Source organism: Methylophaga thiooxydans DMS010, from assembly GCF_000156355.1.
Taxonomy (GTDB): Bacteria; Pseudomonadota; Gammaproteobacteria; order Nitrosococcales; family Methylophagaceae; genus Methylophaga; species Methylophaga thiooxydans.
The window spans coordinates 117,017-174,687 of sequence record NZ_GG657892.1; the positions used below are offsets into that span (position 1 = coordinate 117,017).

Genomic DNA, 57,671 nt, shown 5'->3' on the forward strand with positions numbered 1-57,671 from the left:
AGCTCTTAGGTGGGTTCAATATTGTCGAGGTGGCGACCCACGGCAAGCCAGGCGCCGAGTACGCCAAGCAAAGTACCGAATAAAGGCAAAGCAATGAACATCTGACCACTGAGCCATTGCAAGACAAATTGGCTGTCATATAGCGATGCCAGTCGGTTAACAGGACCGTTGATGGTCAATAACGTCACCAATAATGTCAGCCAGGCAATGGCGCCACCCAATAAACCATACCAAAATCCGGTATAGAGAAAAGGCCTACGCACGAACGCATTGGTGCCACCGACGAGTTTAATGACACGGATTTCGGTTTGACGGTTCAAAATAGCGAGTCGAATGGTATTACCAATTACCAATAACACGCTCAAAGACAATAAAACAGCCAGAATAGTAATGCTTCGTTCACCAGTTTCGTTAATGGTTCGTAAACGTTGTAACCATTCCATATCCAGTTGTGCCAATTCGACTTCTTGCATGTTTTGCAAGCGGTCTAATAGGCTTGATAACGCTTCTGCCTCGTGTTGTGAGGCTGTGGGTTGAATAATGATAACCGGCGGGAGCGGGTTTTTCGGTAACGTGTTTAGCAAGTCATCCAAGCCTGATAAAGCACGAAACTCGTCTAGAGATTGTTGGGAAGACTGATAACTCACAGCATTAATATCAGGCCAGGTGAGTAATTGCTCTGCCAATTGCTTGCCCCGCGAATCTGGCGTCGCATGGTGCAAAAATAAGGAAATTTGACTAGCATCATCCCACTGGCTGCTGACTTCTTCGACATTTTTTAACAAAACATACAGTCCAGCGGGCATCGCAAGCGCAATACCAATCACCAATATAGTCATTACGGTGGCGGCGGGGGTTCGCCACAGTTGGCCCAAACTATAGAGCATGACCTGCATGTGACGCAGAAAATAATTGTGAACATTCAAGTTGAGCATCAGGCTAATCGTCCCTGTTGCAGTGTAATTTGCCGATAGGGCATACGATTAATTAGATCCTGATCATGAGTAGCGACAAACACGGTGACGCCGACCTGATTAAATTGTTCAAACAAGCGCATGATTTCTCGTGATAGCTCCGGATCAAGGTTACCCGTTGGCTCATCAGCAAGCAGCACAGGAGGACGGTTAACCACTGCTCTGGCAATACCGACACGTTGTTGTTCACCACCGGATAAGGCGATAGGTAAACTACGTTCTTTACCCAATAAGCCAACTTTATCCAAAGCGGCACGAACTCTGCGCCCAATTTCGCGATGATTTTCACCAGCAATAATCAATGGCAAAGCGACGTTATCGAAAACGGTGCGATCGTGGAGTAGGTTATGGTCTTGAAACACCAAACCAATTTTTCGGCGATAATAAGGCACTTTCCACTTGGGCAGTCGGGTGAGGTTTTGATTATTTACCCAGACTTGACCATGTGAACTACGTTCTATCAGTGCAATCAGTTTCAGTAGGGTACTTTTTCCGGCACCGGAGTGACCGGTCAGAAAAGCCATTTCACCTTTGTCTAACTCGAAACTGAGACCAGATAAGGCTTCGTGTTGGTTTGTGTAACGCTTATAAACCTCGCTGAATCGAATCATCAGTCGTCTTCTCGTCCCAATAAAGCATCAACGAAATCTGCCGCATCAAACGGACGCAGATCATCAATTTTTTCACCCACACCGATATAACGGATAGGTAAGCCAGTTTTATCCGCAATAGCGAAAATAATCCCGCCCTTAGCTGTACCATCAAGTTTGGTCAGCGTGATGCCAGTAACGCCAACAGCGTCGTTGAACTGTTGTGCTTGTTGTAAGGCATTTTGACCCGTACCGGCATCCAACACCAACATGATTTCGTGTGGCGCAGTCTCGTCAATTTTACCCATCACTCGTTTGACCTTCTTAAGCTCTTCCATCAAGTTGGATTGAGTATGTAGACGACCTGCGGTATCGGCAATCAGAATATCAGCACCACGGGACTTTGCTGCTTGCAGTGCATCAAAAATAACAGAGGCAGAATCAGCTCCCTTTGGCTGAGCAATGACCGGGATACTATTGCGCTCTCCCCAGACCTGTAATTGTTCTACCGCTGCGGCACGGAACGTGTCACCAGCCGCCAACATAACGCTTTTTCCTTGTTGTTGGAATTGCTTGGCTAATTTGCCGATGGTTGTTGTTTTGCCGACACCATTGATGCCAACCATCAAAATCACATAAGGGCCTGGTTTATCCGGCACGGTGAGCGGCTGACTGCTTGGCTGCAAAATAGTGACCATATCGTCGCGCATTGCATCAAACAAAGCCTCAACATCACTAAGCTGCTTGCGTGCCACCCGTTGGGTTAAATCGCTAATAATTCTATTAGTGGCATCAATACCTAAATCAGCAGTAATTAGCTGAGTCTCCAGCTCTTCAAGGAGGTCATCGTCAATGGTTTTTCGACCAAGGATCAGACTGGCGAAACCTTCCGTCAGTTTATTGCTGGTGCGGCTTAAGCCTTGTTTCAGGCGACCAAAGAAACCAGTCTTTTCTGGTTGGTCTGGTTTTTCTGCTTCAGGCTCAGCAACGGGCGCCGATTCCGGTACGTCGACAACGGCTTCTTCGCTGACTTCTGCGCTGGTTGTTTGTGACGATTTGGTTTTTTTTCTTAGGAAACTAAACATATTCTCTGCTTGTCGTTAAACTTCGACGGTCAATCTTATCACGCGTTAGTTTAAGAGATGCAGATGCTGAACATAAAAACATTAGCCTGGATAGCTTTAATAATCCCAAGTCTGACATTCGCCGATGTCAGTGAATTCGAACTGGATAACGGACTCAAGTTGATCGTAAAGGAAGATCATCGAGCCCCCGTGGTGGTGTCACAAGTTTGGTACAAGGTGGGCTCAAGCTATGAGCACAACGGTATAACAGGTATTTCACACGTACTTGAACACATGATGTTCAAGGAGACAAAAAACCTAAAACCGAACGAGTTTTCTCAGATCATTGCCGAAAATGGAGGTGAGCAGAATGCTTTCACAGGTCGAGATTACACCGCGTACTTTCAGAAACTGCACAAAGACCGGCTCGAGGTCAGCTTTAAACACGAAGCGGATCGTATGCGTAACTTAGTCATCAGTGAGGATGAGTTACTCAAAGAGCGCGAAGTTGTTGCTGAAGAGCGACGTATGCGTACCGACGACAACCCCAAGTCGATGCTCCGCGAAAGCTTTAATGCGACCGCGTTTGTTAACAGCCCTTATCACCATCCAGTCATTGGTTGGATGAGTGATATAAACCATTATCAAGCTGATGACCTGCGTGCCTGGTATCAGAAATGGTATGCCCCCAATAATGCAACAGTGGTGGTAGTTGGTGATGTTGAGCCGCAAGCGGTATTGGCGTTGGCAAAAGAATACTTCGCGTCACTCCAGCCCGAACAAATTGCGACACTGAAACCGCAGATTGAAGTGGAACAAAAAGGTATTCGAGAAATTAAGGTTAAAGCGCCGGCAGAACTACCTTATTTGATGATGGGGTGGAAAATTCCGGTTGTCGCGACAGCGAGCGAAAGCAATGCGTGGGAACCTTATGCGCTGGAAGTGATGGCTGGCATTCTCGATGGAGGGAATAGTGCGCGTTTTGCGAAAGAGTTGGTGCGTGAACAGCAAGTAGCCACGAGTGTGGGAGCTGGAAATAGTCTTTTTTCACGGCTCAAAGATCTGTTTGTGGTGGCTGGTACACCCGCCAACGGTAAAACAGTCGATGAGCTGAAAAGCGCTGTTATCGAGCAAATTGAGCGAATCAAAAACGAACCTGTGACACAACAGGAACTGGATAGAGTGAAAGCTCAAGTGGTGGCTGAAGCGGTTTATGAACGTGACAGCGTGTTTTATCAGGCAATGCAAATTGGCATGTTGGAAACCATTGGCTTGGATTGGAAATTAAGCGACCAATACGTTGAAAACATTAACGCCGTGACGGCAGAGCAAATACAGGCTGTAGCCAAGAAATTTTTTATTGACGATAAACTGACCACGGCGGAACTGGTGCCTTTACCGTTAGATGGCCGTCGTCCACTTGCAGCGCCAGGAGGCAACCATGTTCGCTAAGAAACTATTTTTAATTGTCACTTTGTTTGTTGGCTGGCCGGTTTTGGCGTCGCCAGATATTCAACATTGGCAAACTGACAACGGTGCCAGAGTTTTGTTTGTAAATGCGCCTGAGCTGCCAATGGTGGACATTAATGTGGTTTTTAATGCCGGCGCGGCGCGGGATGGCGACTTACCTGGCACAGCCAGATTGACGAGTGCAATGCTAGATGAGGGCGCAGCAGACATGAATGCTGACGAAATCGCCACAGCATTTGCCAAAGTCGGCGCCAAATTTTCAGCCAGTTCTGAGCGTGATATGGCAGTGCTGAGCTTGCGTAGCCTGACTGAAGAGCAAGCGTTTACGGATGCATTGGATGTCTTTTCTGAGGTATTGAGTTCACCGAGTTTCCCGCAAGACTCTTTTTTACGGATTCAACAGCAATTGTTAACCGGCTTACAAGCAGAGAAACAGTCACCATCGGCAATGGCAAGCCGTGCATTTTATGCCAATCTGTATGGCAAACATCCCTACAGTGAGATGCCAGCAGGGCAGCCTGAAACAGTATCAAAAATCACAGTGGCCGATTTGAAACGTTTTTATCAGCAATATTACGTGAGCCAAAATGCGGTGGTTGTGATTGTCGGCGCGGTGGATAAAACCAAAGCAAGTGACATTGCGGAAAAATTGATGAGTGGATTGCAGCATGGTAAGCCTGCCCAAGCAATACCGGAGGTTCAACCATTAACTGAATCAGCGCTGGTTTCAATCAGCTACCCATCCAGTCAGACAACAATTTTGGTGGGGCAGACCGGGATATCTCGTGATGATCCTGATTATTTCCCGCTTTATGTGGGCAATCACATTCTGGGCGGTAGTGGACTGGTCTCGCAGTTGAGTGATGAGATCCGTGAAAAACGAGGTCTCACTTATGGTGTATACAGCTATTTCCGACCCATGCAAAAGCAGGGACCTTATCAGCTAGGGCTGCAAACGCGTAATGATCAAACACAAGAAGCTTTAAGTGTGTTGAAGCAAACGCTAAATACGTTTATCGAAAATGGACCAACTGAGCAAGAACTCACAGCAGCCAAACAAAATATTACCGGTGGTTTTGCTCTGCGGGTCGACAGTAATAATAAGATTGCTGACTACCTGTCTATGATAGGATTTTATAATTTGCCGCTGGATTATCTGGATAGTTTTAACGAGAAAGTAAAGGCAGTCACGGTGGCAGATATTAAGGATGCATTTAAACGGCGTGTTCATGCCGATAAAATGTTGACGGTACTAGTTGGTGGCGAAACAGAACAAAACGAATAAAGCAGGTAATTTACGTATTATTGGCGGAATCTGGCGTGGGCGAAAATTAGGCTTCCCGGAGGTTGAAGGGCTCAGACCGACCGGTGATCGCGTTCGCGAGACAGTGTTTAACTGGTTACAGCCCATCTTGGGAGATAGCCGCTGTTTGGATTTATTTGCCGGCAGTGGCGCCTTAGGTCTGGAAGCGGCATCGCGCGGTGCTGGTGAAGTGGTGTTGGTTGAAACGGATCGCAGTGCTTATCAATTATTGCAATCCAACCTGACAGCATTAAATGCGTCACAATGCCAGTTATTCCACGGCCGTGCAGAGCAGTTTTTGGCCTCACAAAAACAGGCTTTTGATGTGGTGTTTATCGATCCGCCATATCAGTCAAACATGTGGACGCAGATTGCTCAATTGCTATCAGAACGACATTTGTTAAATGACGGAGCCAGAATTTATCTGGAATATCCACGGCGTCAGGATATGCCTGATTTACCATCCAGCTGGCATTTATTGAGAGAAAAGCAGGCAGGTGATGTAAAATACTGCTTATTCAAGTTTGAGGCTGGAGCTGGCGAGTGAGCACCACGGCGATTTACCCGGGCACATTTGATCCCATTACATACGGACATATTGACCTGATCAATCGCGCTGCAACGCTGTTTGATAAGGTGATTGTCGCCATTGCGATCAATCCAGGTAAGCAACCTATGTTCAGTTTGGATGAACGTGTAACCTTAGCCAAACAAACAGTCGACGAGTTGACCAACGTAGAGGTACGTGGTTTTGAAGGATTGCTAGTCAACGAAGCACTGAACATGGGTGCGAATGTGATTATTCGCGGTTTAAGAGCGGTATCGGACTTTGAATACGAATTGCAGCTGGCAACGATGAATCGTCGAATGCAGCCAAAAGTAGAGACTTTGTTTTTAACGCCGGCTGAAAATCTGAGTTTTGTGTCATCGTCATTGGTAAAAGAAATAGCCGTATTAGGTGGCGATGTCTCAGAGTTTGTGGCGCCGTGTGTTCAAATGGCTTTGAAACACAAATTGCCGGCCGCCAAGTAACAGCGATAACGATCGCAGCCAAATTAATGTTGGAGTAAAAGATGTCCCTGTTTATCACCGATGAATGCATCAACTGTGATGTGTGTGAGCCGGAATGCCCGAATGGCGCTATTTCGCAAGGTGCTGAAATTTATGAAATTGACCCGGACCTCTGTACGGAGTGTGTTGGTCACTTTGATACACCGCAATGCGTGGAAGTCTGCCCGGTGGATTGTATTCCTAAAGACCCTGATCACGAAGAAACGCATGACCAGTTGTACACGAAATACGAAACGTTAATGGCAGTCGGTAAATAACACCTATTCACCGAGCATCAAAGCGCATGTTGATTTATTAAAAGGAGCAGCTTTCGGGCTGCTTTTTTGTTTTTACTGAACAGTTTATTTTGAGCCAAAGCCGCGCTGAGGTATCCTTAGCGCTTTTAATATTACTGATTTTAAAGAGAGTCCATGCAACACGAATATCGCCCTGATGAAGTGGAATCGACTGCCCAGACATTCTGGCATGACAACAACAGCTTTCAGGTTGTTGAAGATCCTAATAAGGAAAAATTCTTCTGCCTATCGATGTTTCCATACCCGAGTGGCCAGTTGCATATGGGGCATGTGCGCAACTACACCATCGGTGATGTGATTTCCCGCTACCAGCGCATGCAAGGCAAAAATGTATTGCAGCCTATGGGCTGGGATGCGTTTGGTCTGCCTGCTGAAAATGCGGCGATTAAAAATCAGGTCGCACCGGCGGACTGGACTTACCAAAATATCGACTACATGCGCGGTCAGCTTCAGCGCCTGGGTCTGGCTTACGACTGGGAACGAGAGCTGGCGACCTGCAAACCGGATTATTACCGCTGGGAACAGTGGCTGTTTACCCGTCTCTACAAGAAAGGTCTGGTTTATAAAAAGACCGCCTCGGTTAATTGGGATCCAGTTGATAATACTGTTCTTGCAAATGAACAAGTTATTGATGGCCGCGGTTGGCGTAGTGGCGCGCTGGTTGAAAAGCGTGATATTCCACAATGGTTTATGAAAATCACCGACTATGCTGATCAATTGTTGGCTGACTTGGACCAACTGGAGGGTTGGCCTGAGCAGGTTCGTACCATGCAAGCCAACTGGATTGGCCGTTCAGAAGGTGTGCAAATTGACTTCGATATCGCAGAGTCTAGTGACAAGCTAAGCGTCTATACCACTCGCCCTGACACCCTAATGGGCGTCAGTTATGTTGCTGTGGCTGCAGAGCATCCCTTGGCATTAAAAGCGGCAGAAACCAATGCGGAATTAAACGCCTTTTTAGATGAATGTCGCAAGATGGAAACATCGGAAGCGGCCTTAGAAACGGCGGAAAAGAAAGGTGTAGCAACAGGCTTGATGGCTATTCATCCTGTCACCGGCGAACAGGTTCCTGTGTGGGCTGCTAACTTTGTCTTGATGAGCTACGGCACTGGTGCTGTGATGTCTGTACCGGCACATGACCAGCGTGATTTTGAGTTTGCCCAGAAGTATGGTCTTGCCATTCAACAGGTGATCGAGCCGATTGATGGTAGTGAGATTAATCTAGAAAAAGCTGCCTTTACTGAAAAAGGTCGTTTGCTTAACTCACAACAATTTGATGGCATGACCAGCGAGCAGGCGTTTGATGCCATTGCCACGTTCCTGACAGAGCAAAATAAAGGTGAGCGTCAGGTTAATTACCGCCTGCGCGATTGGGGCGTCTCACGTCAGCGTTACTGGGGCACGCCGATTCCAATCATTAACTGTCCAGAGTGTGGTTCTGTAGCGGTACCGGAGTCGGACTTACCGGTGCGCCTGCCAGAAGATGTCATTGTGGATGGTTCCGGCTCACCGATTAAATCCATGCCGGAATTTTATCAGTGCAAGTGCCCAGAGTGCGGCACCGATGCCGAACGTGAGACCGATACTTTCGATACTTTCTTTGAGTCGTCGTGGTACTACGCTCGATTTACTTGTCCGGATAATGATAAAGCCATGCTGGATGAGCGCGCTGACTACTGGCTACCGGTCGATCAATATATCGGTGGTATTGAGCATGCGGTACTGCATTTACTCTATGCGCGTTTCTTCCACAAATTAATGCGTGATGAAGGATTAGTGTCGGGTGACGAACCATTCAAAAATCTTTTAACGCAAGGCATGGTACTCAAAGACGGTGCCAAAATGTCCAAGTCGAAAGGCAATACGGTCGATCCTCAGGCTCTGATTGATCAATATGGTGCTGATACTGCGCGTTTATTTATGATGTTTGCAGCGCCGCCAGAAATGTCGCTGGAATGGTCTGATAAGGCCGTTGAGGGATCTAATCGTTTCCTTAGACGTTTATGGCGAGCTGTTGTTGAGCATGCAGAAAAAGGCTCGACGGAAAAACTGGATACAGCAGCGTTGTCTGACGCATTGTTAGATTTACGTCGTCAGACACATCAGACATTGACCAAAGTGAGCGATGATATTGGTCGTCGTCATACGTTTAATACTGCCATTGCCGCGGTGATGGAACTGATGAATGCGATCACCAAAAATGCGGATGACAGTCCCCAGGGACGTGCTGTTATGCAGGAAAGTCTGGAGCTGGTAGTCTTGATGCTGTCACCGATTACGCCGCATATTTGTCATCAACTTTGGCAAACCTTGGGACATCAAGAAGCAGTTATAGATGCAACATGGCCAAACGTTGATGAAGCAGCGTTGAAACAAGATAAAATTGAACTGATGATCCAGGTCAATGGTAAGTTACGTTCTAAAGTTTCTGTAGCGGCAGATGCCGATCAAGAAGCGGTGGAAGTGCTTGCCTTTGCGGATGAAAATGTTCAGAAGTTCACGCAAGGGAAAGACGTCCGTAAAGTGATCTTGGTACCAGGGCGTTTATTGAATATTGTGGTTGCTGGCTAAACAAAGGATAAAAACATGAGTCGCGTTGTGTCGAGAATTGCCTGGGGTGTTTTCCTGTTAATGCTGGCGGGTTGTGGTTTTCAACTGAGAGGCGAAGCCTCAGTACCGGAGTCACTAAAAACGCTGTATATCCAAGGCATTAATACACAGCAGGATACGCTGGGTTTGCAACTGAAACGTGCTCTGGTTCGCAATGGCATTACGGTTGTTGATGACTATCAGGAAGGCGCTGCTATTTTCACCGTGCTTGAGAATCGTTATGACCGACGTGTGTTATCAGTCGCTTCTAATGCCACAGTACGCGAGTATGAACTGGATGCCTGGGTCACCTTTAAGGTCACTGATGACAAAGGTAATGAGTTGAGTGATGTGCAACGGGTTGAAGCCAGCCGTGACTATCAGTTTGACCGCAATCAGATATTAGCGATGGATGAACAAGAGCGGGTATTGCGTGAAGATCTGAACAAGCAAATGGTTCAAAGTATTCTCAGACGCTTGTCTGCAATCAAATAAGTAATGCGGGTCAAAGCGGAACAGTTAGAAGCAACGCTGCAACAATCCCTGCAAGCTGTTTACCTGATTTACGGTGATGAAGCGCTTTTGGTGGAAGAGGCTGCCGAAAAAGTTCGGCAACAAGTTCGTCAAGCTGGCGCCAATGATCGTGAAGTATGGCACGTTGAAAGTCGTTTTGACTGGTCTCAAATCAAATGGCACGAACAGACCCTATCGCTATTTGCCAGCCAGCGTTTAATAGAAATTCGCTTACCATCCGGTAGCCCGGGTAAAGACGGTGGGGAAGCATTAAGACGGTTTGTTGCTGAGCCACCTGCAGATACCACCTTACTGATCATCAGCGGCAAAATTGATGCCCGATCGCAAAAAGCGAAATGGTTCACTGAGTTGGACAGGTTGGGCGCGACTATCCCGGTTTGGCCCATCGACATTGTTCAATTGCCTAGCTGGATCAATCAACGTATGCAGCAAAAAGGGCTCAAATCGAATAAGCAGTTTGCTTCACTTATTGCTGAGCGAGTAGAAGGGAATTTATTTGCTGCCGCACAGGAAGTTGATAAGTTACAGCTATTAAGTACTGACGGCGAACTGACTGAATCACTTATCTTACAATCGGTGGCAGATAATGCCCGTTTTGAAGCGTTTGGTCTCATGGATACTGTGTTAATGGGGCAGAGCGCAAAAATCCCGCGTATAATTGAGCGATTACGAGCCGAAGGTGTTGATATTCTAGCGGTTTTTTCTGCGGTGGCTTGGTCGCTCAGACGCATGGTAGATATGTCAGAACAACTGCAACAGGGGGCACAGCTGGAGCGAGTATTTGCCTCACAAAAACCGCCGGTATGGGATAAAAATAAATCCGTCATGCGTCAGGCTTTGCAACGTTATGACCAGCAGCACTGGCGACTTTGTCTACAGCAAATGGCTGAAATTGATCAAGCAGCCAAAGGTATCGTGAAAACCTGCCCATGGCGCTTACTGGAGAAGCTGTGTTTGCAAGTCTCAGGTGTTAAAACGGCATGAAACAAGATATAGATGTAAGGAGTTCATTGTTGGACGTAAATGAGTATATGCAGACGCTCGGGCAGCATGCACGGCAGGCGAGTCGTGCGCTGGCTTGTGCCAGTACTGAAGTAAAAAATAAGGCACTATTGGCGATGGCGACTGAGATCCGTGCAGCAGCCGAAACCTTGAAACTGGAAAATGCACGCGATTTGGACGCAGGAAAAGCCAAAGGCTTGGAAGCGGCTTTATTAGATAGATTAACGCTTACCGATGATCGCCTTGAATCAATGGCGGTAGGCTTGGAGCAAATTGCTGCGTTACCTGATCCGGTGGGTGAAGTCAGCGATATGACTTATCGTCCTTCTGGTATCCAGCTTGGTCGCATGCGCGTGCCTCTAGGGGTTGTCGGTATTATTTACGAATCACGCCCTAATGTGACGGCAGATGCTGCAGCATTATGCTTAAAATCCGGCAATGCAACTATTTTACGTGGCGGCAGTGAAGCGATTCATTCTAACCAAGCGATTGCTGCCTGTATCCGTCGTGGTTTGGAACAAGCTGGTTTACCTGATACTGCTGTACAGGTGGTACAGACCACCGATCGTGCTGCCGTTGGTCAGTTAATCACCATGCCAGAATATGTGGATGTGATTGTGCCACGTGGTGGTAAAGGCCTGATTGAGCGTATCAGTCAAGAAGCACGTGTACCGGTGATCAAACATCTTGATGGTATCTGTCATGTCTATATCGATCGTGATGCTGATTTAGCGATGGCGGAAGACATTGCAGTCAATGCAAAATGTCATCGTTATGGTGTGTGTAATGCGATGGAGACCCTATTGGTACACAGTGATGTTGCTGAGCAAATCTTGCCACGTTTGGCAGTACGTTATGCCGATGAACAGGTTGAGCTGAGAGGCTGCTCCCGCACTCGCGCCATATTGGCTGATATCAATGCCGCGACCGATGACGATTGGGATACAGAATATTTAGCGCCCATTCTTTCTATCAAGGTTGTTGATGGTTTGGATGCGGCAATGGAGCATATTCACCGTCATAGCTCCGGACATACCGAATCGATCGTGACAGAAAATTACCAACGGGCGCGTCGCTTCCTGGCTGAAGTGGATTCCAGTTCAGTCATGGTAAACGCTTCAACGCGTTTTGCCGATGGCTTTGAATATGGCTTAGGCGCAGAAATTGGTATTTCGACTGATAAAATTCATGCGCGTGGTCCCGTAGGACTAGAAGGCTTAACCTCTCAAAAGTGGATCGTATTAGGTAGTGGTCAAATCAGAAAGTAAACCGGCAATTGGTATCCTGGGTGGGACGTTTGATCCCGTCCACTTTGGTCACTTAAGGACAGGGCTTGATGTTGTTGAGCAGTTGGGGCTAGCGCAGTTAAGACTGATGCCTTGTGCTATTCCGCCGCATCGTATCGAGCCTGTCGCATCAGCGTCAGAGCGACGTTTGATGTTGGAACTTGCGATTAAAAACCATCCCAAATTAGTGGTTGATGACAGAGAGCTATCACGTGAAGGGCCGTCTTATACGGTGGATACCTTGCTTAGCTTGCGAGAAGATTACCCGGATAACCCATTGTTTGTCTTGATGGGAACCGATGCATTTTGCAGCTTGCCGACATGGTCGCGGTGGCAGCAGATCCTAGAGTTGGCGCATATCGTGGTAATGCAACGGGCAGACGAAACCCTACAGATGAGTACTGGGTTAGCAGATTGCTATCAGCAGCATCAGGCAAAAGCGGGCGATGAGTCTTTGGCTGCGGGTAAGATTTGGTCTATACCGGTGACGCAAATGGCGATTTCAGCAACAATGATTCGTGATGCCTTGTTGCAACATAAAGATGTTCGCTATTTGTTGCCTGATGCAGTGATTGCGTTGATTGAACAACTTCATTTCTACCAGAAAGCAGATATTGATAACTGATGGAAAATCAGTTTTTTCTCTTATCTAAAATTATTTGGGGCTTATTGAGCCCGAGTAGCTTAATGATCTGGTTGTTGATTTTGGTCAGCTTGTTGCTGTGGCTCAACTATATCCAAGCCGCCAGACGCATTATCACGCTAATGAGTTTGGCTGGCTTTTCTATGCTGGCTTATCCCGTTAGCGACTACTTAATGTACCCACTGGAAACCCGATTTGCCTTGCCGGAAGACTTACCCGATAACGTAGATGGCATTATCGTTTTAGGTGGCGCCGAAAAATTAAAACTCTCAATGAGTTGGAAGCAAGCTGAAGTGGGTGAGGCTGCGGAACGTATTTTAAAAGCGGCTGAGTTAAGTCGACGCTACCCTGATGTGCCAGTGATATATACCGGTGGCAGCAACTTAGTACAAATGCAAAACCTCGATACCCAAGGTAGCGTATCGCAAACTTTACTGACTCAGGCTGGCATTGATAAACAGCGACTCATTATCGAGACGCAAGCCAGAAATACAGCCGAGAATTTTTTCTACATTAAGCCGCTGTTACCGAAGCAACAGGGCAACTATATTTTAGTGACATCAGCATTCCATATACCTCGCTCGGTGGGTATCGCACGTAAGCTGGGAATTGATGTGATTCCTTATCCGGTTGATTACCGAAGTAGTCGCCCCGATGAGCGCTATTGGGACTTTGATTTATTTGATCATCTACAGGTGTTGGAGCCTGCATGGCATGAATGGCTGGGACTGACAGCCTACTTTGTCACAGGAAAAACATCGGCATGGCTGCCAAAACCAAAACAATCAGACATACAAACAGAGCAAGAATAATGTAGTAGGCAAAGACCTCTGCACAACCTTGCGTTACACTATAAATAACTACCTTGAACGGAGAGCCCAATGCAGGCTGAAAAACTCAAATTATTGGTCATAGACGCACTTGAAGATATCAAGGCGGAAGACATTCAGATTTTGGATGTCACTGAAATGACAGATGTAACTGACATCATGATTATTGCAACAGGTAAATCCAGTCGCCAGGTCAAAGCGTTGGCAAATGAAGTCGTTATGCAGGCTAAAGCGGCCGGCATCCAACCGCTGGGCGTTGAAGGCGAAAGTGTTGGGGATTGGGCGCTGGTGGATCTAGGCGATGTGATAACCCACATTATGACGCCACAAACCCGCCTAACTTATAATCTGGAAAAACTGTGGAGTGTGCCCGAAACAAGCGAGCAGGTATCGGCAGACAAGGAATGAAAATAAACCTTGTCGCCGTCGGCACTAAAATGCCGGCCTGGGTAACACAAGGCTTTGATGAATACAGTAAACGGCTGCCACGTGAATGCCAGTTGCAACTAGTGGAAATTCCTGCCGCAAAGCGGGGTAAAACAGCACAGCCCGAACAATGGAAAAAAGATGAAGCCAGTCGGATTCTGATGGCTATTCCTGATAACCATCATGTCGTGGCGTTAGAAGTCGATGGTAAAAACTGGAGTACAGAGCAACTTTCGGAGCAAATGCAAAACTGGCTCAGCGACGGTCGCGATGTGTCTTTAATGGTTGGCGGCCCGGACGGCCTCGATAATAGCTGCCTGCAGCGTGCTAGTCAGAAATGGTCCTTGTCGGCATTGACCTTACCGCATCCGCTGGTGAGAATTGTGTTGGCGGAGCAGCTTTATCGTGCTTGGACGATTTTACAAAACCACCCATACCATCGCTCATGATATTTCCTTCTATTTACCTTGCGTCTCGCTCGCCAAGACGCCGCGAACTTCTGCAGCAGATAGCCGTCGATTTTGCGGTCATAAACCCCGATATTGATGAAACTTCACATGCCGGTGAACTCCCTCTAGATTACGTCAGACGAATAGCGATCGAAAAAGCACAAGCCGGTAAAGCCTTGTTGCTGGAAGCCGATCTGAAACCCGTGTTGGCAGCTGATACTTCAGTTGTGCTGAATAATGCCATTTTTGGTAAACCGGTCGATGACGCTGATGCTCGTCGTATGTTAAAACAGTTATCAGGACAAACTCATCAAGTGCTGACAGCCGTTGCCTTGGCAACCAATCAGCAGACTTTGTGTCAGATATCAGCGAATTCAGTTCATTTTTGCGAATTGAGTGATGCGGATATCGATTGGTACCTGCAAACAGGTGAAGGTCAGGATAAAGCGGGTAGTTATGCCGTTCAGGGATTAGCCGCCTTATTTATCGAGTCGATACAAGGCAGTTATTCGGGAATTATGGGACTGCCCATCAGGGAAACAGGACAACTCTTAATGCAAATGGAAAGCAACGCGTGAGCAGCGAAATATTAATCAACGTCACTCCAAGTGAAACCCGAGCCGCCGTGGTGGATAACGGTGTCTTACAGGAGGTTTTCATTGAGCGAAACGAATACCGCGGCCTAGTTGGTAATATCTACAAAGGTAAGGTGTGCCGGGTTTTACCGGGTATGCAAGCGGCATTTGTTGAGATTGGTCTGGCCCGTGCGGCGTTTTTGCATGTCTCAGATATCTCGATTCCTAAAGGGCAAACCGGTGACTTAAAAGAAGCGCCAAATGTTGAACCCACCATTAGCAGCCTGCTTCGGGAAGGTCAGGAAATTTTGGTGCAGGTAATTAAAGACCCCATGGGCACCAAAGGGGCCAGACTCACCACACAATTATCAGTGTCGTCACGTTATCTGGTCTATATGCCAGAGACAGAAGGCATTGGCGTTTCCCTTAAAATTGAAACCGAAGAAGAGCGTGACCGCTTGAAAAGTGCCTTGGTCAGTTTGCTAGAAGCGGGCACCGGTGGCTATATTCTGAGGACGGCGGCAGAAGGCGTTACCGAAGCGGAGCTAGAGGCCGATCTTAAGTTTTTGTATCGACTTTGGGCTAAGCTGCAAGAGCGCAACCAAGTGGTCAAATGCGGTGAACCCTTGCATGAAGATCTACCATTAGCGATGCGTGCATTACGTGATTTGTTCTCAGCAGATATTGAGCGTATTCGTATTGATGCTGAAGACACCTTCGAGAAAGCGGTGCATTTTGCCGAAGGCTTCATGCCCGAGTGCGCCGCGCGCTTAGAGCATTATACCGGTGACTTACCGTTGTTTGATCTATTCGGCGTTGAAGATGAAATTCAAAAGGCCTTAGAGCGGAAAGTGCCATTGAAGTCGGGTGGTTATTTGATTTTCGATCAGACTGAGGCCATGACCACGATCGATATCAATACAGGTGGCTTCGTTGGTCATAAAAACCTCGAAGAAACCATATTCAAAACCAATCTTGAAGCAGCACACGCCATAGCTCGACAGCTCAGGGTTAGAAACCTTGGTGGCATTATTATTATCGACTTCATTGATATGGAAGAAATCGGTCATCGTGAGCAGGTCTTGCGGGCATTAGAAAAAGCGATGGTTTTCGACAGAGCTCGTCATAACATCAGTGCTGTATCAGAGTTGGGTCTGGTGGAAATGACGCGTAAACGAACACGGGAAAGTTTAGGTCATATCTTGTGCGAGCCTTGCCCATGTTGTGAAGGAAAAGGCTATACCAAAAATGTCGAAACCGTGTGCTACGAGATTTTCCGTGAAATCATGCGTGAAGCGAAACAATATGAAACCAAACAATTTCTGATTTTAGCTTCGCAAGATATTATCGATAGACTGAATGATGAGGATTCGACCAAAGTGGCTGAGTTGGAGCAAATGATTGGTAAACCTATCTTGTTTCAATGCGAAATGCAGTATGGTCGCGAACAGTTTAACGTGGTGTTGATGTAGCACGATGTTATTACGCAGCCTGCATATCGCCAGCCGACAGCTGTTTTATTTGATTGTTGTTGGCATTGTCCTCAGTCTGTTGGGGGTGATGGGGGCGGTATGGCTGTCAGATGAAGTGGCCAAACGTAAGGACGAAATTGCTGCCTGGGCTAGCGACAAAACGGGTTATCCCATTACCATTGAGTCGGCAGGGCTGTATTGGTTTGATTTGATTCCCAAGCTGGAAGTACGTCAAGCCGTTTTATTGCAAAAGACCAGTAACACTGCTGTTGTTACCGCTGAACAGATCTATCTTAGCCTCGATATTCTTGCCAGTATTGAGCAGAGAGAGCCTGTGGTAGCTGATGCCAGTATCAACGGTGTCGACTTATCAGTTGCACGAGACAATGCAGGACAATTGCGATTAACCGGCTTGGAATCTGGCGAGCGTCGGGTATCAGCGACCACACTACCAGACGCCTTACGCTGGTTGAGTTGGCTCAAGCAACTGGAACTTGCAGATATCAGTATTGATTATTCTGACCAGCAGCGTCCGACAATCGCTGGTCGTTATCACCTTCAACAGGCCAATGTTGCTTTCTCAGATAATTATTGGCAAACACAAGCTTCACTTCAATTACCAGCCCATCTTGGCAATACAGTTAACTTCAGCGGCACAGCAGAAATTCACTCTGATTACACCCTCAAGGCGTGGCAGGGCAAGCTATTGAGTGATGATGTATCGCTTGCGCCAATACTTGCAGAGCAGTCTTTGAACGGTGCCTTGATTACGTCGGGCATAGCTTCACTTGTGATTCAAGCTGAGCAGAAGACAACAGGCGAGCTTTCGGCCGACGTGAATCTGGCTGTAAACGACCTGATGCTCTTATCTGATAAAACAGATGAAAAACTTGAGGTGAATGGTTTACAAGGCCGATTAAAGTGGCAAACGCAGGGCCAAACATGGCAGTTACAAAGCGAAGGTTTACAACTACAAGTTGCCGATCACGCTTGGCCCTTAACCTCCTTTGAGGTGACTCAGTCAGCAGACAATGTGCTCAGAGCCCAGAGCAATTATTTACGTTTAAGTGACATTAGCAGCTTGGCATTGTTAATGGATAACATGCCAGCTCCGTTACTGACCACGCAACCTGCCGGCGATATTCATGATCTGTCGTTGAGTTATCAGCTCGAAACGGGGCTGCAATCAATACAGTTTAAAGCACAAGAGATTGTCATGTTGCCCTGGCAAAACTATCCCGGCGTGACTGGGCTCGGATTTGAACTGGACTGGCAGCCCGAACAGGCAGCATTAACGCTGACCAGTCATGACACAACCCTTTATGCTGATAGCTGGTTAGAAGATGCGGTCTATTTCGATTCTCTGATTGGCAAGCTGAGTTGGCAGCAGCGAGACGGTAATTGGCATGCCGTAGCTGATGAACTTCAGGTTTGGAATGAAGATTTACATCTGCAGCTTGACGGCAGGATTAATCATCAAGACGGTATAAGCGATAGTGATCTGACACTTGATATGCAAGATGTCATCGTCAATCGATGGAAAAAGTATGTCCCACAAAAGGTCTTGCCAGACGATTTCAAACGCTGGGCAAATGAGGCTTTTAAAGATGGGGTGATACGCACAGGGCAAATGAAACTGAAAGGTGACCTCGAAGCTTTTCCATTTGATGCTGAATCGGAGCAAGGCACTTTTGACCTGGCGCTACAAGTAGAAAACGCCCAATTGCACTATGCGCCGGACTGGCCCGATATTAGCCAGGTGGATGCCGACATTAGTGTGCAAGGTGATAATCTCATTATCAAAAGTCAGTCTGGCCAAATTGCCGGTTTTGCTTTTGATAATGTCACCACTTCGATTTCAAACTGGATTCTTTCTAATCCTATTCTTCGTTTGAACGGCTTGATGAATGGCACCACTCCACAAGCATTGCGCTTTTTACAAAACAGCCCGTTAAAGGACCGTTTTGGCAGTATTGCTGACTGGATCAAGGTTGAGGGCAATAGTGATATTCAATTACAACTTATGGTGCCATTGATTAATACTGCTGCTACAGAAGCAGAAGGTCATGTGACGTTTGCTGAAAGTAAGCTCACTACCAGTGCAGTGCCGGCGCTCGAAATCAACAATATCAACGGTCAGCTCAAATTCAACAATGATGGCGTTACTGCCGAAAAGATTAACGCACGCGTGTTTGATGAACCAGTTGTAGCCAACGTTGAACCCGAGCAAGGCCAAACCTTGATTAAGGTCAACGGTAAAACGGCCACAAGCAAACTAAATGAGGTTTGGCCTGGCTCCATCCCGACTTTTATTTCGGGTGAGACGGATTACCTCACGACCATCCGAATTCGTGAGCCTGAAGAAGGCCTGTTTGATGTGGGCGTTGATATTCAGTCAGATCTTCAAGGTATCAGCATCGATGCACCTGAGCCGTTGACTAAAACTGCTGAACAAGCCAAAAAGTTACTGATATCTATTTCTGAAAATGCGACAGGGAAGATGGTCTATCGCGTTGATTTTGATAGTTGGTTAAATACGGCGTTGAGCATCAATGAATCAGGAATGAGTGGTCAGTTGATGTTAGGGGGCGAGCGAGCGCAGCATGCAAGCCAAGGGGTGACGATCGCAGGAAATTTGCCGGAGCTGGATTTAGATAAATGGTTGGCTTGGCAGGCTAATCGTTCACAAAAACAAACAGAGACGGCGATGACAATTGACGGTCTTAATGTGTCGCTGGATAAAGTACACATCGGCCAGCAGACGATTAACGATGTAAACGTTGAGGCAACGCAAACGAGCGGACATTGGCAACTTGTTTTGGACTCACCTCAAATCAAAGGTCAGATCGGTGTTCCGCAAGAGGTAACGGCAAGCCAACCACTTGATATTGATTTGGCGTACCTGAAATTAAATTTGCCAGAAAATAAGCCCGAGCAGGGTACTAGTCTTACTTCACGCAATTTATGGCCGAGTATGCGTTTGGAGGTGACTGATCTTGAACTCGATGGTATGCGGCTTGGCCACCTTAGTCTGAGCGCAAAACAAACGCAGACTGATTGGCAATTAGAATCTGCAAGCTTGAAGTCAGATGTGATGAATGCGTCAGCCACGGGTTCTTGGTTAAAAACTGATACGGCAGATCGCAGTCAGTTTGATATTGTGGTGTCCAGTGATGATTTAAAAGCACTACTGGCCTATTACAACTACCAGCAAGTGGTTGAAGCACAGCAGGTTCAGTTGATTGCGAAGTTAAACTGGTCCGGCGATCCTGTGGCCTTTTCGCGACAAACGCTAAATGGCGAATTAGATTTAACCGTAGGTCGGGGTAGTTTGATTGATGTTGAGCCAGGTGCTGCGGGTCGTATTTTTGGTTTACTCAGTATTGCGGCCATCCCACGCCGCTTGTCATTAGACTTTAGTGATTTATTTGGCAAAGGCTTTGATTTTAGTGCAATTAACGGCACGTTTGATTTTGCCAATGGTATTGCCAGAACTGATAACCTTACTATGCAGGGCGACTCAGCAATCATTGAAGTGATGGGGCCGGTGGATATGATTAACAAAACCTATAATCAGGTTGTTAAAGTCACGCCCAAAGTATCTTCTACCTTGCCGTTAGCTGGCGCCGTAGCAGGTGGCCCTGTGGGCTTGGGGGTCGGCACCGCCATTTTAATTGTTGATAAATTAGCCGGCACCTTGTTTGATCGAGAAATCGTTAACTTGATTTCTTATAGCTATCAGCTGACAGGGCCTTGGGATAATCCTAAATTGAATATTCTCAATCCAGCGACAAACTAGAATCTGTTATCATTACCCCCCTTTGACGTAACAGAATTTTCTTGATGAACGCATCAATCTCCGAACAAGTTCAACAACAGCTTTTAGCTCCAGCGGGCCTCAGTGATACTGACCTTGAGACGGCGCTATCAATGACCATGACGCGTGGCGTTGATTATGCCGATCTATATTTTCAACAGTCACGTCAGGAAAGCTGGGTTCTGGAAGATGGCATCATTAAAGATGGTGGTTATCATTTAGAGCAAGGCGTAGGAGTTCGCGCCTGTAGTGGTGAAAAGACCGGGTTTGCCTACTCTGATGATTTAATCCTGCCTGCCTTACAGAAAGCAGCTAAAGCGGCACAAGCCATTTCGCATCAAGGTAAAGAGCAACAATGTGCGGTTTGGCAAAAAAATACCAGCCCTGTTTTGTACTCACATCACGATCCGATTCTCGTTTTAACTGTGGAAGAAAAACTCGCTTTATTACGTGAAGCGGATGCTGCAGCGAGAATTGCCGATCCGAGGGTAAAACAGGTAAATGTCAGTCTTGCCGGTGGAATCGATACCGTATTGATTGCCGCCAGTGACGGCACCTACGCCACTGATATCCGACCATTAGTCAGAATGAATGTGAGTGTTATCGTTGAGTCCAATGGGCGTCGTGAGCGAGGTAGCGCCGGTGGTGGTAGACGTATGGATTACCGCTATTTTCAGGATAATAACTTGGCTGTTAGCTATGCGCGTGAAGCAGTACGATTAGCATTGGTTAATCTTGAAGCTGTGGCAGCACCAGCAGGCACTATGCCCGTAGTATTAGGCAATGGTTGGCCCGGCGTATTGTTGCACGAAGCAGTTGGACATGGTCTTGAAGGTGACTTTAATCGCCGTGGTACCTCCACATTCTCTGGCATGATGGGGCAGCAGGTCGCGTCACCGCTTTGTACCGTGGTTGATGATGGCACCCTGGAATTCAGACGTGGATCCTTAAATGTCGATGATGAAGGTGAAAAAGCACAATTCACAACACTCATCGAAAAAGGCAAGCTCACCGGCTATATGCAGGACAAGCATAATGCGCGTTTGATGGGGACCAAAAGCACGGGAAATGGTCGCCGAGAATCCTACGCGCACCTGCCGATGCCTAGAATGACGAACACTTACATGTTGCCAGGCGAGCATAAAGCAGAAGAAATTATTGCCTCGGTAGATAAAGGTATTTACGCCGTCAATTTTGGCGGTGGACAAGTGGATATTACTTCCGGGAAGTTTGTTTTCTCAACCAGCGAAGCCTACCTGATTGAGAACGGCAAAATCACCCAGCCAGTGAAAGGGGCAACACTTATCGGCAACGGTCCGGAAGTGATGCAACGTATTTCCATGGTGGCAGATGATTTGGAGCTCGACACAGGCGTTGGTAACTGCGGTAAAGAAGGCCAAAGTGTGCCTGTCGGCGTAGGCCAGCCAACCTTGAAAGTCGATGCATTAACCGTAGGCGGAACAGCGTAACAAAGAACATGGCAAGACAACACAAAGCAGTCGCACTGATTTCAGGCGGCTTAGATTCAATGCTGGCAGTGCGCGTGCTACAGGAACAAGGTATCGAAGTTGAAGGGATTAACTTTTATACCGGTTTTTGTGTAGAAGGTCACACGCATGCTATTCGTAATCACGATAAAGATAAGCAAAAGCGTAATAACGCCTTATGGGTGGCTGAGCAACTCGACATCAAATTACATATCGTGGATGTGATTGAGGAATACAAAGATGTATTGCTTAATCCCAAGCATGGTTATGGTGCCAATATGAACCCCTGTCTGGATTGCAAAATCTTTATGGTTGGTAAGGCCGTTGAGTGGGTGAAAGAGCATCACCAGGACGGCTTTGACTTCATTGTTACAGGGGAAGTCATTGGTCAGCGACCTATGTCGCAGCGTAAAAAAACGATGCCGATTATTTCGGAAGAGTCGGGCGCTGATGACTTATTATTGCGACCTTTGTGTGCCAAGAACTTACCGGAAACATTGCCTGAGCGTGAAGGCTGGGTAGACCGCGAAAAGCTTTATGACTTTAGCGGCCGTAATCGCAAACCACAGATTGCATTAGCTAAATCATTTGGTTTGAATGACTTTGCGACGCCAGCAGGTGGCTGCTGCTTCCTGACTGATAAAAACTACTCCGACAAGCTGGTTGATCTGTGGAAAGCTCGCAATAGTCGCGAATATGAAATGGACGACATCATGCTACTCAAAGTAGGACGTCATATTCGACCTGACTCCGGCTTTAAATTGATCATTGCGCGTGATGCTGGTGAAAGTAAATTTCTAGAAGGCTACCGTAAACAATTCCCTAGTATTTATGCGCTCAGCCATAGTGGTCCTATGGCGCTAGTCGACGGCAATTTCAATGAAGAACACTATGCGCTTGCGGCAGGCATTGTTGCGCGCTTTGGTCAAGGTCGTAACGCTGATGAAGTGGAATTGGATATTAATATTCCAGAGCAGGGGCATCAACAAATTAAAACCACACCACTGGCAGCAGACGATGTATTACAGGAGTGGTATGTATGAGTCATGAACAACTGGATGCACGCAGAATGTTATGCCCTATGCCTGTCATTAAAACTCAGAACAAAGTGGCAATGATGCATGCAGGTGATGTGATTGATGTAATTTGTACAGACCCCGGTGCATTGAATGATATTCCGGCATGGGCGAGAATCAACGGCCATGAGATTATAAATACAGTCCAGACCGACGACGAAATCACCATTTCGGTTCGAGTTGGTGCATAGCACTAGAGTGGTGCATTGAACAATATTGCTGCACTATAGTGGTGCTTCTGCACACTGAGGGTGCATCTAAACGCTTGATTTAGCTGTATTGTAAAAGTTGGCGTGATTTCTGCTGTAATATGTCGCGTGTTTTTTGTGCACTGAGTTAAGTGCAGTTTATATAAATTGGAGAAGTTAAATGTCCGTTGAAAAAGTGCTTCAGATGATTAAAGACGAGGACGTCAAATTTGTTGACTTCCGTTTTACCGATTCGCGTGGTAAAGAACAACATGTTTCTTACCCTGCACATTCCATTGATGAAGATAGCTTCACCGAAGGCGCTATGTTTGATGGTTCATCTGTTGCAGGCTGGAAAGGTATCAACGAATCAGACATGATTTTGATGCCAGACCCTGAGACTGCTGTTCTGGATCCGTTCATGGATGACACAACAATGATCATCACATGCGACGTTGTTGAGCCAGCAACAATGCAAGGTTACGAACGTGACCCACGTTCTGTTGCACACCGTGCTGAAGCTTACATGAAATCAACTGGTGTGGCTGATACTGCGTTCTTTGGTCCTGAAAACGAATTTTTCGTTTTGGATGATGTTCGTTGGGGCAGCAATATCTCAGGTTCTTTCTATAAAGTTGATTCTGATGAATCTTCTTGGAATACAGAAAAAGTCTTCCCAGATGGCAACAAAGGCCACCGCCCGGGTGTGAAAGGTGGTTACTTCCCAGTGCCTCCGGTTGACTCTTTGCAAGATGTTCGTAGTGCAATGTGTCTGACGCTAGAAGAAATGGGTCAGGTAACAGAGGTACATCACCATGAAGTTGCAACCATGGGGCAGTGTGAAATTGGCTCTAAATTCAACACATTGGTGAAGAAAGCGGACGAAGTTCAACAGCTGAAATACGTTATTCATAACGTTGCTCATGCGTACGGTAAAACTGCGACGTTTATGCCTAAACCTTTGGTAGGTGATAACGGTAACGGTATGCACGTTCACATGTCATTGTCTAAAGATGGCGAAAACTTGTTTTCTGGTAACAAATACGGCGGTTTGTCTGAAACAGCGTTGTTCTACATCGGTGGTGTTATCAAGCATGCGCAAGCATTAAACGCATTCACTAACTCATCAACAAACAGTTACAAGCGTTTGGTTCCAGGCTTTGAAGCGCCAATTATGTTGGCTTATTCAGCGCGTAACCGTAGTGCTTCTATCCGTATTCCTTTTGTTAACAATCCAAAAGGTCGTCGTATCGAAGTGCGTTTCCCTGATTCAACAGCGAACCCATATTTGGCGTTCTCTGCATTGTTGATGGCTGGCCTTGATGGTATTAAAAACAAAATCCATCCTGGTGATGCAATGGATAAAGACCTGTATGATTTGCCTGCTGAAGAAGCGAAATCAATCCCACAGGTTTGTCATTCATTAGATCAAGCTTTGGATGCATTGGATAACGATCGCGAATTCCTAACAGCCGGTGGTGTCTTTACTGATGACATGATTGATGGTTTCATCGAGTTGAAGATGGAAGAAGTCACACGTCTGCGTATGGAAACACATCCAGCAGAATTCGACCTGTATTACAGCGTCTAATTCGACAAGTTTGTGATAGGAAAACAAAAAGGCGCCCTACGGGGCGCTTTTTTTATGGCTGAGAGTTGCGCATAGGGAGTGACTGGCCTATGCTTCATCTATGAAGTTTATATGCTTGCTTTTACTTGCTTTTCTGCTTCCAGCTTATGCGGAGATATATCGCTGGGTGGATTCTGATGGCAATGTGGTTTATTCCGATGAGCCACATGCTGATGCAGAAACGGTGGATCTCCCAGCTTCAACGGTATATACACCAGTCGAGGAAACAGATAGCCTGAAACTTTCCCCTGACGAAGAAAACACGACAGAGCTTAATTCACCGGAAATACCGAGCTATCAATTGAGGATTATTACACCGGCTGATGATGAGAGTATTTGGGTTAACAATGGTAACGTCTCTGTGACAATGATTGTCGAACCTGAGCTCGACACTGAACGTGGTGACCAGATCCTTGTCGAGCTGGATGGCACGCAAGTTGGACCGGCTCAGTCTGAGACAAGTTTTCAGTTTAATAACCTCAGCCGAGGTACACATACTCTATCTGCAATGGTTGTTGATAGTACAGGTACAGTCTTAACGAACAGTAGCTCAGTGACCTTTCACCTACATCGCACTTCCATCCTGAACAAGAAACAAGCCAACCCTGCTCCTTAAATTCAAGTGATGCACTAAACTGGTGCGCATACTTGTCTTATGGATGCTATATTGAGCGCTGAGCAGGGCAAATACGGATTGTTTGATTTCTTTTAAGCACTGTCTTTGCCTACCAATCAATAGCTTACCGGCGAATAGTCACAAAACGCGCATTTCTGGAGCGTTTTTTGCTAACTGCTGAGCATGTATATGAGTATCAACACAATGAATCAGGATGCCATTGCCAGCAATGATGTGTTAGGAAACCTGACCACAGCAGTTCTGGTTTTAGATACATCCTTGCGTGTTTGTTATATCAACACCGCGACCGAAATCTTGTTTGAAATCAGCCAGCGCCAGGCTGAACATATTCCTCTACAAAATTTGTTACCCGGTGAAAGTCGGCTGTTCAGCTCTTTAAAGCGTGTGGTTACGACAGGGCAAGCTTTGATTGAACGAGAAGTGCATTTGTTTCTACCGGCAAGTGGCGAGATTCTGGTCGATTGCTCAATGAAAGTGCTGGATATCGATCAGGCTTATGTGATTTTAGAGTTGTCACAACTTGACTATCAGCAACGCATCAATCGTGACGAAAACCTGCATACGCAGCAGCAGGTAGTACGAGGTCTAGCTCATGAAATTAAGAACCCGTTAGGTGGCTTACGCGGTGCGGCACAGCTATTAGAAAGACAGCTTGATTCAGAAGACTTGAAAGAATACACCCGGATCATTATCACCGAAGCAGATAGGCTACAGAATCTGATGAATAGGATGTTGGGGCCCAACCAACATCCTGAGAAGAAAGACACTAATATTCATGAAGTACTGCAACATGTCCGGCAGTTGGTTGATATTGAGGTTGATGAAAGGTTGAAGTTTAAGATTGATTATGACCCGAGCATCCCAGAGTTGTATGCCGATTTTGATCAACTGATACAGATTTTTCTTAATATCGTGCGTAATGCTGTACAAGCAATGCACGGGGTCGGTTTGATTACCTTGCGCACACGGATTCAACGCAATCTGACAATAGAGCAACACTATTACCGTCTGGGATTGTTAGTCGAAATTGAAGATAACGGTCCAGGTATACCAAAAACATTACAAGATAGTCTGTTTTATCCACTGGTCACAGGACGTGCTGATGGTACTGGGCTTGGGCTTTACCTGGTGCAAAACCTGGTTCAGCGCAACGATGGCACAGTGACCTGTAATAGCCAGCCGGGACAGACGATTTTTTCCGTAACATTTCCTTTGGAGTTAGGACGTGAACGCTAGCAAAGCGATAGCTTGGATTGTCGATGATGATAGATCCATCAGATGGGTATTACAAAAAGCATTGGAAGCTGTAGACATTACCGTCAGGGCTTTTGAAACAGCCGATGTAGTACTACACGAATTGAAACAAGGGCGTGAAGATGCGCCTGATGTGTTGATTAGTGATATCAGAATGCCTGGTATTGATGGCTTACAGTTGTTATCGGAAATTAAGGAGCGTTATCCGGGACTACCCGTGATCATCATGACGGCTTATTCCGATCTCGATAGCGCCGTCTCGGTCTATGAAGGTGGTGCATTTGAATACCTGCCCAAACCATTTGATGTTGATGAAGCCGTAGAGCTGGTTCAACGCGCCATTACTCATAGCCGGGAGCAGGAAAGAGGACCGGCGGAAGATATTAACCTAGGGTCAGAAATTGTCGGTGAAGCGCCGGCAATGCAGGAAGTATTTAGAGCGATTGGCAGATTGGCACGTTCCAATATTACCGTTCTGATAAATGGTGAGTCTGGCACGGGTAAAGAGCTCGTCGCCCAAGCGTTACATAGACACAGCCCAAGGCGGCAAGAGCCTTTTATCGCATTAAACATGGCCGCTATTCCAAAAGAATTATTGGAATCAGAGCTTTTTGGGCATGAAAAAGGCGCTTTTACCGGTGCCCATGTGCAGCGTAAAGGTCGTTTTGAACAAGCAAATGGCGGTACCTTATTTTTAGATGAGATCGGCGATATGCCGATTGAATTACAGACACGTTTATTACGTGTGTTATCTGACGGTGAGTTTTTCCGTGTAGGCGGACATAGTGGTGTCAAAGCCGATGTTCGTATCGTTGCCGCTACTCACCAAAACCTTGAAAAACTGGTTGAACGTGGCGATTTCCGTGAAGATTTATTCCATCGCTTAAATGTTATCCGTATTCACATCCCGTCACTGCGTGAACGTAGAGAAGATATTCCAGCCTTGGTTGGGTACTTTTTAAATAAGGCGGCCAAAGAATTAAACATGTCGACCAAGACAGTTTCACCTGAGGTCGATATGTATCTGTCACAAATGCCGTGGCCGGGTAATGTGCGTCAATTAGAAAACACCTGTCGTTGGCTAACCGTGATGTCGCCAGGGCAAGTAGTGCAAATGGATGACCTACCGGTCGAGTTATCGGCAGACAATGCTGAAGGCAGCGCTATGCAAGGTAGCGACTGGCAACAGTTATTTCGTCAGTGGGCGGCAAGCAAAGCATTGTCAGGACAGGAAGGTGTGTTAGCTGATGTCGTGCCATTGATAGAGCAGCTGTTGATGGAGGTGGCACTGGAAAAAACAGCCGGTAAGCGCCAAGAAGCAGCCAAGCTTTTAGGGTGGGGTAGAAACACGCTGACACGTAAATTGAAAGAGAGTTAGATTATCACTTGCATGCCCCTAGGTGGCTATGTATAATGCACAGCTTAATCAGGTGCGGGGTGGAGCAGCCTGGTAGCTCGTCGGGCTCATAACCCGAAGGTCGTTGGTTCAAATCCAGCCCCCGCTACCATCGATCCCATACAAATGGGGTCATCCTGAATATTCAAGAGCGCGGCAAGTTGTCCGTGCACCTCAATACCTACATTGCCCGGTGTTGGGGTTATCACAATCTTATCGACCATTTTCCTGACCTCACGAAAAATATCATCTCTCGATAGGCCTTCCTCGATATTCTCCATGTGCGATTGCAGACTCGCAACGATGTTTTTGTATTTCTCGGCTGCTGCTGGGTGAATGATTACTGGTTCGATCCGTTGTTGCTGTTGCGCTAATTCTTCCTCTAGATGCTTCTTTTCCACTTCCATTTGTTTAATTTTTAGCGCCAAGCTATCCGGCGCCAACCCCTTCAATAATAAATCCACACCCCGATCAATTTCTATGGTCAGAGAATTAATTTGTTTTTTTTTCTTCTGGAAATCGCCCCGCTCAGACTTTTGCAGTCTTCGTCTTTCATCTTGGTAGGCTTTGACGTACTCAACAATTAACTCTGGCTCCGCTAAATGCGCATGCAATGCAGATAGGACTCGTTTTTCAATATGCTGACGAGTGATCGTGCGCTTATTGTCACAGTCTCCACGCTCACGATTACCGGCACACATCAATCTATCGGTTGTGAATATGGTGTAACTCGCACCACAACAACCACATTTAATCATGCCACTAAACACATGCTTAGGCTTACGCGCACGCTTATACTGGCTTTGACTTTTGCTGGTTTTTAAATTGGTCACAGCATGCCATAATTCATCTTCAATAATTCTTAAGTCTGGTGCATCATGATAAACCCATTCTTCGGGTGGGTTGGCTCTTGACACGCGCTTGCCGGTGCTAGGGTCTTTTATAAAGCGCTGCCGGTTCCAGACTGTCTTACCGATATAAAGATGGTTCTGCAGAATACCGTTCTGTCTCTGTCTGCTACCGTTAATCGTTGATGCGTTCCACTTACCTCCCCGGGGCGAGGGAATATTGTCAGCGTTTAAGTCTCTGGCAATTTCACGTGGTGTTTTGTTATGACTGTATTCATTAAAGATACGCTCAATAACAACCGCTTGCTTTTCATTGATGACTAATTCGCCGCCACCAATACTGTCATACCCGTATGATTTCCCGCCAGCCTGACGACCATCATTGACGACAGCTTGTAAGCCTCGCTTTGTTTTTTGAGCTAAGTCTGCAAGGTAAAGCTCGCCCATTAAACCTTTAATTCCGATATGAATCGTGCCGACTTCACCATCCTGAACGGTGTGAATAGTGACATTGTGAAAGGCTAGGGTCTTACGGATTTGTGCAAGGTCAGCTTGGTCACGGCTTAACCTGTCCAGCGCTTCACAGATCACTGTATCAAATTTGCCTAGCTCCGCATCACGCATCAATTTTGCAAGAGCTGGACGATTATGTGTTGATGCACCAGATATAGCGGCATCTTGATAACTGTTAACAATTTCAAAGCCGTTGTGCTGTGCCCACATTGAGGCAAGATCAATCTGATCACGGCACGATTTATCGTTCTGGCGGTCAGAACTAAACCGGGCGTATATTGCTGCTCGTTTATTTTTCATTGTCATGATCTTTTCTTGCATCCCGTAATGCCATTACTCGAACCAAATCAAGCAATATTTCACGTTTGTATCTTTTCTTTATTTTTTCAGTAGTAATAGGCCAGTCGTGTTTCGATAATTTGTATGAAAGAGAATTACTATCCAGCCATGAGATAAACTTTCTTTTTTCATAGCACGCAACGCAGTCACATAATTTTTGTGATGGCTCCAACCTACTCATGAGTTCACTCCGAATCGTGAACTGATGAATAGCCGAGTTCCAACTGCATAAGGTTTAGTGTTGATGGATGGTGGCGGCCATATTAGAGAGGGGATTAGATAGTTTTCCCCATGGCTTAGAGATACTTCAACATCAGTAATATACTGATTAAGTAATAGAGGCTCTTCATTAGTATAGAGAGCGTTGATGCTTTTAACCGTGATAATAAGTGAATACATGTGTTCTCCTTTTATTCTCTGGAACAAGAATAAAATTACATGCTTCTCACATTGAATTTGTGACCAAAATCACAAATCGTAAAATCCAAATAGCGACTTAAAATTTGATATAAAAAATGCTCTAAAATTTATATACGAAATTTTAATTTCAATAAAATCAATTAAATATAATTTTTTATCTGAAACAAGGGAAAGTCAATTTTGCGCAAAATATGCGATGACTTTCTTGTGTCCGGGGCGTCACTTCGCTTGGAAAAACACAAAGCGAAGCGACTGTTTTTCAGTCCCGAATTTTCATAAAAGTTACGCAGTAGAACCACCGATCTTGGCTTTGGTGTTAGCTGGAACACGTCCTTTGTCAGGTTTTCTGCCATAGTTGCTAATAAGTACTTGTTTGAAATCAGCATTTTTTACTGTTCTGATACGAACATTATTCATGGTGGCTCTTGAAGGGCAGGGTAGCATCCGACCTTTGCCACTTCGACTGTCCCCGTATCCATTAATGGAGTCGACACTTTGATGGCCTAGTATTGCTGCACTATAAATGCGGCCATGACTGCTACTTTTGAGATCACTACCCAGTTGATGCCGAAAGGATTTAAAAGTAATGTGTTTTTTCCGCCTTGGGAAAAGCTTTTTATTTAGCCCATCCAATCGTTTTTGTAACATGCCAACAGCATTCATTTCTGTTTGGTGAGGCTTAAGCTTATCGAGCTCCTTTTTCATCTGTTTTAAGGCAACAGAGAAAACCTTGAAGACTTCATCATCCAAATAAAGATGTCTATCCATGCCTCTTTTACCATCTTCAGTTTGCTTCGATCCTTCTATGTAGATGCCATTATCAGGGAGAAGTTGAATCGACATCATTTCAGAGGGACGACACCCTGTAATGCGTACCACGGCGATGGCTCCGGCTAGGCTTAAGTCAGGCACTCTTTTAGACATGCAGCCCTTCAGTAAGGCGTTACAGTCATCATTGGAGACTTTTTTTATAGAGGAACCAGGTTTTTTATAAAGGGCGCCGTCAGGAAATTTTGTCGCCTTGATGAACTTAGCTTCATCGATAATGCCTCGCTCAAGGTAATAAACCTCAAGTGCTCTTCTTTTTTTATTCCATGAGCCATAACCCGGTGGGTTATCGTCAAGAGCATGATCGATTAATGCTTTATGGAGTTCTTGGACATGTGGGTTGGTTGTGCCAAGTCGACTCTTAATAAAATTCTTAGCTTGAGATAGATAGGCTTCTCTCGTTTTCTCTTCCATAGTGGATACCTTGTATTAGTGAACTTGGTATCTAGATTAGCCTTAATGCAAAGATGGCTTTGTCGTTTATGTCACAGTTTCAATAGCCAGTTGCCTATAAATTAAAGTGAACTATCAATGACACTCGTCATCTTCATTTAACCTACTGATGCCTTCCATGTACAGCTGACTTCAGGGCTCACCAGTATCCGTTGCCAGCAACGTTACTGGCGGAGGATAAACCCTCTCGCCCTACATACTTCCCCGTTTTTATGAGCGTTAATGCTACAAATATTTATCGGGGAAGTATGTAATCAGGAAGTCAGCAATAGCTCATGGTAGAGGCATCTTCATTAGAACACGTAAGCAGGTACGTTAATGTGTCATCAGTGAAATCTATCGACTTTAAGTTAACGTCATGTAGATCACTGATATAAGCTATTTGCATTAGGTAGACGCCCTAACTAATGTTCGCCAGAAAACCAATGCCAGCATTTTGATGTTGCTCATCTTTTTGTATACAAACATCTTCAGGCCGAACAACGATAGGCCTAGGCTCTGAAAAGCATCTGGAGGCAGCAGTGGCCAATGCATGTAGGAGTTCATGCTTCATTTGCCTTGGCGCTAAAGATGCAAACGCATTAATTATCAAGTCATCCAATTCTTTGGCAAAGTGCTTGCCCCAAGGATGGCTATCAATCAATTCCTGATAAATAGCTTTGACAACCTCTCTGGATTGAGCGGCACTAGGAGCTTGAACTCTTATCTCAATCATTCGTGAACGAATCGGGGGAGGAATATGGTCAGGCTCATTAGCGGTTGCTACCCATATCACATTGCTGAGATTCATTGGGATGTCTAAATATTCATCTTTATAGCTTCTGGCTGTGTGAGTTTCGAGCAAACCATACAATGGGCCCAATGGATCAAATCGTGAAGCTGCAATCACCTTGTCGACTTCATCTAACATAATGATGGGGTTGGCATAACGACTTCTTCTGATGCTTTCGCTAATAAACCCAGGACTACTATCACTCCATGAGCAGTTGCCACCGTTGAGGATAAATCCTGAACTAATTGTCGAAAAGTCCAGCGAGAAAAAGTCAGTGCTAAGCACTTTCGCAAGCTCTGACATAAACCGTGTTTTACCAATCCCGGGCGGACCCGTTAGCAATACTGGGGGCAAGCAAATGATTTCAGGTGATTCCAACCTAAATAGATGCAAATGGCGCTTGCATAAGTCGATAACGTCTTTGAAGTTAGCAAACTGACCTTCTAACGCATCTAGCTTCGAAAGTAAGCTATCTTCAATTGTGGCAAACCCCTTCCAGCTGGATTCTTTATACAGTGCTTTCAGAATGTCTTTTCTGCTTGAGCGAAACTCGCTTTTGATAGCACTCAATACATCATCATGTTTGAAAATATAGACACCTGTACCCGTTGGCGGTAAGTCATCAATATCCTCGGACTCGTAGAGGTCTGGATCAGAATAATCAAATGGGTCGGTAAAAGCGGGTTTCACCAGGTTTTCGTCGATAAGGTCTCTTAGTGATTTTTTAGTCATGTGAACTCCAAAGCTGAATAAATTCTCCCTCCATCCACCCGGATAAAGGGAGGTACTGCCATTTACTTCAGTTTCGAGAGCTTCTTTGCCCATTTTTCACGGATGTCGTAGATGTCTGCAGTCCAGCCTTTAGGGCCTGGACGTTGTCCCATTTTTCCTTCATCCCACATCTTTTCCACAATTTCTGCTTCATACTGCTTACGACGAAGGAATGGTCTGAGTTTCTTAATGGCAGATAGAGCGTGTGTAATGTCGTAAACCAATGCATAGGATTGCCGGTTACTGGTGCTATCTCTTTTTAATTTGGCAATGAAACTGGACTCACCAAGGATGGTTTGTACCTCTTCAAGCACTTCACGATTGTTTTGTACTACCGAAAGCTTCAGGCGATGACAAACTCCCTCACGACCTTTGTACTTTTGTTTTGCAATGCCAATACACCCGTCGCCATCAACAAAGCCAGCGGCCCAAGCGAGAGATAAAAGCACATTTAAGTTAAAAGTATTTTCAGAGTTCATAGTGATTCCTTTTTATTATGTTACACAAAGTGTAACTGTTAAGCCAAAAAAATACCAACAGACCTTTGGGGCGTGTTGGATCAATATTGATTTGGTGAGTATGTTGTTACACTATGTGTATCTCATTGTCAACTGTTTTATATTTTATGTTGCTCTTTAAACAAAAAAGCTCAATGAGTCCTTCAGGCATTTTTCTATTATTTTCAAGGCCTTGTTTTATTTCCCAACTAACCCAAGTCCGCTTGCTTACATGTACCACTTTTGCCGCATCTTCCTGTGTTAGGCCAAGTGCATTCCGCAATTTTTTCAACTCTTCTGGTGTGACGGGCATATCAATAATCTACTAATTAATTAAAATGTAATAGACTAGCATGAACCTCAATATCGGCTGAGAAATGAGTGATACATAGTCTATTTTTAAATTTATAGCTGCCTCACTTGCTTCCATTGGATTAGTCGCTGTTTTTGGTGCTAGCCTCACTGATCGGCCTGAGTTAAAAAGAGGTCTATCAATCCTTTGATACGTTCTCAGACTGTTTTTAATTGAGGGGACTATAGGCTTATGATGCCTGATTGCTGCCATTACCCGCATGACAACTCACTCAATCGCACTTCTGGAAAAATGAAGATGGCTTGGTGCTTATCAGCCAGTATTCAAATCATAAACCTTTCTATGCTTGAGATGTAAAAACAAAGGTATCGAAGTCTTGTCACTCTCCCATCAAGGCCTAAATGTACTATTTCATGAGGTGGTATCTGAATTAACTTCAGACGGCGATGTGTAAGTGGTTGGAGAAGCCAATGTATGAATCAATATACCAAGTATGATCAGCGTACCTGCAGATACCTCCGAAGTGCTTATAGACTCTGCTGAGACAAACACTCCCCATAAGATCACTATTATTACCGAAAACAACCCAGTCATATGTGAGACTAATTTATTCTCGGTGAATAACCATAGGCAATAAAACATGCCAGTAGAGAAAGTGCCGGTGACGATTGCATAAATAATTCCATCAATATTGAACACTACATATGAAGACTTAATAACAATAGAAAAGAATAAGATAAGACCGACAATGGCTGACATCATAAACATCCGCCTAAGCCACTGATATGACAGTTTAATCTGAGACTTATCAGGAGAAAATAATGCAAATGAGACACCTGAAAATATTATTAGCAGTAATGAGGAGTGATTATAGTTAGTAATAGATGGGAGCTCAAAAAACATACCAGCACCAATACTGATAATGATTATCGAAAATATTGAAGACAAATTAGTCATTATGTTTTTTGGAGAAATATTGAAAAGAACTCTGAACACAATCGATGAGCCGTAAAGTAGGAGGGATGAGATAACTAAACCCAAATCAGGTAATGCGATTGAGAGTGTAAAGATTGAAGAAACAAATAACAGGCTGGTTGTTAACAGGCTGAAGTTATTACGGTAGGCAAATTGAGTTACTGCATTTGGAAGAACAGTCAAGACTATAAAAGCTGCTGTCGCTACTTTCATAAAACTAAATAAACACGGATCCATCTCGCCTGTTTGAAGTGCTAACTTAGTTAAAATTAAATTACTGGAATAGGTCAATATTAGAAATATAAAGGTGCTAACAGTAGTCATTGTTTTATTTTCTATTTATATATGTATATAATCATATTGTATATATAAAGTGCTGGATAGTAAACTTCTGACTGAATATGGGTATAGATATTTTATTGAATAAAAATGAGGGTAAAAGCCGTGATACTTTATTGGATGTTGAGGCGTTAGTAGATAAGTATCACTCCTCATTGGTAAACAAAGCTAGGTCAATGGTTGGGGGGGGCTATGCTGAAGAAATTGTTCAAGATACATGGTTAACATTCATTGAGTTGAAGAGAGCAGGCTGCCAGATCCATTCCCAAAAAGCATGGTTAAATAAGGCTGTTATTAATAAGTCAATAAACATCATTAAGAGGGAAAGTAAGCTCATCAGCATGAATGAAGATGACCTCATGGCCTTAGAGCAACCACACAATGTAATCATGTGTGCTCAACCTGAAGATAATTGTGAGTTATTTGATAAAATTAAACAGTTAGAAAGCAACTGGATGAGGCTGACAGAAAACCAAAAAAAAGCCTGCGAGTATAAATTTATTTATGGATACTCTAACCTTGAAATTTCTGAGCTCATGAGTATCAGCATAGTTAATAGCAGGGTTATTTTGAGCAGAGCTAAAAAGCGATTATTTCAGAAATCAATTTAAAGTTTTTGTAACATTTGTTACAGCTTCATTAGTTTGAAAAAATACACGCCCAGGCAATAAGTCATTAAAAAAATCCATTTTTTTGAGCTTGTCAAATACAGGGCCTCTTACTTCAGAGAGGTGAATTATTGTGCCTGTTAGTCTAAGTCCAGCAATCATTTCTTTGAATGTGCTAACTGCAGTTGTATCAACATAGCTAACAGAAGAAAAAATCAGAACAATAGTTTTAGCATCGTAATTCTTTTGTTCCTTTTCAATGAATTCGGCAATGTAATTGATATTGGCAAATGTTATGTTCTCATCAATTCTTATCAATAAGAGATGTTTCCAAGTCTCAACATTATGGCGATTGATATTTCTATAATGATTGGTATTTTTGATTCTACCGACGACAGCTAGGTGAGGTTTACCTGCTCGTTTAAGGTAGTTAAAAACAGTGGCGACTACGCCCAGTATAATTCCTTCTTCAATTCCTAAGGCCAGCACTCCGATAAACGTTATCGCCTGACTAAAACCATCTGCTTTATCTTGATGCCATATTTGAAAAATACTTTTTAGTTTTACTAGAGGGGTTACTGCAACGATTATTATGGCTGCAAGTGCTGCTGTAGGTATATATTCTAGTGTATGAGTAAGACTGTGAAGAACTACAGCAATGAGTGTTACGGCAATAAGCATCGCGATTTGAGTTTGTGCACCTGCAGAGTAGTTCACCATGGTTCTGCTAAAGCCTCCAGCAACCGGCATTCCTCCAGATATGGATGAGGCGAGGTTTGCAGTCCCAAGTGCTACAAGCTCTTGGTTAGGAGATATTTTCTCTCCTCTAGCGGAAGCCATAACTTTTGCGATTGCTACGCTTTCTACATAAGCTATTAGGCTAATGAAGATTGCGCTTGGTAATAGTACTAGTGCATGCTCGGTAGATATTTCTAAAAAGCTAAAACTAACCTCGGGCATTCCCTGAGGGATAGAGCCCACAATATCCACGCCTTGTGTATTTTGAAGAGAGTATAGGGTAACCAATAGTGTCCCGGAAATGACTGACAGGAGTGGGGCTGACTTTGTTAGGGCTGTACGCAGACTTTTTTTGAGGTTGAAGTAAATTAGAAGCTTACTAAGTGGTGTTCCCATGATGATGAGCAGAGAGAAGGCCAGTAGGCCTAAGCCCATTTCATGGACGTTAATGTTAGTAGGTATCTGTGTTACGCAGTTTTCAATGGTGTTGCATGGCTGTACATGCAGACCAATCATATGCGGGATCTGACTAATAAGAATTATTACCGCTGCGCCAGAAGTGAAGCCTGATAAGACTGGTTGGCTTATATAGTGTACGAGATTTCCCATATTCAAAAGTGACATCAAGCATAAAATCAACCCACCTTCCAGAGCTAAAATCATGGCATTTTGAATAGGAGTGCCATATTCCATAATTTCAGGGGATGACAGTGCACTTGCAACCATAATAGCCGCAATCGATACGGGCCCGACGGACAGTACTCTACTCGTCCCAAAAAGAACATATGCTATTGCTGGAAGCAGGCTAGTATAAATGCCCACCTGAACAGGAAGTCCGGCTAGGAGTGCATATGCCATGCCTTGCGGAATTAAGAGTATCGCAGTAATTATCCCGGCAAAAACATCACTATGGAACAATTCCCAACGATATGTTTTTAGCGAAGTTGCTAGCGGTATTTTTACTGCTAACTTTCTAAATAGTGATGCCGGCATATACATAACTTATAAGTGATTAAATTGATTTTATTTTCACTCCTGGCAGTAGGTTGCCAGGAGGTATTTATTATATATTTGAATTTAATATATGTATATATTTGATCATAATTAAGGAGTCAGAAACTTATCGGCATATTTTGCTTTGCTAGGAAGATCAACTCTTCTACCTTTGAGCATGATCCTCCAGTACAGCCACGGAAGGCCATAACGTTTTACAAGCCACCATACATATCGATTTTTCCTTGGGTTTAATAGTGGAAATGATGGTGTAACTTCACCGCCATATGAAAATTCTGCGAGTATGACCGTGGAAAGCGAAGTGGTCAGAGGGCAAGAGCCATAGCCCGTATACTTAGCACTCAGCTGGTGCTTTCCGACTAGGTTGAGAATATTGTCCACGACCACTGGCACTTGTTTTCTGACGGCTGCAGCTGTTTTGGCATTAGTGGTACCAATCACATCACCTAGACCAAATACATTCTTATATTGGGTATGTTGCAAGGTTTCTGGGTTCACATCGAGCCAGCCCGCCTCATTGCTCAATGGACACTCTTTGATAAAGTCCGGCGCACTCTGCGGTGGCGTGACATGAATCATATCGAAGTATTTTTCGACAAGTTCTGTGTTACCGGATGAGTTCTTGACCTCAAATGTGGCCTTTTTAGCTGGACCGTCTATTTCGACCAGATTGGTTGTGAAATGGGTTTTGATGCCATAGCCGGCAACTACTTTTTCAAGCGCTTTGGCAAAAAAAGGCACGCCGAACATGCCGGGGCCTGCATTAAAAAATTCAACGTTTATTTTGTCCAGGTTGCCATTTTTTCTGAAATGATCGGCAGCTAAGTACATTGCTTTCTGGGGGGCGCCAGCACATTTTATCGGCATTGGAGGCTGTGTGAATAAGGCATTACCAGAAGTGATCTTCTGAATTGTTTGCCAGGTGTAATCGACATGCTCAGGAGAGTAGTTACAACAGACATTGTTTTGACCTAACGTTTCTTTAAGGCCTTTTATTTTTTCATAATCAACCTGTAAGCCGGGACATACGATCATGTAATCATATGTATAGTTTGTATTGGACTTTACACTGACACTGTTCTTTTCAGGACTAAATGTTGTTACATAATCTTTTATCCAACGGACGGATGCCGGTAACAGGCTGGATTGATTCTTAACAGCGTCCTTAAACTTAAATACACCGCCCCCAATAAGCGTAAAAGCAGGTTGGTAATAATGTAACTCCGAAGGTTCTATAATTGCTACAGTGAGTGATGGCTGTTGTTTAGTAATATCGTTAGCTACAGCGGTTCCAGCCGCCCCTGCACCAACAATCACAACATTGAAATGGTTATCCATAATACTCTCCATTGTTTTCATATATATTTTTGTACTTTTCCCATTCTTGGTATCCACCGATCATTGACATTACATTTTTAAATCCCATGCTATTCAGGCTGTCTGCAGCCAGCGCTGAGCGATTACCTGAGCGACAAAATAAAATTATTTGTGTATCTGGATTTGTAATTTTTTCTATATCATTGATCTTGAACTCGAGGACACCTCTAGGTATTTTCAATGCTTCATCAATTTCCCCATCGGCATATTCGTTTTCTTCACGTAAATCAATAAGGCAAACATCACTTTTACTCATTAGCGTGCGAACTTCTTGGACAGTTATCTCAGTGACTCTGGGTTTTACCTTAGCTACTAGCTGGGCTGGACTAAAAGTATATGGTGCAGGAAAAGTTGCAAGGTCTGATGATTGAGTGGCTTCTTCTTCCTCTATACCACAATATATATTGGCAGGAACTGCAACATCGATGAGCCTAGGTTTCGGTAAATTAAGGTTGTCCATGATTTCGATGAAATCAGTTCGTCTTTTCCCCGCTAAGCGAGGGTTGCTAAGCTTTTCCTGACCGATAGAGCTTACTCTAAAACCTTTGTAATCATGACCGGGGTAGACTAGAGTTTCATCGGGAAGATTGAATAGGATGTTAGTAATGCTGTCATATAAAATGCCAGCATCACCACCTTGGAAATCTGTTCGCCCACAGCCATTGATTAGTAAACTGTCACCAGTAAAGACTCGATCTCTCCACAAGAATGAAACGCTGCCTTTTGTATGACCAGGCGTCGCTCTTGCAATAACTGTTTCCTCATCACCTAAGTGAAATTTGTCCCAATCAGAGATTTTAATATCTGCGCTTTGGGGGTCACATTGCTGACTAACAGCTGTTTTAGAATGGAGCTCCCGTCGGAGCAGTCCACTTGCTGTAATGTGATCTGCATGAACATGCGTTTCAAGAGAGTATTTCAATACTAGACCGAACTCTTTCAACAACGCTTTGTATGTTTCTATTTCTGTATCTACAGGATCAATTAAGAGGGCTTCTGATGAAGTGGCATCTGCTATTAAATAAGTGAGCGTACTGCTTTCCGCATCAAAAAGTTGTTTAAATAACATTTCAGATTCCTAATGAGATTTATTCAAATTATTAGTTTGTTATCAGAGCTTTCATTTCTTGAAAGTCCCATTCTCTAGGTCCGACTGCTTCATAGATGAGCTGACCTTCGGGATTAACTAAATATGTCATTGGCAAAGCTTTGACATTCCAGCCTTTAAGGCTAGTATCGGGGTCACTTACAACTGGAAATGTAATGCCAAAGTGTGTAATGAACTCTGCAGCCTCTGTTGTATATGGGCCTGCATGAATGCCTATAATTTCGAAACGTTCTCTATCTGTTTGCTCATATAGCCGTTGCATATCAGGAAACTCTTTTATGCATGGAGAACACCAATGTGCCCAGAAATTCACCAATACATACTTCCCTTTAAAATCATCAAGGCCTAATGATTCTCCCTGAGGAGTTTGAAGTTGAAATTGTTCTGCAGGTGTTTGTGGTGTAATTGGAAGCATTAACTCCTTTGCAGTGACAGGCACAGAAAAGAGGAAAAGCAAAATTGTTGTGAATAAGTAGTTTCTACGCATTGAAATAGTCTCCGATTAGTTGTTTGAGTGATCACCAATAGGTGTGGCAAAAGAATCGGATATAATTTCAGTCACATTATCTCCATTTAAAGCTTTCAAAAACTCTACGAGATCATCCATTTCATTCTTAGTTAGATTCAATGGATTAATCAGTGGTGACTGAGTTTCATTTTCAATTCCGCCGTTATTGTAAAATTCAACCACACTCTCTAAATTAGGCATTGAACCATCATGCATATAGGGTGCTGTTAAGGCGACATTTCTCAATGAAGGAGTACGATATTTCCAACGATCTGCCGGATCTTGCGTGACTTCATAGTGACCCAGATCACCTTCTTTTTTGCTACCAACTGACTTAATAATGTCATTTTTAACATCCAAATAACGACCAGGCGCCACTTGAACGCGTTGTGTTTCGGGATCTTTTTTCATCGCTCTTTCCCAACCGATGCCTGTGTTATGCAGACTGTTATCGGTAAAGAGAGCATGTTTTTCGGTGACGCTATGACACGCGATGCATTGTGCTTTGCCGGCAAACAGATCAAACCCTCGAATCGCCGATGGCGGCATCGCATCCTTTTCCTTACCGTAATACCAGCGATCGAAAGGTGAATTAGCTGAGTTTAATGTTCTCTCATACGATGCAATCGCTTTAGGAATGGTTTCAAAACTGGCTTGTTGCCCATCAAATGCCGCTTCAAATAATCCGACATAATCTTCTAGATTGCGTAGTTTTTCGATCACCACTCCAAATGAGGGGTTGGCCATTTCATTTCGCGCCAGCATGGGCTGCCAGGCTTGATGTTCAAGCGATGTTTCACGACCATCATGAAATAACTTTTTGAAATAAGCCGTGTTATAGATAGTGGGTGCATTTCGCTTTACTGAGCGGCCTTCAAAACCTACCGCAGTCAATATTTCATGATTGGTAAAGCCTTGCTCCGGAACATGACAAATTGCACAGGAAATCGTGTTATTAAGTGACAAGCGTCGGTCAAAGAATAACTTTTTACCCAGTTTGATTTTGGCTTCGGTCAACGGGTTATCTGCCGGTACCGGCACTTCAGGTAAACCCAGAGGTGGGTTTTCTACAAATTTGAGTAGGTCGGTTTCTTTACCTTGACGGTTTTGAATGCTCAGCGAATTAGTAATGTAGTTTTTACTTTCATAACCCGCTTTGGAGTCCCCAGCACCAATACGAATATTTTGCAGGTGCTGGTTTTCAGCGTTACTTTCATCGACACCGTATTCCATCATCAAGGTTTTAAGATCATTAATGATGATGTCTGGGTGGAGAAATGACACGCTGTAAATATTGCGTATTTTCAGATCCGGATCGATTAAAAATACTCGTAAGATGTGTGAGAAATTACCGTCATCGTCACTGGCGTCATCTGACTTGGGAATCACTGATTGACCATAGTCATCCAAAATCGGGAACAACTCTTCTTCAGAGTGTGTGGTGAGGTATTTCCAGTCTACGGTGTCAGTTTCTGGCTCATGATGCATTTGGTGATCACCATGCTGCATATCATGACCTTCATGACCCGAAGAATGGTCCATATCCATATGTTGATCATGTAATCCACTCTCAAGCTTTTTTAAGTGCTCAGGAGTATCATACGTCGGGTCAAAACTCATGCTCAGCATTTGTAAGTTTTGAGCGACAGTAGGGTCTTGCTTGGCAAGCTCCTTAATTCGGCTGAAAACGACATGGGTCAATGGGCAGCCATTTAAATCGTCACAGCGGGTATACATAAAGTTCAGTAGCGTGTATCTGCCTCTGAACATTTCGTGGTAAGACACGGTTTCGTTATTGGTATCAATGACTTTTGCATTTTTGGCATAGCCCAGTACAGGTAGCTTATAGCTACCTGCACTGGGTGCCTCAAAGTCTAACTCACCATAACCGGGTGCAGGCAATATGGTCTGTGGGCCTGCAGCCCCATCGAATGATAAAACATTGGTGGATAATAATAAGAAGCTGAAAGATATTATTAACGACGTCTTGTTTAGATGTTTCATGGTGAATTATCCTTACCTACACTGTTACTTATTGTTAACTGCTAGATTTTCGGCGGCGTTATTCTCAGTTTTTGCTTGTTTACCATAGAGAGAATAGGCTCCGAAACGCATTTGGTGAGCTCTGCCAAGCTTTTCTTTAGTGAAATCAAGCGTGAATTGCTCTTCCATATTTTCACCATCCCAGTGATACAGTCTCAAAAACTGTTCATTGTCCTCACCTTTTTTATCCCAGTTAGCAAGTAATGAAGTTGTATAGTACAGACGCTTATTGTCCCAACTTGATGAGACCATATTGACCTGTCTACCGATGTACTCTTCGTGTACAAGTTTAGGGTTGTATGGATCTGTGATGTCATAACCACGAGTTTTACCGTCTGTCATGGTATTAACCCAGATCATTGTGTCATCACTACTAATAGAGAAGTCGACTGGTAATGGCATATCAGCAGGATCACCTACAGTTCCAACCATAGATGCTTTCCAGCCACCTTTACCATCTTCTTCGATCAACCAGATTTCTGATGTAAGAGCCGTAGTTGTAAAGCAGTAATTGTGCTCTGGATCCCATGCACATCTGATTTCAAGTGGAGCGCCTGGTACATCAAGAACTTGCTTAGGTTGGCGTGTGTGTAAGTCCCAAACCACCATAGTGTTACCGAAGCGTTTCATGGCTTCTTCATCCTGAAGCATCTGACCAAAGTCCATCATATAGTTAGACCAACCGGTAAATGATGAAGTTAACATCATGTTTCGACGAGGTAAGACTTGGATGTCATAGCCATAACCATCTGCATACTGGCCTGTTTTTTCAGCACCTTGCAGGTTGTCATCGGTAGGAATCCAATAGGTATCGACGTATTCGCCTTCATTGGTGTATTCAACCAATGCGGTACGACCACCATGGTCTTGATTATTCGATAAAGCGGTCCAAATCATACGACCAGGTAAAGCATAAGGGGTATGAGGACCAACTACGCCGCCAGTTGTACTTACGAAATCATCAATAACCTTTGTTAGCTTAGGCTTTGCAGGATCTGAATGAACATCAAAAATGAAGATCTTGCTGGTATCCAAACCACCAGCCCACAGGTATTTACGATCATCAGTGAATCCCGAATGGTGGGCTTCATTTCTACCACCAACTGAGGTGACATGACGCACTTTGCCGTAATCTTTAGCTTCTGGATTTACCGAAACAGTAACCAGTTTATCTTGACCATCACCTAAGCCTTCAACACCCAGAGTCCAGACGTAGACAAAGTCTTCTTGGCCAGAAATTTTGGCCATATAAGGCGACATACAGGTTTCATCAGCCTGAACTGTCGCGGGCATACTCATCAACATACCCGCACCAAAAGCGATTGGCGCGAGTAACGTTAAAGTGGGTTTCAATTTATCCTTAAAATTTTTAAACAATTTCATTTTTCTCTCCTACATTTCAATTTTCATATTTGCGGTTTTGTATAGCTACATAACCAGTTTTATTCAAATTGTTAGCTTTCTGTTATTCATCTACGCTCAGTAAACGAAGCTAACGCTTTTGAACCTTTCCGGTTTTGATCTTTGTACGATGAATAACCTCCCTTATATTTGAACAGTTAATATAGTTATAGGTAAAAAGTATAAAAAAAGCAACACTGATGTAAACCATACCTTCTACAAGGTAGGTTGTCTATATATAACTAAACCAGATTTAAATATTATTGTTTTTCTCTTTAATTCGTTTAGTTACTGATTTTAAAGCTTTTAAGTATTGCTTTGAGATGCTTGTTGATTAGTTTAAGTAATAAGTATATAAGTATTAATACTAAGAATGTCTTGTGCTATTACAACTTGTTCTACCTTGAGTCTAATGTGGATGCACAAAATAGGCTTAGGTTAAAAGGAAGTCAGTATGAAATTACAACAAATAAAATACCTTGTTGGGATTGTTACTAATGATCTGAACGTTTCTAAAACGGCTGATAAATTTTTTACATCTCAGCCGGGTGTAAGTAGACAGATAAAGCTGCTTGAAGAGGAATTAAACGTAGATATTTTTGAGCGAAACGGAAGGCTTCTGACTGGCTTGACGCCTGTTGGTAACGCGATATTAGAGATGGCTTCTGAAGTGCTGGATCGTGTGAATAATATTAAATCAGTAGCTAAGGAGTTTTCTGAGGAGATAAGTGGCAAGCTCACAATAGCAACTACGCATACGCAAGCTAGGTATGTCTTACCAAGAACAATTATTCATTTCACCAATATGCATGAGTCAGTTGGGTTCCAATTAAAACAGGGCAACCCACATCAAGCATTTGAAATGGTATCAAAAGGTATGGTTGATTTCGCCATTGCTTCGGAAGCTATGGATGACTTTTCTAACTTAATTACATTTCCTTGTTACTCATGGAATAGGTTGGTGCTTGTAAAGCGTGACCATCCCTTAGCCTCTGGTGCACCTATATCTATAGAGCAACTCTCGAAATATCCTCTAGTGACATATGAAAATGGTTTTACTGGTAGGTACCAACTGAATAATGCCTTTCAAAAAGCAGGGTTGGAGCCCAATATCATGTTGACTGCATCCGATGCAGACATCATCAAAGCCTACGTGAAAATGGATTTAGGTGTAGGTGTTATTGCTAGTGTTGCTTATGACCCAGATGATGATTGCGACTTAGTATCTATTAATGTCAGAGAGTTGTTCGATGACTGTGTTGCAAAAATTGCAATCAGAAAAGGGGTATCTCTAAGAAGTTATATGTATGACTTTATCGAGCTATTTTCACCACATTTGTCCCGAGACATTGTTGAAAGAACACTGGCGAAACCTAGTAGTGAAGAAGTGTTTTCGATTATGGATAAACTAGACATCCCACACTATTGAATATGATTTCTGTTAGAAACCGCGCATGTTGATATTGACTTACACATCCCTAGGAAATTTAGTTCGAGTCGCAGATTTTTTGTATGCAGATAAGATCTAAGATGCTGGTCCTTATATAATTATTTAGTATTACTATATTTTAATTGTGAATATATACTAAATTCTGTGATGCATATTCGGTGCATTGCTAATAATAATTTATAGAATGGAGAGGACAACATGGCACAAACAGACGTAAAAGCCGCTGTAATGAAAACAATTTCTGCAATACAAGCCAATCCAAAAGCATCAAAAGTATTTTTTAAGGCTGACACTGAGTGGGTTGAGGATGTTCGTTGTTTAGGTAAAGTCAGAGACTTTACACCTTTAATTATTGATGAGCCTCCTGAACTTGGTGGTCAAAATGCAGGGCCCCACCCTGTGGAGTTATTGTTAGTTGCCCTCGGAACATGTCAAGAAATTATGTATTCAGCTTATGCATCAGTGATGGGAATTAAATTAGACAGCGTACAAGTATCTTTAAAGGGCGACATAGATTTAAAGGGGCTGTTTGGACTGGATGAAAATGTACCCGCAGGATATACACACATCAAATTTGAGGCCAATTTAGTTAGTGATGCCGATGACGAGGCCCTGAAATCATTAATTGAAACGGTTGAAAGCCATTGCCCTGTAATGGACTCCTTATTGAGAGAAATATCTATCAGTGGTACTGCAAAAGTAAACGGTAAAGAGCTGTACCGGTCTGAAGTGGGTATTGCTGTGTAAGCAAGTTCAGTTGGAACTGTATAGCTGGAATATTGACGATTGTTCCAGCTATACAGCTCCGAATTACAATCTGTAGGGAATGAACAATGTCCATTGAGATTAAGTTAGATAGTGTGGGAGGAAAAGAGGATGCTTCTTACGAAATTATAGAGATCTATGTAAAAGAAGGTGATTACATTCGTGTAAACGATGTTCTGATGGTTGTCGAGGGAGATAAGGCTACGATTGAGATAACGTCAGAATATGAAGGAGTTATCAAGCAACTATCAATCGCATTGGGACAAATTATTTCAGAAGGGGAAAGTTACATTCACATAGAGCCAGTTAGTAATGTGGTAAGTGACGAGCCCCGTATGCTAGATGAAAAAACATCTAAATATGATCTGGCAGTAATTGGTGCTGGACCAGGAGGTTACACGGCCGCATTCCGAGCCGCGGATTTGGGGATGAAGGTCGCGCTCATAGAACGGTACTCATCACTGGGCGGGGTATGTTTGAATGTTGGCTGTATTCCATCAAAGTCATTGTTACATATTGCAAAAATTATTAATGAAGCAGAAGAGGTTCATCAGTTTGGAGTGGAATTTAGCAAACCCCAATTGAACATTGAAAAAATTAGGAAATGGAAGGACCGTACCTTATCTGAGTTGACTGATGGGGTGACGGAGTTAGCCCGTTTAAGAAAAGTTGATGTGTTTCATGGTACTGCAGAGTTTTTGAATTCAAAGCAATTGTTGATAACTGAGCACGGCTCTCCTCATCAAGAGAGCACTCTAGATTTTGAGCATGCAATTATTGCCGCGGGATCACGAGCCAATAAAATTAGCCATTTACCTGATGACCCCAGAATAATTGACTCTGCTAATGCTTTATCCCTTGAACATATCCCAGATCGTTTACTGATTATTGGTGCAGGCATTATCGGTTTAGAAATGGCTGCTGTATATGATGCATTGGGAAGCAAAGTCACTGTTGCTGCCAAGTACGATCAGTTAATACCTGAGTGTGATGGCGATATAGTTAAACCCTTATACGACCGCATAGCGGAAAGATACAATGTTTATTTAGAGACAATGGTTTCCAAGGTTGTCGCTGATGATGCCGAGTTAACAGTCCATTTCGAAGGTAATAGTGAAGTGCCAACAGTTCAGGCTTTTGATTCGATATTAGTTTCCATTGGAAGACACCCTAATGGACATGTTTTAAGTGCTGATTTAGCTGGTGTATATGTAGATGAGGCTGGATATATACCCGTTGATAGCTATCAAAGAACAAATGTTAACAACATTTTCGCAATAGGAGATATTGCGGGCAAACCCATGTTGGCGCACAAAGCCATACATGAAGGCAAAGTTGCCGCTGAGGTAATCGCTGGACTCCATAGTCGTTTTGATGCAACGGTTGTGCCTTCCGTAGCATACACAGATCCCGAAGTTTCTTGGATAGGGCTTACAGAGAAGCAAGCAAGGAGTAGAGGGGTTAAGTACGGTATTGGTGTATTCCCATGGTCTGCTAGTGGGCGAGCTTTAAGTTTAGGGCGCGGAGAAGGTAAGACAAAAATATTGTTTGATCTTGTGACAGATCAAATTCTTGGTGCTGGGATTGTTGGCGCACATGCAGGTGACTTAATCGCGGAGATAGGCTTAGCCATTGAAAACAATATTAAAGCTCATGCAATTAGCTCGACTATTCATCCTCATCCAACACTATCAGAAACGGTAGCATTTGCTACAGAAGTCTTTGAATCTACGATCACAGATCTTTATCTTGGTACAAGTTTAGCGCTCAATAGGTGAGAACCGTTCCATTGATATTATGAGAAATTTAATCACTTTTTTTATACTCAACCTTCTGTGTCAAAGTCTAACTGTAAACGCTGATGAGTTAACCGTTACATTACTGGGGACAGGTACTCCCATTCCAAGCATTGAAAGGTTTGGGTCTTCAACGCTGATTGAGCATAAGGGGAAATACTTTCTGTTTGATGTCGGCAGAGGAGCAACGATCAGGCTTTCTCAGATAGGAATGTACCCATCCGATATAGACAATATTTTCCTGACACACCTTCATTCAGATCACATAACAGGTTTTGATGATTTTTGGATAACCGGAGGAATTTGGCAACGAGCCAACACGCTCAATGTCTATGGGCCTGATGGAACCAAGTCATTTGTGGAGCATACTCAAGGGGCATTCAGTCTTGATGCTTTTTATAGAGAAAAGCAGTCATCTTTAAACCTAAAGGGGCTTGAGGTTAATGTTACCGAAATAAAAGAAGGCCTGATTTACGATGAAGATGGTTTGAAAGTTTCAGCATTCAGGGTGGACCATGGTGCAGTAGAGCATGCATATGGCTACAGGATCGACTCAGACAGACATTCCGTATTGATTTCAGGAGATACAACATACTCAGAGAATTTAATAGCTAATTCTCAAGAGCTTGATTTATTGATTCATGAAGTTTCGGTAATCGAACCAAAGCTTCTCCAGTCCAACCCTAAATTGAAAAGTATTTCGAAATACCATACTTCACTCCAACAGTTACATAAATTAGTGGAAAAAGTTAAACCTCAAAAAACCGTATTAAATCACCTGCTTCTGATTGGATCAGACGAAACGGAATTATCCCACCTGTTAGAAACCAAATTCCAAGATAAAAATATTGATGTTGGCCATGATCTCATGACTATTCATTTGCGTTAGATCTAATAACTGGAATGAAACTTCAAGTTTTATACGTAATAAAGCTTAAGAAACTGATCATTTCTCAAGCCCATAAAATCTTGTCATAAGAGAGTGAATTTCTAGAAGTAAATGTTCTTTCATTTCTTTGGAATACCCCTATAACCTTAGGTTGAGGCTATAAGAGCTTCCAAAAAAATATTCTTATAGAGAGAAGGTGAAAGAATGAAATTTAGAAACAAAATAACTAAAATTGCGTTTGCGTTAATGACCTTGTCAGCTGCTACAAGTCAAGCTGCAACTATCGGTGATGACTTCAACTTGAAGACATCTCCTGCTTCTGCTGCCATGGGGGGCGTTGGCTACATTAGCCCACAAGATGCAGTAGCATCCGTTTATGGAAACCCAGCATCTTTAACTCAACTTGAAGGTAATACTGATTTCACATTCGGGGCGACATACCTAAATGTTAGAAATAAGGGAGGGAGCAATGGTACGGGTTTAGGACCAGCCTGGAGTGGTGACATAGAAATGGAAGATTATATTCTCCCTAGTATTGCGTTTAGGCAACGGGTAAATGAGAAAATGATTTTAGGGGGCGGGGTTCAGGTTATTTCAGGCCTAGGATCAGACTACAGAACGACAAATGTGCTTCAGCCAACAGTTACCTATCTTAACTTCGGAGCGAATGTCGCTGCCGGCTATCAACTTACCCCTAAAACTAGTATTGGAGCAACAGTTACGGCTTCTTATGCATTACTTGAGCTGGGACTTGTTTCGAATACAGCTATGGAAGAGGCGTTAGGCTTTCGAGCGGGGCTAGGAGTTATTCATGATTTCGGTTTAGTAAAAGCTGGACTCAATTATAACAGTGAACTAGCAATGAAGTTCGATAATGTGGTCAGAACGTCTCCAGGTGTTATGTCCGATGTGGATATGGAGCAGCCTCAAGAACTCATACTAGGGGTCTCATCTACGCCAGAGCTTTGGTCTGACCTTTTGTTAGAAGCTAACCTGATCTACAAAAATTGGGACAATGCAGATTTGCACAAAGATATATGGAAAGATACATACACATTGCAGTTAGGTGGACAGTATTCCGTAAATAGCAAATTCAAGCTAAGAGCTGGTTATAGTTATACGACTGATCTGCTGAAAGAGAATGGGTTGGGAAATTCTATTGGAGGAGTTTCATCCCTTGAAGCAGGTGGTGGGACTGTTCCGATTGATGCAACAGTAATTCAGTTTGTGCAAGCACTAGCAGACCCTTTCTGGAATCATAGTGCCACACTGGGACTAGGTTATGAGCTTACTGATTCGATGGGGCTTGATGTTCATGCGGGATATTCTTGGGGAAGAGATCAAACGATCGGTGCTAATAATATCGAAGTCGGTGTAATTAGTCTGGGTGCCGGACTGACTTGGAACTTCTAATTATGTCTTTGGGCTAAGCCTAACAATCAAAAAAGGCACTGTGTTTAGTCACAGTGCCTTATTGTATATATATGAAAATAAGGTCACTATTCACTATAAGACACATGACGCAGCCTATGTCATCCGTGTTTGAGTTTACCTTATTATTGATTCAAGTTTTTCTTGTTGGCATGTTGGTGGGAGGGCTTAGAGTGATACTTCCCGCTATAGCCGAGTCTGAGTACAAACTATTTTTAAGCTCCCCCATTCTTATTTCCACTATTGTGCTTGCGTTTGGTTTTGGAAAGGCTGTTTTTAATTTGGTGGCAGGCTTTCTCACTACTTCATTCAGCTATAAAAGAATATTAATATATGGTTGGTTAGTTGGCATTCCTGTGCCATTTATCATTGCCTACTCCAGCTCATGGGTAGGGGTTAGTGTTGCTTTGACATTGTTAGGTGTAAATCAAGGGCTTAACTGGTCTATTACTCAAGCCGCCAAAGTCCAGATCATAAAGAAAGAGCACAGAGGTCATGCCATGGGCATGAATGAGTTTTTTGGTTATGTGGGTGTTGCGTTTGCAGGGGTTATCACTGCTAATTTAGTGGAGTCATTCACATCAAAAAACGTCTTGATGACATTTAGTCTGGTCATCATTTTCTTGGGATTATTATGCACTATTAAAATGCATGAGAAGTTCGATTCTAGCGGGAGCTTGAGTAAAGAGGCTGCCATAAAATCTATGGGGCATAGTCTGTCTTCTATAGGCCATAAATTTTTGGTTGTCTCTTGGCAAAATAAACGATTAATGGCTTTGTGTCAGGCTGGTTTTGTGGAAAAATTTATTGATGCACTGGTCTGGTTGTTTTTCCCCATATATTTCTTATATGAAGGTCTGTCTATTGTAGAAGTTAGCTGGGTTGTGAGTTGCTATAGTTTTGCGTGGGGGGGATTGCAGTTTGTAACGGGCAGGTTATCAGACGTATTCGGTAGAGTTCCACTCATCACAGCGGGTATGCTCATAAGCGGTGTAGGCATTTTACTTATTCTTGTTTATTCAGGATTGATTTGGTGGGGGTGTTGTTCTCTTATCACCGGGCTTGGTATGGCATTGTTGTATCCAAATCTAAGTGCAGCAGTTGCAGATGAAGTACACCTTGTAGATACATCCATAACTCTGGGGATATATAGGTTTTGGCGAGACTTAGGCTATGCCGGTGCTACTTTGGCATTTGCTGTCGCCTCTTATCTCAACCCAAGCATCACAATGAAGTTTATTATCGTTTCATTATGTATGTTGGGGTCAACGGTTTTGCTAATCAAAAATATGCGAAGTGAGTCAAAAACTAGCGCTCGATCCTTTTAAGAATTGACTCTTTTGTCAGGTGGGGGGCAAAGCATTCGATAAAAGCAAAAGCATATTTTCTTAAATAGCTTCCTTTTCGAAAGGCTAATTGGGTTGTGCTTGGTTTGAAAAGGTGGCTGGCATCAATGCCTTTCAGTGATTTGTCTTGCTCAGAGTCAAATGCCATGCTGGCGATAATTCCTATACCCAATCCAATGCTGGCATATTTTTTTATGACATCAGCATCTGTAGCAGTGAAGATAACATTCGGTTTCAATCCTCGATCATGAAATGATTGGTCCTGTTGGGCTCGGCCAGTAAAGTCCATCATATAAGTCAAGATTGGGTAGCGAGCAACAGCTTCTAAAGTTAGAATTTTTTCGGACAGTAGGGGATGTTTATCTGGAACAACAATAGTTCTATTCCAGTCATAACAAGGGAATGTGTGTAGCGCAGGATTCTGAACAAGTGCTTCGGTGGCTATAGCAAGATCAATTTCCCCGGCCGCCGCTAGTTCTGATACCTCTCTCGGTGTGCCCTGAAGCATGTTCAAGTGCACGTTTGGATAACGCTCAGAAAAAGCTTTTATCGAGTTAGGTAGAGCATAGAGCGCTTGAGTATGCGTAGTGCCTATAGAGAGCGTACCATGCTCATCATCATGATTTTCATCTGCTAAGCTTTGGATGTTACCCACATCTTGTAATACTCGTTCAGCAATTTCTAGTACTGTTTCACCCATCGGTGTGATAGCCACTAAACGTTTTCCACGACGTTCGAAAACTTTTAACCTTAACTCTTCTTCTAGTAGTTGTAGTTGACTACTTACACTAGGTTGAGATGTCTTAAGTACTTTTGCGGCTTCTGAGATACTCAAGTTTTGTCTAACAATTTCACGGATGTATCTTAGCTGATGAAGTTGCATCTATTCTTCTTATAGTATTAATTAATAAAGATATATTGATAATATTCGTATAACTAATATTTGGCAATAACTAATGATCATCATCATTGCAGAATATTATGTGATATTTTTGGTATCTGTGTTGTTTACATCTCTTATGCACATGTGTGAGAAACCTGGTTGATGGCTAGTGAGTTATCAATGCTGCTCACCACATCTATGCTTTCAAGGAGGCTTATACTAGAGGTTATTGAGGTTAGTTTGTCTAGCCATGGAAAAAAATTTACTATTTAAAAACTCTTTTCTCAGAAGCACAAAAATTAGGGGTAATTTTATGGCTCTCGGTACGCGAGGCATGCTAATAGGGATCGCAGAGGATTTGTTGCGGACTAAAGGATACGCTGCTTTTAGTTATGCTGATTTGGCTAAAGTGGTTGGAATAAAGAAGGCCAGCATTCACCATCACTTTCCTACGAAAGAAGATTTGGGTGTTACTATCGCGAGCGAGTCTATTGCTCGGCTTCAAGAGAAACTCGCTCATATTGCAAGTCAATATAGTGACGTATTGTCTCGTATAGAAGCTTATTTTGATATTTTTAAAACTAGTGGTGATAAAGGCTTGTTGCCTTTATGTGGAGCACTAGCTGCTGAGATGACTGTTCTTCCACCTAGACTGCAAGAAAAAACACAGCAATTCTTTGACCTGCAGCTCAAGTGGTTGGGAAAAATTCTCGATGAAGGTAAATCTAGAGGTGAAGTTGCAAGCAACTCTGATTCTAGGAAAATGGCATTCTTATTACTGAGTGTTTTGGAAGGGGCAAGCTTTATAAACTGGGTGCTGCCTGAAAACGGAGTTATTGATAAGAAAATAATAAGACTCATTATTAGTGAGTAAAATTGTATTCATAGCACTATTCGATACCGGCTCAACTACTAAGTACCATAATTTCTAGCAAGCAATTACCTTTCATGGACAGCTGCCGCAAGTTCAAGACAGTCTTTAGAAGCGGAATGCTGACTATTTTCAGTGTTAATTATATTCTCAAAAAGTTAGCGTCTTCATTGTACTAATATTGTCTATCAACTAAACACCAGTGATACTTTGTTCAAAAAATAAAATCACCAGTCTAATTCACCAACTCTTTCTGGCGAATAAAGAATCTCTTCAAGAATTAACGTTTAATCTGGAGTTATTTTTACAAGGCTTTTGGTCCGAAAGTGTCTTCACTGGCAATTGCAATTATCAATAATTACTCTGAGCCCATCAGCTGTGAACTCAGAGATTCATGAGACTGCTCGACTGCTTTTGCTGGTCTTGTTCTTGGTGTCATGGAGTCTTCAAGATGATATGTACGATTCACAAGCTCTTCCAGAAAGGCCCTCTGCGCTTTTCGCTGTGGCCGTGAAACAGCAGGTACAGGGCGGGTAATACGACCAACGTCAGCAAGGTTGATGAGACGATTCCACCAACCACAACTGTTGCCAGAGGTCTTTGGACTTCCGCACCGGTGCCGGTATTCAGTGCCATGGGTATAAAGCCGAGACTGGCAACCAATGCGGTCATTAATACTGGTCGCAGACGCTGCATAGCACCATTTCTTATAGCGATGAGTAGGATTTCCCCCTTATCACGAAGTTGCCTGATGAATGAGAGCATCACAATGCCATTCAAAACGGCGATTCCTGACAAGGCAATAAAACCAACAGCAGCTGAGATAGACAATGGTATATCTCTCAGTATCAGTGCCAATATGCCTCCTGTCAGGGCCAGTGGAATACCCGTAAATACTAATAAGGCATCCTTGACAGATTTAAAGGCGCTGATCAATAAGCCCAGAATCAGCAGCAAAGTGATTGGTACCACAATAGCCAGTCGTTTGGTGGCAGACTGAAGTTGCTCAAATGTGCCGCCATAATCGACCCAATAGCCTGAAGGTATGTCGAGTTGTTGATTGATTACTTTCTGAACGTCAGTGATAAATGAGCCCAGATCACGCTCTACAACATTGGCAGAAACCAACACATGACGCTTACCACTCTCACGGTTGATCTGGTTTGGACCAATATGGGTTTTAATCTCGGCAATCTCACCCAGTGGAACATATGAGAGATCGGGGTCGTCACTGTGAGTCAGAGCAACAGGTAATTTCGACAAGTAGTCTATGTTCTGCCGCTTGTCGTCCGTCAGTCTGACGACGAGTTTAAAACGTCTGTCACCTTCATAAATCAGTCCAACGTCTTGTCCGCCAATAGCTGTCTGAACCGTTTGTTGCATATCACTAACGTTGAGCCCCAACAAAGCAAGGTGGAAGCGATCCGGCTCAATCGATAACATGGGAAGCCCATTGATTTGTTCCATACGGACATCAGCGGCGCCATCAATACCTGAAATGAGTTCAATGGCCGATTCTCCCACTGTGTTGAGCTGTTCTAGATTATCTCCATAGATTCTGACAGCAACATCTGCCCGAACACCTGCGATTAGCTCGTTGAAACGCATTTCGATAGGTTGTGTGAACTCGTACTTATTACCGGGGACAGCTTCAACTGCTTCGCGAAGCTCGGCTAGAAACTCAACCTTGGTCTGTGTTGGGTCTGTCCACTCAGATCGTGGTTTAACAATAAGGTAGGTGTCTGCCACACTTGGTGGCATGGGATCCGTCGCGATGTCTGGCGTGCCGATTTTAGCGAATACCCGTTCGACTTGATCAAACTCCCGAATCACTGACTCTAATTGATTTTGCATACCTACTGCTTGTTCAAGACCAGTACCGCTGATACGCAGTGCATGCAACGCCACATCACCTTCATCCAGTTTGGGGAGAAACTCGGTTCCCATCCGTGTTGACAGGCTTCCAACCCACACCACAAAAATAAAGGCTGCCAGACTGACAAGCAGAGGTAGTTTCATAGCAATACCGAGAAAGGGTTTGTAGAGCAGCCTCGCACCGCGCATCAGCATGTTTTCTTTGTGATTGATGTTACCTCGTACAAAAATAGCCACGGCAGCAGGAACAAAGGTAACTGCCAGTACTAGCGCACCTGTAAGTGCAGCAACGACGGTAAAGGCCATTGGTTCGAACATTTTGGCTTCCACTCCGCCGAGGGCAAAGAGTGGCAAATACACCAGCATGATGATAAGTACACCAAATACTGCCGGATTGAATACTTCCCGTGTACTATCGGCAACTTCCTCTAACCGTTCTTGTAGTGTGAGCAGACGTCCCAAGCGATCTTGTGCGATGCCGAGCCGCCGCAGGGCATTTTCAACCACGATGACAGCCCCATCGACAATCAGGCCAAAGTCTATTGCGCCCAGACTCATCAGGTTGCCGGATACCCGGTTACTGACCATGCCTGTCACGGCAAACAGCATACTGAGTGGAATGATAAGGGCCGTGATAAACGCTGCGCGAAAATTACCCAGTAAGGTAAACAGCACAACGATGACCAGCACTGCGCCTTCCATTAAGTTCTTTTGTATTGTGGCAATGGTATCTTCGACCAGCGTGGTACGGGTATACACTGCCTCTGCTTTGACGCCATCCGGCAAGCTACGGTTAACGGCAATGAGTTTCTCGGCTACAGCTTTAGCAACGATGCGACTATTTTCGCCAATCAACATAAGCGCCGTACCCAGAACGGTTTCTTTACCGTTTTGCGTGGCTGCACCTGTACGCAATTGTTTGCCTAGCAATACTTCGGCAACGTCTCCAATGGTGATTGGCATATCATCACGTTTGGTAATAACGACATTTGCAATATCTTCCAGTGTTTGTAACTGTCCTGGTGAGCGAACCAGCCATTGTTCGCCATTAGGTTCGATATAGCCGGCACCGACATTTTGATTATTATTCTGCAAAGCCTCTGCAACATCTGCCAGCGTCAGCTTGTAGGCAATCAATTTCGCTGGATCGGGCGCAACCTGATATTCACGCTCAAAACCACCCACACTGTTAACCTCCGTCACGCCAGGCACCTTGACCAGCTGCGGACGAATGATCCAGTCCTGAATTGTTCTCAGATCTTCTGCTGTATAGGGTTGACCATTTTCATTGACGGCGTCTTCTTCAGCACTGATGGCATAGGTGAATATTTCACCCAGTCCACTGGCCACCGGCCCGAGCTGTGGCTCCACCCCTTGCGGTAATTCAGTGCGAATAGATAACAGACGTTCACTGATTTGCTGGCGTGCAAGGTAAATATCTTTATCATCCTCAAACACTACCGTAACTTGAGAGAGACCATAGCGTGAAATAGAGCGGGTGTATTTCAGATCCGGCAAACCTGCCATTGCAGTTTCAACCAGATAGGTGACTCTTTGTTCTGATTCCAGTGGTGAATAGCCAGGCACTTCAGTATTGATTTGTACCTGTTTATTGGTAATGTCCGGAACGGCATCAATGGGAAGTTTGTAGGCATTGTAAACGCCCAGACACGCAATGAGCAGAGTCAGGAACATTACTAACCAGCGCTGGTGTATCGCAAAGCGAATTATGCTATCAATCATGCTTTGCTCCTAGTGGTCGTGGCTGGCGCCATCTTTCAAGACTTCAGCCTTGAGAAGATAGCTATTATTAGTGACATATTCGGTACCTGGTTCGAGTCCACCCGTGACTTCGACATAGTCATTGTCTTGGCGACCGAGCTGTACCATTCTGACTTCAAAGACATTATCGAAACGGCCAAATACAACAGGCATGTCACGGAATGTTTGCAAAGCTGAGCGTTTGACAGCCAGCGGTACCTCGACGCGTTCAATAATGACCTCAGCCATCACATGCATGCCGGGTCGCCACTCCCCATTGGGGTTAGCAATCGTCGCTCTGGCGCGAGCAATATGTCCCCCTGTCATTTGCGGAGACAGGTAGTCCAGTTTGCTTTCCACCGAATGCTCGCCATGCAAATCACTGATTATGACAGGCATGCCTTTGCTAATGGCCTCAATGTCTTTTGGAAACATCGACATTTCGACCCAGACACTAGATAAGTCACTGACTTCGATCAAAGTACCCATATTAGTGTGATCGCCCCGTTTTACCGGACGCAGTGTAATCTCGCCCGATGCCGGACTGTTCACTGTATAGGTTTGTAGGTTTTTCTGGTTAAGCACAGTCAATAAACGTTGGCCTTTTTTAACCTTGTCGCCTGTTTCGACATCAACAGACTGAACAATGCCTGAGTAGGGTGCGTGAACATGAAACACCT

General features: G+C 44.0%; 49 protein-coding genes and 1 tRNA gene (1 of these 50 cut by a window edge). 32 read left to right on the forward strand and 18 right to left on the reverse strand.

Features of this window, described 5'->3' with window-relative positions; translation table 11 throughout:
* Positions 1 to 5: 5 nt before the first annotated feature.
* Genes ftsX through ftsY form a run of 3 tightly spaced genes read right to left on the reverse strand, consistent with a single transcriptional unit; the run spans position 6 to position 2,649 of the window.
* Positions 6 to 935, reverse strand: coding sequence for a permease-like cell division protein FtsX (ftsX, locus tag MDMS009_RS04605; protein WP_036314172.1), 930 nt, complete (start codon positions 933 to 935; stop codon positions 6 to 8).
* The gene (gene ftsE, locus MDMS009_RS04610) at positions 935 to 1,585 is read right to left on the reverse strand and encodes a cell division ATP-binding protein FtsE (protein ID WP_008290553.1); all 651 of its coding nucleotides are present in this window, start codon (positions 1,583 to 1,585) and stop codon (positions 935 to 937) included. The genes ftsX and ftsE overlap by 1 nt, the downstream gene beginning before the upstream one ends.
* The gene (gene ftsY, locus MDMS009_RS04615; protein ID WP_008290655.1) at positions 1,585 to 2,649 is read right to left on the reverse strand and encodes a signal recognition particle-docking protein FtsY; all 1,065 of its coding nucleotides are present in this window, start codon (positions 2,647 to 2,649) and stop codon (positions 1,585 to 1,587) included. Before ftsY ends, ftsE begins: the two co-directional genes overlap by 1 nt.
* 63 nt (positions 2,650 to 2,712) lie before the next feature.
* Here ftsY and MDMS009_RS04620 point away from each other — a divergent pair, with 63 nt between their 5' ends.
* From MDMS009_RS04620 to MDMS009_RS04735, 24 genes are all read left to right on the forward strand, one after another.
* Positions 2,713 to 4,080, forward strand: a complete 1,368-nt coding sequence (locus tag MDMS009_RS04620; RefSeq protein ID WP_081443597.1) for a M16 family metallopeptidase — start codon at positions 2,713 to 2,715, stop codon at positions 4,078 to 4,080.
* Positions 4,070 to 5,383, forward strand: a complete 1,314-nt coding sequence (locus MDMS009_RS04625) for a M16 family metallopeptidase (RefSeq protein ID WP_008290639.1) — start codon at positions 4,070 to 4,072, stop codon at positions 5,381 to 5,383. Before MDMS009_RS04620 ends, MDMS009_RS04625 begins: the two co-directional genes overlap by 11 nt.
* Complete coding sequence (gene rsmD / locus MDMS009_RS04630) at positions 5,358 to 5,948, forward strand: 16S rRNA (guanine(966)-N(2))-methyltransferase RsmD (protein WP_008290580.1); 591 nt, start codon at positions 5,358 to 5,360, stop codon at positions 5,946 to 5,948. Before MDMS009_RS04625 ends, rsmD begins: the two co-directional genes overlap by 26 nt.
* The gene (coaD, locus tag MDMS009_RS04635) at positions 5,945 to 6,433 is read left to right on the forward strand and encodes a pantetheine-phosphate adenylyltransferase (protein WP_008290619.1); all 489 of its coding nucleotides are present in this window, start codon (positions 5,945 to 5,947) and stop codon (positions 6,431 to 6,433) included. Before rsmD ends, coaD begins: the two co-directional genes overlap by 4 nt.
* 41 nt (positions 6,434 to 6,474) lie before the next feature.
* Positions 6,475 to 6,729, forward strand: coding sequence for a YfhL family 4Fe-4S dicluster ferredoxin (locus MDMS009_RS04640; protein WP_008290614.1), 255 nt, complete (start codon positions 6,475 to 6,477; stop codon positions 6,727 to 6,729).
* A 153-nt stretch (positions 6,730 to 6,882) separates the two neighbouring features.
* Positions 6,883 to 9,339, forward strand: a complete 2,457-nt coding sequence (gene leuS, locus MDMS009_RS04645; protein ID WP_008290662.1) for a leucine--tRNA ligase — start codon at positions 6,883 to 6,885, stop codon at positions 9,337 to 9,339.
* 15 nt (positions 9,340 to 9,354) lie between these two features.
* Positions 9,355 to 9,852 carry an LPS-assembly lipoprotein LptE gene (locus MDMS009_RS04650; protein WP_008290567.1) on the forward strand — a complete coding sequence of 166 codons (498 nt, stop codon included), beginning with the start codon at positions 9,355 to 9,357 and terminating at the stop codon, positions 9,850 to 9,852.
* 3 nt (positions 9,853 to 9,855) lie between these two features.
* Positions 9,856 to 10,875, forward strand: coding sequence for a DNA polymerase III subunit delta (holA, locus tag MDMS009_RS04655; RefSeq protein WP_008290551.1), 1,020 nt, complete (start codon positions 9,856 to 9,858; stop codon positions 10,873 to 10,875).
* 47 nt (positions 10,876 to 10,922) lie between these two features.
* Complete coding sequence (locus tag MDMS009_RS04660; protein ID WP_008290676.1) at positions 10,923 to 12,161, forward strand: glutamate-5-semialdehyde dehydrogenase; 1,239 nt, start codon at positions 10,923 to 10,925, stop codon at positions 12,159 to 12,161.
* Positions 12,142 to 12,804 (forward strand): nicotinate-nucleotide adenylyltransferase, encoded by a 663-nt coding sequence (gene nadD, locus MDMS009_RS04665; RefSeq protein ID WP_008290616.1) that lies wholly within the window; start codon positions 12,142 to 12,144, stop codon positions 12,802 to 12,804. The genes MDMS009_RS04660 and nadD overlap by 20 nt, the downstream gene beginning before the upstream one ends.
* The gene (locus MDMS009_RS04670) at positions 12,804 to 13,634 is read left to right on the forward strand and encodes a YdcF family protein (RefSeq protein ID WP_008290556.1); all 831 of its coding nucleotides are present in this window, start codon (positions 12,804 to 12,806) and stop codon (positions 13,632 to 13,634) included. Before nadD ends, MDMS009_RS04670 begins: the two co-directional genes overlap by 1 nt.
* Before the next feature lie 69 nt (positions 13,635 to 13,703).
* On the forward strand, positions 13,704 to 14,060 hold the full coding sequence (gene rsfS, locus MDMS009_RS04675) for a ribosome silencing factor (protein WP_008290600.1): 357 nt from the start codon (positions 13,704 to 13,706) through the stop codon (positions 14,058 to 14,060).
* Entirely contained in the window at positions 14,057 to 14,527 is a 471-nt protein-coding gene (gene rlmH / locus MDMS009_RS04680; RefSeq protein WP_008290536.1) for a 23S rRNA (pseudouridine(1915)-N(3))-methyltransferase RlmH, read from the forward strand. The genes rsfS and rlmH overlap by 4 nt, the downstream gene beginning before the upstream one ends.
* Complete coding sequence (locus MDMS009_RS04685; protein ID WP_008290671.1) at positions 14,524 to 15,105, forward strand: Maf family protein; 582 nt, start codon at positions 14,524 to 14,526, stop codon at positions 15,103 to 15,105. Before rlmH ends, MDMS009_RS04685 begins: the two co-directional genes overlap by 4 nt.
* Positions 15,102 to 16,574 carry a ribonuclease G gene (gene rng / locus MDMS009_RS04690; protein WP_008290637.1) on the forward strand — a complete coding sequence of 491 codons (1,473 nt, stop codon included), beginning with the start codon at positions 15,102 to 15,104 and terminating at the stop codon, positions 16,572 to 16,574. The genes MDMS009_RS04685 and rng overlap by 4 nt, the downstream gene beginning before the upstream one ends.
* Positions 16,575 to 16,578: 4 nt before the next feature.
* Positions 16,579 to 20,373: a YhdP family protein gene (locus tag MDMS009_RS04695; RefSeq protein WP_008290565.1), complete on the forward strand. Its 3,795-nt coding sequence runs from the start codon at positions 16,579 to 16,581 to the stop codon at positions 20,371 to 20,373.
* A 44-nt stretch (positions 20,374 to 20,417) separates the two neighbouring features.
* Positions 20,418 to 21,860, forward strand: a complete 1,443-nt coding sequence (gene tldD, locus MDMS009_RS04700; protein WP_008290665.1) for a metalloprotease TldD — start codon at positions 20,418 to 20,420, stop codon at positions 21,858 to 21,860.
* Between the two features lie 8 nt (positions 21,861 to 21,868).
* Positions 21,869 to 22,921: a tRNA (5-methylaminomethyl-2-thiouridylate)-methyltransferase gene (locus MDMS009_RS04705; protein WP_008290562.1), complete on the forward strand. Its 1,053-nt coding sequence runs from the start codon at positions 21,869 to 21,871 to the stop codon at positions 22,919 to 22,921.
* Positions 22,918 to 23,145, forward strand: a complete 228-nt coding sequence (locus MDMS009_RS04710) for a sulfurtransferase TusA family protein (protein WP_008290633.1) — start codon at positions 22,918 to 22,920, stop codon at positions 23,143 to 23,145. The genes MDMS009_RS04705 and MDMS009_RS04710 overlap by 4 nt, the downstream gene beginning before the upstream one ends.
* Positions 23,146 to 23,323: 178 nt before the next feature.
* Positions 23,324 to 24,733 carry a glutamate--ammonia ligase gene (glnA, locus tag MDMS009_RS04715; protein WP_008290601.1) on the forward strand — a complete coding sequence of 470 codons (1,410 nt, stop codon included), beginning with the start codon at positions 23,324 to 23,326 and terminating at the stop codon, positions 24,731 to 24,733.
* Positions 24,734 to 24,833: 100 nt separating this feature from the next.
* A complete protein-coding gene (locus MDMS009_RS04720; protein ID WP_043887924.1) occupies positions 24,834 to 25,388 on the forward strand; it encodes a DUF4124 domain-containing protein in 555 nt (184 codons plus the stop codon).
* Positions 25,389 to 25,571: 183 nt separating this feature from the next.
* Positions 25,572 to 26,645, forward strand: coding sequence for a nitrogen regulation protein NR(II) (gene glnL / locus MDMS009_RS04725; protein ID WP_008290591.1), 1,074 nt, complete (start codon positions 25,572 to 25,574; stop codon positions 26,643 to 26,645).
* Positions 26,635 to 28,041 carry a nitrogen regulation protein NR(I) gene (gene ntrC / locus MDMS009_RS04730; RefSeq protein WP_008290602.1) on the forward strand — a complete coding sequence of 469 codons (1,407 nt, stop codon included), beginning with the start codon at positions 26,635 to 26,637 and terminating at the stop codon, positions 28,039 to 28,041. Before glnL ends, ntrC begins: the two co-directional genes overlap by 11 nt.
* Before the next feature lie 53 nt (positions 28,042 to 28,094).
* Positions 28,095 to 28,171: transfer RNA gene (locus tag MDMS009_RS04735), tRNA-Met, on the forward strand.
* Here the strand turns inward: MDMS009_RS04735 and MDMS009_RS16695 are convergent.
* The 6 genes from MDMS009_RS16695 to MDMS009_RS04770 all read right to left on the reverse strand — a co-directional run bounded on the left by MDMS009_RS16695 (position 28,128) and on the right by MDMS009_RS04770 (position 35,112).
* The gene (locus MDMS009_RS16695; protein ID WP_008290675.1) at positions 28,128 to 29,741 is read right to left on the reverse strand and encodes a recombinase family protein; all 1,614 of its coding nucleotides are present in this window, start codon (positions 29,739 to 29,741) and stop codon (positions 28,128 to 28,130) included. The genes MDMS009_RS04735 and MDMS009_RS16695 overlap by 44 nt on opposite strands.
* A 720-nt stretch (positions 29,742 to 30,461) precedes the next feature.
* Positions 30,462 to 31,421 (reverse strand): site-specific integrase, encoded by a 960-nt coding sequence (locus MDMS009_RS04750; RefSeq protein WP_008290579.1) that lies wholly within the window; start codon positions 31,419 to 31,421, stop codon positions 30,462 to 30,464.
* Between the two features lie 439 nt (positions 31,422 to 31,860).
* Positions 31,861 to 33,057, reverse strand: coding sequence for an AAA family ATPase (locus tag MDMS009_RS04755; protein ID WP_154646973.1), 1,197 nt, complete (start codon positions 33,055 to 33,057; stop codon positions 31,861 to 31,863).
* On the reverse strand, positions 33,027 to 33,482 hold the full coding sequence (locus MDMS009_RS04760) for an LAGLIDADG family homing endonuclease (RefSeq protein WP_154646974.1): 456 nt from the start codon (positions 33,480 to 33,482) through the stop codon (positions 33,027 to 33,029). The genes MDMS009_RS04755 and MDMS009_RS04760 overlap by 31 nt, the downstream gene beginning before the upstream one ends.
* Positions 33,483 to 33,588: 106 nt before the next feature.
* Positions 33,589 to 33,813, reverse strand: coding sequence for a helix-turn-helix domain-containing protein (locus MDMS009_RS04765; protein ID WP_043887927.1), 225 nt, complete (start codon positions 33,811 to 33,813; stop codon positions 33,589 to 33,591).
* Between the two features lie 411 nt (positions 33,814 to 34,224).
* Entirely contained in the window at positions 34,225 to 35,112 is an 888-nt protein-coding gene (locus tag MDMS009_RS04770; RefSeq protein ID WP_043887928.1) for a hypothetical protein, read from the reverse strand.
* A 77-nt stretch (positions 35,113 to 35,189) separates the two neighbouring features.
* Here MDMS009_RS04770 and MDMS009_RS04775 point away from each other — a divergent pair, with 77 nt between their 5' ends.
* A complete protein-coding gene (locus MDMS009_RS04775) occupies positions 35,190 to 35,738 on the forward strand; it encodes an RNA polymerase sigma factor (RefSeq protein ID WP_043887929.1) in 549 nt (182 codons plus the stop codon).
* Here MDMS009_RS04775 and MDMS009_RS04780 read toward each other — a convergent pair.
* The 6 genes from MDMS009_RS04780 to mtoX all read right to left on the reverse strand — a co-directional run bounded on the left by MDMS009_RS04780 (position 35,730) and on the right by mtoX (position 43,906).
* Positions 35,730 to 37,466: a SulP family inorganic anion transporter gene (locus MDMS009_RS04780; protein WP_154646975.1), complete on the reverse strand. Its 1,737-nt coding sequence runs from the start codon at positions 37,464 to 37,466 to the stop codon at positions 35,730 to 35,732. The genes MDMS009_RS04775 and MDMS009_RS04780 overlap by 9 nt on opposite strands.
* 111 nt (positions 37,467 to 37,577) lie before the next feature.
* Positions 37,578 to 38,825 (reverse strand): NAD(P)/FAD-dependent oxidoreductase, encoded by a 1,248-nt coding sequence (locus tag MDMS009_RS04785; RefSeq protein WP_008290627.1) that lies wholly within the window; start codon positions 38,823 to 38,825, stop codon positions 37,578 to 37,580.
* Entirely contained in the window at positions 38,818 to 39,933 is a 1,116-nt protein-coding gene (locus tag MDMS009_RS04790; protein ID WP_008290533.1) for an MBL fold hydrolase, read from the reverse strand. Before MDMS009_RS04790 ends, MDMS009_RS04785 begins: the two co-directional genes overlap by 8 nt.
* A gap of 31 nt (positions 39,934 to 39,964) precedes the next feature.
* Complete coding sequence (locus MDMS009_RS04795) at positions 39,965 to 40,459, reverse strand: TlpA disulfide reductase family protein (protein ID WP_081443598.1); 495 nt, start codon at positions 40,457 to 40,459, stop codon at positions 39,965 to 39,967.
* A 15-nt stretch (positions 40,460 to 40,474) separates the two neighbouring features.
* A complete protein-coding gene (locus tag MDMS009_RS04800) occupies positions 40,475 to 42,484 on the reverse strand; it encodes a cytochrome c peroxidase (protein ID WP_008290644.1) in 2,010 nt (669 codons plus the stop codon).
* Between the two features lie 24 nt (positions 42,485 to 42,508).
* The gene (gene mtoX / locus MDMS009_RS04805; RefSeq protein ID WP_008290534.1) at positions 42,509 to 43,906 is read right to left on the reverse strand and encodes a methanethiol oxidase; all 1,398 of its coding nucleotides are present in this window, start codon (positions 43,904 to 43,906) and stop codon (positions 42,509 to 42,511) included.
* Positions 43,907 to 44,378: 472 nt separating this feature from the next.
* Between mtoX and cysB the strand changes: the two genes are divergently transcribed.
* The 6 genes from cysB (at position 44,379) to MDMS009_RS04835 (ending at position 51,583) form a co-directional block, all read left to right on the forward strand.
* Positions 44,379 to 45,353: an HTH-type transcriptional regulator CysB gene (cysB, locus tag MDMS009_RS04810; protein ID WP_008290638.1), complete on the forward strand. Its 975-nt coding sequence runs from the start codon at positions 44,379 to 44,381 to the stop codon at positions 45,351 to 45,353.
* A 219-nt stretch (positions 45,354 to 45,572) separates the two neighbouring features.
* Positions 45,573 to 46,121, forward strand: coding sequence for an OsmC family protein (locus MDMS009_RS04815; RefSeq protein WP_008290577.1), 549 nt, complete (start codon positions 45,573 to 45,575; stop codon positions 46,119 to 46,121).
* Between the two features lie 86 nt (positions 46,122 to 46,207).
* Complete coding sequence (gene lpdA / locus MDMS009_RS04820; protein WP_008290564.1) at positions 46,208 to 47,917, forward strand: dihydrolipoyl dehydrogenase; 1,710 nt, start codon at positions 46,208 to 46,210, stop codon at positions 47,915 to 47,917.
* 19 nt (positions 47,918 to 47,936) lie between these two features.
* Positions 47,937 to 48,824 carry an MBL fold metallo-hydrolase gene (locus MDMS009_RS04825; RefSeq protein WP_008290608.1) on the forward strand — a complete coding sequence of 296 codons (888 nt, stop codon included), beginning with the start codon at positions 47,937 to 47,939 and terminating at the stop codon, positions 48,822 to 48,824.
* Positions 48,825 to 49,028: 204 nt separating this feature from the next.
* A complete protein-coding gene (locus MDMS009_RS04830; RefSeq protein ID WP_008290642.1) occupies positions 49,029 to 50,237 on the forward strand; it encodes an OmpP1/FadL family transporter in 1,209 nt (402 codons plus the stop codon).
* 104 nt (positions 50,238 to 50,341) lie between these two features.
* Complete coding sequence (locus MDMS009_RS04835; protein ID WP_237700481.1) at positions 50,342 to 51,583, forward strand: MFS transporter; 1,242 nt, start codon at positions 50,342 to 50,344, stop codon at positions 51,581 to 51,583.
* Here the strand turns inward: MDMS009_RS04835 and MDMS009_RS04840 are convergent.
* Positions 51,564 to 52,484, reverse strand: a complete 921-nt coding sequence (locus MDMS009_RS04840) for a CysB family HTH-type transcriptional regulator (RefSeq protein ID WP_008290537.1) — start codon at positions 52,482 to 52,484, stop codon at positions 51,564 to 51,566. The two genes, MDMS009_RS04835 and MDMS009_RS04840, sit on opposite strands and share 20 nt — an antisense overlap.
* A 250-nt stretch (positions 52,485 to 52,734) precedes the next feature.
* Between MDMS009_RS04840 and MDMS009_RS04845 the strand changes: the two genes are divergently transcribed.
* Entirely contained in the window at positions 52,735 to 53,358 is a 624-nt protein-coding gene (locus MDMS009_RS04845) for a TetR/AcrR family transcriptional regulator (protein ID WP_008290651.1), read from the forward strand.
* Between the two features lie 462 nt (positions 53,359 to 53,820).
* Here the strand turns inward: MDMS009_RS04845 and MDMS009_RS04850 are convergent, their stop codons facing one another.
* Together MDMS009_RS04850 and MDMS009_RS04855 are read right to left on the reverse strand one after the other, a co-directional pair.
* Entirely contained in the window at positions 53,821 to 56,973 is a 3,153-nt protein-coding gene (locus MDMS009_RS04850) for an efflux RND transporter permease subunit (protein ID WP_043887931.1), read from the reverse strand.
* A gap of 9 nt (positions 56,974 to 56,982) precedes the next feature.
* Positions 56,983 to 57,671 carry the 3' portion of an efflux RND transporter periplasmic adaptor subunit gene (locus tag MDMS009_RS04855; RefSeq protein WP_008290631.1) on the reverse strand. The gene runs 538 nt beyond the window's last position, so only the last 689 of its 1,227 coding nucleotides appear in the window; the start codon falls outside the window, past its right edge; the stop codon is at positions 56,983 to 56,985.

Bases quoted from the DNA above. Each gene is read 5' to 3' on its own strand.
- ftsX (WP_036314172.1), bottom strand. From the start codon at position 935: ATGCTCAACTTGAATGTTCACAATTATTTTCTGCGTCACATGCAGGTC.
- ftsE (WP_008290553.1), bottom strand. From the start codon at position 1,585: ATGATTCGATTCAGCGAGGTTTATAAGCGTTACACAAACCAACACGAA.
- ftsY (WP_008290655.1), bottom strand. From the start codon at position 2,649: ATGTTTAGTTTCCTAAGAAAAAAAACCAAATCGTCACAAACAACCAGC.
- MDMS009_RS04620 (WP_081443597.1), top strand. From the start codon at position 2,713: ATGCTGAACATAAAAACATTAGCCTGGATAGCTTTAATAATCCCAAGT.
- MDMS009_RS04625 (WP_008290639.1), top strand. From the start codon at position 4,070: ATGTTCGCTAAGAAACTATTTTTAATTGTCACTTTGTTTGTTGGCTGG.
- MDMS009_RS04640 (WP_008290614.1), top strand. From the start codon at position 6,475: ATGTCCCTGTTTATCACCGATGAATGCATCAACTGTGATGTGTGTGAG.
- leuS (WP_008290662.1), top strand. From the start codon at position 6,883: ATGCAACACGAATATCGCCCTGATGAAGTGGAATCGACTGCCCAGACA.
- MDMS009_RS04650 (WP_008290567.1), top strand. From the start codon at position 9,355: ATGAGTCGCGTTGTGTCGAGAATTGCCTGGGGTGTTTTCCTGTTAATG.
- holA (WP_008290551.1), top strand. From the start codon at position 9,856: ATGCGGGTCAAAGCGGAACAGTTAGAAGCAACGCTGCAACAATCCCTG.
- MDMS009_RS04660 (WP_008290676.1), top strand. From the start codon at position 10,923: ATGCAGACGCTCGGGCAGCATGCACGGCAGGCGAGTCGTGCGCTGGCT.
- MDMS009_RS04670 (WP_008290556.1), top strand. From the start codon at position 12,804: ATGGAAAATCAGTTTTTTCTCTTATCTAAAATTATTTGGGGCTTATTG.
- rsfS (WP_008290600.1), top strand. From the start codon at position 13,704: ATGCAGGCTGAAAAACTCAAATTATTGGTCATAGACGCACTTGAAGAT.
- rlmH (WP_008290536.1), top strand. From the start codon at position 14,057: ATGAAAATAAACCTTGTCGCCGTCGGCACTAAAATGCCGGCCTGGGTA.
- MDMS009_RS04685 (WP_008290671.1), top strand. From the start codon at position 14,524: ATGATATTTCCTTCTATTTACCTTGCGTCTCGCTCGCCAAGACGCCGC.
- MDMS009_RS04695 (WP_008290565.1), top strand. From the start codon at position 16,579: ATGTTATTACGCAGCCTGCATATCGCCAGCCGACAGCTGTTTTATTTG.
- tldD (WP_008290665.1), top strand. From the start codon at position 20,418: ATGAACGCATCAATCTCCGAACAAGTTCAACAACAGCTTTTAGCTCCA.
- MDMS009_RS04705 (WP_008290562.1), top strand. From the start codon at position 21,869: ATGGCAAGACAACACAAAGCAGTCGCACTGATTTCAGGCGGCTTAGAT.
- MDMS009_RS04710 (WP_008290633.1), top strand. From the start codon at position 22,918: ATGAGTCATGAACAACTGGATGCACGCAGAATGTTATGCCCTATGCCT.
- glnA (WP_008290601.1), top strand. From the start codon at position 23,324: ATGTCCGTTGAAAAAGTGCTTCAGATGATTAAAGACGAGGACGTCAAA.
- MDMS009_RS04720 (WP_043887924.1), top strand. From the start codon at position 24,834: ATGAAGTTTATATGCTTGCTTTTACTTGCTTTTCTGCTTCCAGCTTAT.
- glnL (WP_008290591.1), top strand. From the start codon at position 25,572: ATGTATATGAGTATCAACACAATGAATCAGGATGCCATTGCCAGCAAT.
- MDMS009_RS16695 (WP_008290675.1), bottom strand. From the start codon at position 29,741: ATGCAAGAAAAGATCATGACAATGAAAAATAAACGAGCAGCAATATAC.
- MDMS009_RS04750 (WP_008290579.1), bottom strand. From the start codon at position 31,421: ATGGAAGAGAAAACGAGAGAAGCCTATCTATCTCAAGCTAAGAATTTT.
- MDMS009_RS04755 (WP_154646973.1), bottom strand. From the start codon at position 33,057: ATGGGCAAAGAAGCTCTCGAAACTGAAGTAAATGGCAGTACCTCCCTT.
- MDMS009_RS04760 (WP_154646974.1), bottom strand. From the start codon at position 33,482: ATGAACTCTGAAAATACTTTTAACTTAAATGTGCTTTTATCTCTCGCT.
- MDMS009_RS04765 (WP_043887927.1), bottom strand. From the start codon at position 33,813: ATGCCCGTCACACCAGAAGAGTTGAAAAAATTGCGGAATGCACTTGGC.
- MDMS009_RS04770 (WP_043887928.1), bottom strand. From the start codon at position 35,112: ATGACTACTGTTAGCACCTTTATATTTCTAATATTGACCTATTCCAGT.
- MDMS009_RS04775 (WP_043887929.1), top strand. From the start codon at position 35,190: ATGGGTATAGATATTTTATTGAATAAAAATGAGGGTAAAAGCCGTGAT.
- MDMS009_RS04780 (WP_154646975.1), bottom strand. From the start codon at position 37,466: ATGCCGGCATCACTATTTAGAAAGTTAGCAGTAAAAATACCGCTAGCA.
- MDMS009_RS04785 (WP_008290627.1), bottom strand. From the start codon at position 38,825: ATGGATAACCATTTCAATGTTGTGATTGTTGGTGCAGGGGCGGCTGGA.
- MDMS009_RS04790 (WP_008290533.1), bottom strand. From the start codon at position 39,933: ATGTTATTTAAACAACTTTTTGATGCGGAAAGCAGTACGCTCACTTAT.
- MDMS009_RS04795 (WP_081443598.1), bottom strand. From the start codon at position 40,459: ATGCGTAGAAACTACTTATTCACAACAATTTTGCTTTTCCTCTTTTCT.
- MDMS009_RS04800 (WP_008290644.1), bottom strand. From the start codon at position 42,484: ATGAAACATCTAAACAAGACGTCGTTAATAATATCTTTCAGCTTCTTA.
- mtoX (WP_008290534.1), bottom strand. From the start codon at position 43,906: ATGAAATTGTTTAAAAATTTTAAGGATAAATTGAAACCCACTTTAACG.
- cysB (WP_008290638.1), top strand. From the start codon at position 44,379: ATGAAATTACAACAAATAAAATACCTTGTTGGGATTGTTACTAATGAT.
- MDMS009_RS04815 (WP_008290577.1), top strand. From the start codon at position 45,573: ATGGCACAAACAGACGTAAAAGCCGCTGTAATGAAAACAATTTCTGCA.
- lpdA (WP_008290564.1), top strand. From the start codon at position 46,208: ATGTCCATTGAGATTAAGTTAGATAGTGTGGGAGGAAAAGAGGATGCT.
- MDMS009_RS04825 (WP_008290608.1), top strand. From the start codon at position 47,937: ATGAGAAATTTAATCACTTTTTTTATACTCAACCTTCTGTGTCAAAGT.
- MDMS009_RS04830 (WP_008290642.1), top strand. From the start codon at position 49,029: ATGAAATTTAGAAACAAAATAACTAAAATTGCGTTTGCGTTAATGACC.
- MDMS009_RS04835 (WP_237700481.1), top strand. From the start codon at position 50,342: ATGACGCAGCCTATGTCATCCGTGTTTGAGTTTACCTTATTATTGATT.
- MDMS009_RS04840 (WP_008290537.1), bottom strand. From the start codon at position 52,484: ATGCAACTTCATCAGCTAAGATACATCCGTGAAATTGTTAGACAAAAC.
- MDMS009_RS04845 (WP_008290651.1), top strand. From the start codon at position 52,735: ATGGAAAAAAATTTACTATTTAAAAACTCTTTTCTCAGAAGCACAAAA.
- MDMS009_RS04850 (WP_043887931.1), bottom strand. From the start codon at position 56,973: ATGATTGATAGCATAATTCGCTTTGCGATACACCAGCGCTGGTTAGTA.